This is a genomic window from Treponema lecithinolyticum ATCC 700332 (genome assembly GCA_000468055.1).
Classification (GTDB): Bacteria; Spirochaetota; Spirochaetia; order Treponematales; family Treponemataceae; genus Treponema_C; species Treponema_C lecithinolyticum.
Genome location: KI260556.1, coordinates 39,823 through 97,493 on the forward strand (window position 1 = coordinate 39,823; position 57,671 = coordinate 97,493).

At 44.2% G+C, this 57,671-nt stretch carries 54 protein-coding genes (1 of these 54 running past the window's edge); 29 read left to right on the top strand and 25 right to left on the bottom strand.

Annotated features, from left to right (window positions below):
- Nucleotides 1–30 precede the first annotated feature (30 nt).
- The 3 genes from HMPREF9193_RS02215 to era all read right to left on the bottom strand — a co-directional run bounded on the left by HMPREF9193_RS02215 (nt 31) and on the right by era (nt 1,654).
- The gene (locus tag HMPREF9193_RS02215; RefSeq protein ID WP_021686424.1) at nt 31–432 is read right to left on the bottom strand and encodes a type II toxin-antitoxin system VapC family toxin; all 402 of its coding nucleotides are present in this window, start codon (nt 430–432) and stop codon (nt 31–33) included.
- Nucleotides 429–659 carry a hypothetical protein gene (locus HMPREF9193_RS02220; RefSeq protein ID WP_021686425.1) on the bottom strand — a complete coding sequence of 77 codons (231 nt, stop codon included), beginning with the start codon at nt 657–659 and terminating at the stop codon, nt 429–431. The genes HMPREF9193_RS02215 and HMPREF9193_RS02220 overlap by 4 nt, the downstream gene beginning before the upstream one ends.
- Nucleotides 660–772: 113 nt before the next feature.
- Nucleotides 773–1,654, bottom strand: coding sequence for a GTPase Era (gene era, locus HMPREF9193_RS02225; protein WP_040847341.1), 882 nt, complete (start codon nt 1,652–1,654; stop codon nt 773–775).
- 200 nt (nt 1,655–1,854) lie between these two features.
- Between era and HMPREF9193_RS02230 the strand changes: the two genes are divergently transcribed.
- Complete coding sequence (locus HMPREF9193_RS02230) at nt 1,855–2,997, top strand: formylglycine-generating enzyme family protein (protein WP_040847359.1); 1,143 nt, start codon at nt 1,855–1,857, stop codon at nt 2,995–2,997.
- Nucleotides 2,998–3,080: 83 nt separating this feature from the next.
- Here the strand turns inward: HMPREF9193_RS02230 and HMPREF9193_RS02235 are convergent, their stop codons facing one another.
- The 3 genes from HMPREF9193_RS02235 to HMPREF9193_RS02245 all read right to left on the bottom strand — a co-directional run bounded on the left by HMPREF9193_RS02235 (nt 3,081) and on the right by HMPREF9193_RS02245 (nt 5,831).
- Complete coding sequence (locus HMPREF9193_RS02235; RefSeq protein ID WP_021686428.1) at nt 3,081–4,076, bottom strand: ornithine cyclodeaminase family protein; 996 nt, start codon at nt 4,074–4,076, stop codon at nt 3,081–3,083.
- A 6-nt stretch (nt 4,077–4,082) separates the two neighbouring features.
- Complete coding sequence (locus HMPREF9193_RS02240; protein WP_021686429.1) at nt 4,083–4,952, bottom strand: hypothetical protein; 870 nt, start codon at nt 4,950–4,952, stop codon at nt 4,083–4,085.
- A gap of 63 nt (nt 4,953–5,015) precedes the next feature.
- Nucleotides 5,016–5,831, bottom strand: a complete 816-nt coding sequence (locus HMPREF9193_RS02245; RefSeq protein WP_021686430.1) for a TrmB family transcriptional regulator — start codon at nt 5,829–5,831, stop codon at nt 5,016–5,018.
- A gap of 309 nt (nt 5,832–6,140) precedes the next feature.
- On the opposite strand from HMPREF9193_RS02245, the gene galE reads away from it, so the two are divergent.
- The 6 genes from galE to HMPREF9193_RS02275 all read left to right on the top strand — a co-directional run bounded on the left by galE (nt 6,141) and on the right by HMPREF9193_RS02275 (nt 12,262).
- A complete protein-coding gene (galE, locus tag HMPREF9193_RS02250) occupies nt 6,141–7,118 on the top strand; it encodes a UDP-glucose 4-epimerase GalE (RefSeq protein WP_040847342.1) in 978 nt (325 codons plus the stop codon).
- Between the two features lies 1 nt (nt 7,119).
- Nucleotides 7,120–8,346: a M20 family metallo-hydrolase gene (locus HMPREF9193_RS02255; protein ID WP_040847343.1), complete on the top strand. Its 1,227-nt coding sequence runs from the start codon at nt 7,120–7,122 to the stop codon at nt 8,344–8,346.
- Nucleotides 8,343–8,975, top strand: coding sequence for a penicillin-binding protein activator LpoB (locus HMPREF9193_RS02260; RefSeq protein ID WP_021686433.1), 633 nt, complete (start codon nt 8,343–8,345; stop codon nt 8,973–8,975). The genes HMPREF9193_RS02255 and HMPREF9193_RS02260 overlap by 4 nt, the downstream gene beginning before the upstream one ends.
- A 67-nt stretch (nt 8,976–9,042) precedes the next feature.
- Entirely contained in the window at nt 9,043–10,542 is a 1,500-nt protein-coding gene (locus HMPREF9193_RS02265) for a COG3014 family protein (RefSeq protein WP_156882440.1), read from the top strand.
- Nucleotides 10,530–11,645 carry an LPP20 family lipoprotein gene (locus HMPREF9193_RS02270; RefSeq protein WP_021686435.1) on the top strand — a complete coding sequence of 372 codons (1,116 nt, stop codon included), beginning with the start codon at nt 10,530–10,532 and terminating at the stop codon, nt 11,643–11,645. Before HMPREF9193_RS02265 ends, HMPREF9193_RS02270 begins: the two co-directional genes overlap by 13 nt.
- Before the next feature lie 14 nt (nt 11,646–11,659).
- On the top strand, nt 11,660–12,262 hold the full coding sequence (locus HMPREF9193_RS02275) for a hypothetical protein (RefSeq protein ID WP_021686436.1): 603 nt from the start codon (nt 11,660–11,662) through the stop codon (nt 12,260–12,262).
- Nucleotides 12,263–12,352: 90 nt separating this feature from the next.
- On the opposite strand, the gene HMPREF9193_RS02280 is transcribed toward HMPREF9193_RS02275, so the two are convergent.
- Together HMPREF9193_RS02280 and HMPREF9193_RS02285 are read right to left on the bottom strand one after the other, a co-directional pair.
- Nucleotides 12,353–14,179 carry a phosphoenolpyruvate carboxykinase (GTP) gene (locus HMPREF9193_RS02280; protein ID WP_021686437.1) on the bottom strand — a complete coding sequence of 609 codons (1,827 nt, stop codon included), beginning with the start codon at nt 14,177–14,179 and terminating at the stop codon, nt 12,353–12,355.
- 75 nt (nt 14,180–14,254) lie between these two features.
- Nucleotides 14,255–15,331, bottom strand: a complete 1,077-nt coding sequence (locus tag HMPREF9193_RS02285; RefSeq protein WP_021686438.1) for a polyprenyl synthetase family protein — start codon at nt 15,329–15,331, stop codon at nt 14,255–14,257.
- Nucleotides 15,332–15,382: 51 nt separating this feature from the next.
- On the opposite strand from HMPREF9193_RS02285, the gene HMPREF9193_RS02290 reads away from it, so the two are divergent.
- The gene (locus HMPREF9193_RS02290; protein ID WP_021686439.1) at nt 15,383–15,994 is read left to right on the top strand and encodes an SAM-dependent methyltransferase; all 612 of its coding nucleotides are present in this window, start codon (nt 15,383–15,385) and stop codon (nt 15,992–15,994) included.
- Complete coding sequence (locus HMPREF9193_RS10670; protein WP_021686440.1) at nt 15,987–17,108, top strand: M23 family metallopeptidase; 1,122 nt, start codon at nt 15,987–15,989, stop codon at nt 17,106–17,108. The genes HMPREF9193_RS02290 and HMPREF9193_RS10670 overlap by 8 nt, the downstream gene beginning before the upstream one ends.
- 5 nt (nt 17,109–17,113) lie before the next feature.
- Here HMPREF9193_RS10670 and HMPREF9193_RS02300 read toward each other — a convergent pair whose 3' ends face one another.
- From HMPREF9193_RS02300 to HMPREF9193_RS02315, 4 genes are read right to left on the bottom strand one after another with little or no spacing between them, the layout of a single operon-like run.
- Nucleotides 17,114–17,587 carry a hypothetical protein gene (locus tag HMPREF9193_RS02300; protein ID WP_021686441.1) on the bottom strand — a complete coding sequence of 158 codons (474 nt, stop codon included), beginning with the start codon at nt 17,585–17,587 and terminating at the stop codon, nt 17,114–17,116.
- Nucleotides 17,588–17,601: 14 nt separating this feature from the next.
- Entirely contained in the window at nt 17,602–18,174 is a 573-nt protein-coding gene (locus tag HMPREF9193_RS02305) for an RNA polymerase sigma factor (RefSeq protein ID WP_021686442.1), read from the bottom strand.
- A 37-nt stretch (nt 18,175–18,211) separates the two neighbouring features.
- The gene (locus tag HMPREF9193_RS02310) at nt 18,212–18,562 is read right to left on the bottom strand and encodes a hypothetical protein (protein WP_021686443.1); all 351 of its coding nucleotides are present in this window, start codon (nt 18,560–18,562) and stop codon (nt 18,212–18,214) included.
- Nucleotides 18,563–18,613: 51 nt separating this feature from the next.
- The gene (locus HMPREF9193_RS02315; protein WP_021686444.1) at nt 18,614–19,084 is read right to left on the bottom strand and encodes a flagellar basal body-associated FliL family protein; all 471 of its coding nucleotides are present in this window, start codon (nt 19,082–19,084) and stop codon (nt 18,614–18,616) included.
- An 84-nt stretch (nt 19,085–19,168) separates the two neighbouring features.
- On the opposite strand from HMPREF9193_RS02315, the gene HMPREF9193_RS02320 reads away from it, so the two are divergent.
- The 4 genes from HMPREF9193_RS02320 to HMPREF9193_RS02335 are packed head-to-tail and all read left to right on the top strand — an operon-like array spanning nt 19,169 to nt 24,418.
- The gene (locus HMPREF9193_RS02320; RefSeq protein WP_021686445.1) at nt 19,169–21,847 is read left to right on the top strand and encodes a ribonuclease E domain-containing protein; all 2,679 of its coding nucleotides are present in this window, start codon (nt 19,169–19,171) and stop codon (nt 21,845–21,847) included.
- 25 nt (nt 21,848–21,872) lie between these two features.
- On the top strand, nt 21,873–23,360 hold the full coding sequence (gene miaB / locus HMPREF9193_RS02325) for a tRNA (N6-isopentenyl adenosine(37)-C2)-methylthiotransferase MiaB (protein ID WP_021686446.1): 1,488 nt from the start codon (nt 21,873–21,875) through the stop codon (nt 23,358–23,360).
- 3 nt (nt 23,361–23,363) lie between these two features.
- Complete coding sequence (locus HMPREF9193_RS02330; protein ID WP_021686447.1) at nt 23,364–23,657, top strand: DUF1049 domain-containing protein; 294 nt, start codon at nt 23,364–23,366, stop codon at nt 23,655–23,657.
- Complete coding sequence (locus HMPREF9193_RS02335; RefSeq protein ID WP_021686448.1) at nt 23,654–24,418, top strand: hypothetical protein; 765 nt, start codon at nt 23,654–23,656, stop codon at nt 24,416–24,418. The genes HMPREF9193_RS02330 and HMPREF9193_RS02335 overlap by 4 nt, the downstream gene beginning before the upstream one ends.
- A gap of 48 nt (nt 24,419–24,466) precedes the next feature.
- On the opposite strand, the gene HMPREF9193_RS02340 is transcribed toward HMPREF9193_RS02335, so the two are convergent.
- Nucleotides 24,467–25,993, bottom strand: coding sequence for a pallilysin-related adhesin (locus tag HMPREF9193_RS02340; RefSeq protein ID WP_021686449.1), 1,527 nt, complete (start codon nt 25,991–25,993; stop codon nt 24,467–24,469).
- An 81-nt stretch (nt 25,994–26,074) separates the two neighbouring features.
- On the opposite strand from HMPREF9193_RS02340, the gene HMPREF9193_RS02345 reads away from it, so the two are divergent.
- From HMPREF9193_RS02345 to HMPREF9193_RS02355, 3 genes are read left to right on the top strand one after another with little or no spacing between them, the layout of a single operon-like run.
- Nucleotides 26,075–26,992 carry a GNAT family N-acetyltransferase gene (locus HMPREF9193_RS02345; RefSeq protein WP_021686450.1) on the top strand — a complete coding sequence of 306 codons (918 nt, stop codon included), beginning with the start codon at nt 26,075–26,077 and terminating at the stop codon, nt 26,990–26,992.
- A 12-nt stretch (nt 26,993–27,004) separates the two neighbouring features.
- Entirely contained in the window at nt 27,005–27,808 is an 804-nt protein-coding gene (locus HMPREF9193_RS02350) for a DbpA RNA binding domain-containing protein (RefSeq protein ID WP_021686451.1), read from the top strand.
- Nucleotides 27,805–28,470: an MBL fold metallo-hydrolase gene (locus HMPREF9193_RS02355; protein WP_021686452.1), complete on the top strand. Its 666-nt coding sequence runs from the start codon at nt 27,805–27,807 to the stop codon at nt 28,468–28,470. Before HMPREF9193_RS02350 ends, HMPREF9193_RS02355 begins: the two co-directional genes overlap by 4 nt.
- Nucleotides 28,471–28,524: 54 nt before the next feature.
- Here the strand turns inward: HMPREF9193_RS02355 and HMPREF9193_RS02360 are convergent, their stop codons facing one another.
- The 3 genes from HMPREF9193_RS02360 to HMPREF9193_RS02370 form a co-directional block, all read right to left on the bottom strand.
- Nucleotides 28,525–30,183, bottom strand: coding sequence for a Na/Pi cotransporter family protein (locus tag HMPREF9193_RS02360; protein WP_021686453.1), 1,659 nt, complete (start codon nt 30,181–30,183; stop codon nt 28,525–28,527).
- Between the two features lie 84 nt (nt 30,184–30,267).
- Nucleotides 30,268–30,732: a hypothetical protein gene (locus HMPREF9193_RS10675; protein WP_021686454.1), complete on the bottom strand. Its 465-nt coding sequence runs from the start codon at nt 30,730–30,732 to the stop codon at nt 30,268–30,270.
- Between the two features lie 10 nt (nt 30,733–30,742).
- Nucleotides 30,743–31,171, bottom strand: a complete 429-nt coding sequence (locus HMPREF9193_RS02370) for a hypothetical protein (RefSeq protein ID WP_021686455.1) — start codon at nt 31,169–31,171, stop codon at nt 30,743–30,745.
- A gap of 201 nt (nt 31,172–31,372) precedes the next feature.
- Here HMPREF9193_RS02370 and HMPREF9193_RS02375 point away from each other — a divergent pair, with 201 nt between their 5' ends.
- The 4 genes from HMPREF9193_RS02375 (at nt 31,373) to HMPREF9193_RS02390 (ending at nt 36,009) form a co-directional block, all read left to right on the top strand.
- The gene (locus HMPREF9193_RS02375) at nt 31,373–31,858 is read left to right on the top strand and encodes an Lrp/AsnC family transcriptional regulator (RefSeq protein WP_040847346.1); all 486 of its coding nucleotides are present in this window, start codon (nt 31,373–31,375) and stop codon (nt 31,856–31,858) included.
- The gene (locus HMPREF9193_RS02380; protein WP_021686457.1) at nt 31,858–33,033 is read left to right on the top strand and encodes a pyridoxal phosphate-dependent aminotransferase; all 1,176 of its coding nucleotides are present in this window, start codon (nt 31,858–31,860) and stop codon (nt 33,031–33,033) included. Before HMPREF9193_RS02375 ends, HMPREF9193_RS02380 begins: the two co-directional genes overlap by 1 nt.
- A 102-nt stretch (nt 33,034–33,135) precedes the next feature.
- Nucleotides 33,136–35,448, top strand: coding sequence for an energy-coupling factor transporter ATPase (locus tag HMPREF9193_RS02385; protein ID WP_021686458.1), 2,313 nt, complete (start codon nt 33,136–33,138; stop codon nt 35,446–35,448).
- Entirely contained in the window at nt 35,449–36,009 is a 561-nt protein-coding gene (locus tag HMPREF9193_RS02390; RefSeq protein ID WP_021686459.1) for an NUDIX hydrolase, read from the top strand. It abuts the gene before it with no gap.
- A gap of 44 nt (nt 36,010–36,053) precedes the next feature.
- Here HMPREF9193_RS02390 and aspS read toward each other — a convergent pair whose 3' ends face one another.
- From aspS to HMPREF9193_RS02430, 8 genes are all read right to left on the bottom strand, one after another.
- On the bottom strand, nt 36,054–37,841 hold the full coding sequence (gene aspS, locus HMPREF9193_RS02395) for an aspartate--tRNA ligase (protein ID WP_021686460.1): 1,788 nt from the start codon (nt 37,839–37,841) through the stop codon (nt 36,054–36,056).
- A 191-nt stretch (nt 37,842–38,032) separates the two neighbouring features.
- Nucleotides 38,033–38,785: a hypothetical protein gene (locus HMPREF9193_RS02400; protein ID WP_156882442.1), complete on the bottom strand. Its 753-nt coding sequence runs from the start codon at nt 38,783–38,785 to the stop codon at nt 38,033–38,035.
- Nucleotides 38,786–38,930: 145 nt separating this feature from the next.
- The gene (locus HMPREF9193_RS02405) at nt 38,931–40,031 is read right to left on the bottom strand and encodes a LacI family DNA-binding transcriptional regulator (RefSeq protein WP_021686462.1); all 1,101 of its coding nucleotides are present in this window, start codon (nt 40,029–40,031) and stop codon (nt 38,931–38,933) included.
- Nucleotides 40,018–41,400, bottom strand: coding sequence for a sedoheptulokinase (locus HMPREF9193_RS02410; RefSeq protein WP_021686463.1), 1,383 nt, complete (start codon nt 41,398–41,400; stop codon nt 40,018–40,020). Before HMPREF9193_RS02410 ends, HMPREF9193_RS02405 begins: the two co-directional genes overlap by 14 nt.
- Entirely contained in the window at nt 41,400–42,350 is a 951-nt protein-coding gene (locus HMPREF9193_RS02415) for an ABC transporter permease (RefSeq protein WP_021686464.1), read from the bottom strand. The genes HMPREF9193_RS02410 and HMPREF9193_RS02415 overlap by 1 nt, the downstream gene beginning before the upstream one ends.
- Before the next feature lie 19 nt (nt 42,351–42,369).
- Complete coding sequence (locus HMPREF9193_RS02420; RefSeq protein WP_021686465.1) at nt 42,370–43,887, bottom strand: sugar ABC transporter ATP-binding protein; 1,518 nt, start codon at nt 43,885–43,887, stop codon at nt 42,370–42,372.
- Nucleotides 43,888–43,899: 12 nt separating this feature from the next.
- Entirely contained in the window at nt 43,900–44,916 is a 1,017-nt protein-coding gene (locus HMPREF9193_RS02425) for an ABC transporter permease (protein ID WP_021686466.1), read from the bottom strand.
- A 93-nt stretch (nt 44,917–45,009) separates the two neighbouring features.
- Nucleotides 45,010–46,086: a sugar ABC transporter substrate-binding protein gene (locus HMPREF9193_RS02430; RefSeq protein WP_021686467.1), complete on the bottom strand. Its 1,077-nt coding sequence runs from the start codon at nt 46,084–46,086 to the stop codon at nt 45,010–45,012.
- A gap of 167 nt (nt 46,087–46,253) precedes the next feature.
- Between HMPREF9193_RS02430 and HMPREF9193_RS11450 the strand changes: the two genes are divergently transcribed.
- The gene (locus HMPREF9193_RS11450) at nt 46,254–46,385 is read left to right on the top strand and encodes a hypothetical protein (RefSeq protein ID WP_306698953.1); all 132 of its coding nucleotides are present in this window, start codon (nt 46,254–46,256) and stop codon (nt 46,383–46,385) included.
- 8 nt (nt 46,386–46,393) lie between these two features.
- Here the strand turns inward: HMPREF9193_RS11450 and HMPREF9193_RS02440 are convergent, their stop codons facing one another.
- Nucleotides 46,394–47,413 (bottom strand): LacI family DNA-binding transcriptional regulator, encoded by a 1,020-nt coding sequence (locus HMPREF9193_RS02440; RefSeq protein WP_040847349.1) that lies wholly within the window; start codon nt 47,411–47,413, stop codon nt 46,394–46,396.
- 153 nt (nt 47,414–47,566) lie between these two features.
- Between HMPREF9193_RS02440 and HMPREF9193_RS02445 the strand changes: the two genes are divergently transcribed.
- The 8 genes from HMPREF9193_RS02445 to HMPREF9193_RS02480 form a co-directional block, all read left to right on the top strand.
- Nucleotides 47,567–48,502, top strand: a complete 936-nt coding sequence (locus tag HMPREF9193_RS02445) for an ABC transporter permease (RefSeq protein WP_021686470.1) — start codon at nt 47,567–47,569, stop codon at nt 48,500–48,502.
- 20 nt (nt 48,503–48,522) lie between these two features.
- Nucleotides 48,523–49,440, top strand: coding sequence for a carbohydrate ABC transporter permease (locus tag HMPREF9193_RS02450; protein WP_021686471.1), 918 nt, complete (start codon nt 48,523–48,525; stop codon nt 49,438–49,440).
- Between the two features lie 49 nt (nt 49,441–49,489).
- Complete coding sequence (locus HMPREF9193_RS02455; RefSeq protein WP_040847350.1) at nt 49,490–50,938, top strand: ABC transporter substrate-binding protein; 1,449 nt, start codon at nt 49,490–49,492, stop codon at nt 50,936–50,938.
- A 124-nt stretch (nt 50,939–51,062) separates the two neighbouring features.
- The gene (locus HMPREF9193_RS02460; protein WP_021686473.1) at nt 51,063–52,037 is read left to right on the top strand and encodes a glycoside hydrolase family 130 protein; all 975 of its coding nucleotides are present in this window, start codon (nt 51,063–51,065) and stop codon (nt 52,035–52,037) included.
- A 15-nt stretch (nt 52,038–52,052) separates the two neighbouring features.
- Nucleotides 52,053–54,440 (top strand): glycoside hydrolase family 38 N-terminal domain-containing protein, encoded by a 2,388-nt coding sequence (locus HMPREF9193_RS02465; RefSeq protein WP_021686474.1) that lies wholly within the window; start codon nt 52,053–52,055, stop codon nt 54,438–54,440.
- Nucleotides 54,441–54,446: 6 nt separating this feature from the next.
- On the top strand, nt 54,447–55,706 hold the full coding sequence (locus HMPREF9193_RS02470; protein ID WP_021686475.1) for a glycoside hydrolase family 125 protein: 1,260 nt from the start codon (nt 54,447–54,449) through the stop codon (nt 55,704–55,706).
- A gap of 123 nt (nt 55,707–55,829) precedes the next feature.
- Complete coding sequence (locus tag HMPREF9193_RS02475) at nt 55,830–56,864, top strand: ABC transporter substrate-binding protein (protein WP_245565487.1); 1,035 nt, start codon at nt 55,830–55,832, stop codon at nt 56,862–56,864.
- 93 nt (nt 56,865–56,957) lie between these two features.
- Nucleotides 56,958–57,671 carry the 5' portion of an ABC transporter permease gene (locus HMPREF9193_RS02480; protein ID WP_021686477.1) on the top strand. Its footprint extends 975 nt past the window's final position, so 714 of the gene's 1,689 nt are visible here — the first part of the coding sequence; the start codon lies at nt 56,958–56,960; the stop codon falls past the right edge of the window.

Genomic DNA, 57,671 nt, shown 5'->3' on the forward strand with positions numbered 1-57,671 from the left:
TTTTTGGCGCCAGTTTTTATTGACTTTTACCTATTCCGTCCAGTTTTCAAGTTTTAATCCCGGTATTCGCTTAAATTCGCAGGTGTTGTTTGTTATCAATGTTCCGCCGCAGTGCTTTGTTATGCTTGCAATCAATAAATCATTGGGGCCGATTACGGTGCCGCTTTTTTCAAGCTTTGACCGTATTTCCGCATAGCACAATGTCATTTCATCCGTAAAAGGTATGATTTCATAAGGCGCAAGAAAAAATTCCAGTTTCCTCAGGATCTCTTTTTTGATGACGCTTTTATACGCGCCGGTTAACAGTTCCGCTTTCACTATTGAAGGAATCTTTATTTTGTCGGGAGTTATGGAAAGCCAGCGTTTAACCATACCGGGATATGTGTTTTTTAAGAAATAGATACACATGTTGGTGTCTATAAAATACATCATATCATTTCTCTGTATGCATCTTTTGAAAAATCGCTCTGATCCGGACGCCGGAAATTTTCATCGCGTATGCATCCTGCCAATTTTTCGTAGCCTGCAGGATATGAAGGTTCAAGGTATTCAAAAATTTTTGTTACAACCCACTTTGAAATGGATTTTTTTTCTTTTGCGGCAGCATTTTCTATTTTAGCCAAATCGGGCTGCGTAACATAAAGCGATATTTGCGGCATATAATCCTCCGCTAAATATAATAGTATGCTTTACCGCCAAAATCAAGTATACGTGCAAGTATAATGGTATTTTTATATAAAACCGGGCGCATTTTCATGCATATAATTCTACTTTAATATCTTCGCCAGTACCGTGTCTTTTGGCGCCAGTTTTTATTGACTTTTACCTGTAAGTCCAAGTCGATGCGGTAATCGAAGATGCGGCGCAGCGCTTTAATCGATTCAATGCGGATACTTTTGATTAAAGAAGCGCCTTTGCCGATAACCATGCCTTTTTGACTTTCACGTTCGACGACCAAAAAGGCGCGCACCCACAGCTCTCTGCCGTCTTTACGGCTTTCCATGTCGGCAATTTCCACATAAACGGCGTGCGGCAGTTCATCGCGCAAACGGTTTACCGCCTGTTCGCGGATAACTTCGGCAATGCGGAAATCGACTTCCTGATCGGTGTAGTATTCTTCGGGATACAGCGCTTCTCCTTCCGGGGCAAGCTCATACAAAGCGGCGAGGACGGCGTCGATTCCTTCACCCGTTTTTGCCGAAATGTTAAAAACTCTTACCGCACCGAGCGAGGGAAGCTGTTCGGCTATAAAAAGTTTGCACAGTTGCGGTTTAGCTTCGTCGCTGTCGATTTTATTGACGGCAACAACCAGCTTCGAGCTGAAAGGCTGCAAAAGCGACGCAATGAGTTTTTCTTCGCTTCCGGCTTCGCGCGTCGAATCCAAAACATATAAAAGAAGGTCTGCCGTTTGCAGCGGCTCTTCGGCAATACCTTTGAGTTTGAGGTTCAGTTTTTTGTCGGACTGATGATAGCCGGGCGTATCGATAAACACGAGCTGCCCTTTGTCGGTGTTTACAATGCCGCGCACGGCGTTGCGCGTTGTTTGCGGGTGCGGCGACACAATCGAAATCTTTTGATTGCCTGCGGCATTTAAAAAACTTGATTTTCCGGCGGACGGGCGTCCGATTATCGCGACGACTGCTGTTTTACTCATGGAAAGCAGTATATCCGCCCGGACGCTCTTGTGCAAGGTAAAATTTTGCATGAATTTTGAAAAAAAAATATGCAAAAAATTTGGTTTTTCCTGAGGAGTGTGGTATAATAGATTAGCTTAAATGCCGTCCGGGGCGGTATAAAATAGCGCCGTGAGGCGCACAGGAGAAGTGTATGATAAAAGCGAAAAAGACTGTGCAAATGTATAGTTGCGAAAAGGGGGCATTCTCCTTTGAAAAAAAACGTGAATTAAGTAAAACAGGGACGGCGCTCATCACAACCGCACTTATTGCACTGACGCTTGGCACAGCACTGGTCTTGACCGCTTGTCCGAACAATACGGGCAGCAACGGAGAAGGATCCCCGCATGCCGGCGATATAGGCAGTTTTGAAGACACAGGCGACGGCTTTATAAAAATAAATCCGCCTGCAAACGGCATCGCAGGTGTTGATCCTAACTACACCTTACCCGGAAATGAAGATTCTTGGAAAGGCGTATTTCGTGCAGGCCGTAAGGTAAAATTAAGCCCCTACAAGCTCGGCAAAACGGAAGTGACATACGAATTATGGTATGAAGTACTGAAATGGGCAGAACATAACGGCTACACTTTTGCAAACAAAGGGCTTGAAGGCTGGGACGGCACAGGTGGTGGAGGTACTAAGCCTGATTATATAAATATCGGCAAGCCTCCTACAGCGAATAAAAATCATCCGGTAACGATGGTAAGCTGGCGGGACTGCATAGTGTGGTGTAATGCGTATACTGAAAAGACAAAGGGCGCCGAGAGCGAATGCGTATACCGCAAAAGCAATACCGATCCTACCGTATTAAAAGACTCAACGAATACAACCGACTGTGATGCGGCATATGCCGATATGAGCAAAAAAGGCTTTAGACTTCCGACCGAAGCCGAATGGGAGTACGCAGCCCGCTGGCAGGGAAATGACAGCGCAAATGCCGACAAGTGCGGTGATGTATGGCTTACTAAACTAGACAGTGCAAGCGGAGCCAAAGCTGACTGGAATAATGCTGCGGAAACAGGAGCGGTTGCGTGGTATAAGGATAATTCAGAAGAAAAAACCCATCCGGTCGGAGAAAAGAGAGCGAATATACTCGGCTTATACGATATGAGCGGGAACGTTTTTGAATGGTGTTTTGACCGGCACGGCAATATAGAGAATGGTGATGTTAGCGACCCGCAAGGTGCTGCTTCCGGTGCAAGGCGTGTCGAACGCGGCGGCTGGAAGCTTGGAGCAAAGGGTTGCGTTGTCGGTGTTCGCGTCCACAGCACTACCCACAATCACCTCAACTATGTCGGCTTTCGTGTGGCTTGCCGCTCGTGAAAACTGCACGTTCTTGTGCAGTTTTCACTACGAGATTTGCGACAAACGCAAATCTCGTTTTTGCATAGAACCGGCACACTCTTTTATATTTCTATAACGCTACCGATTTTTGCCTGAACGGCTTTTTCGTATATGCGCTGTGCGGTTACAAGGTCGAGCACGGCGCTTCCGGTTGTTTCAAAAAAAGTCATTTCATCTTTCGATGTTCTTCCCTGTATTTTTCCCGACAGCACCGAGCCGAGTTCACCGGTAATTTTATCGGCGCTGAAAACGCCTTTTTTTATCGGCTTTATCAAATCACCCGACTCTTTTACCGCGTCATTCGTATCGACATATACCTTGCTTGCGCCGACGATGATTTTTTCATCGATTTCGGACATTGCCGGCGTATAAGAGCCGACGCCGTTTATGTGTACGCCTTTTTTTACCAAAGAACCGTCAAAAACCGGCTCGCTTGCAGTCGTTACGGTGGTAATGACATCAGCGTCTTGAACCGCATCCGCGGCAGAAGAAGCGCTTACAATTTTAACGGAGAATTTCGCGCCGAATTTTTGCGTCATCTTTTCGGCAAAGGTTTGAGCGCGCTCTTTGTTTATATCGAACACTTTTACCAGTTCAATGTGCCGGACGTTTAACACGGCTTCCAACTGACTTTCGGCTTGGCCGCCGGTTCCGAAAAGCGCGAACACTTTGCTGTCCTTGCGGGCAAGAATGTCCGTTGCAGCTCCGGCGACCGCTCCCGTTCTGATTCTGGTTAAGTGCGTACCGTCCATCATACAGTTTACTTCGCCGGTTTCGCAGTTGACTAAAATCATCGTCGCGGGAACGCTCGTCAATCCTTTTTCGATATTATCGGGATACACGGAAACGATTTTAACGCCCGAAGCCCTCGCATGCTCCGCATAGCCGTACATATACAGGGTTTGCCCGTTGTATTTTTTTATGTCCAAATTTGCGCGGAGCGGAATAGTGCTTTTCCCTTCGGAATACAATTGCAGCGCGTCTTTATCGGCTTGAATGGCGTCTTTCATTGTAAAGACGTCGCTCATTTGCCGCGCATTAAGAACCGTAATTTTCATAACGCGTTACTCCTGCGTTTTGAGCGAGCTTAAAAGCATCGTGATTGCGCTGTAAAGGATAACGGCTGCCACAACCCATTGCAAAGCGGAAGTATTAAGGCTTTTTACGACAAAGACTGCAACAAGTACGCCGAGAACGCCGAGCGTAGAAGTAAACAGGGTGATTTTTCTGCTGTACGAATCAAGCTTTATAAACTGTATCGAACCGACCGGAACGGAAAAAGTACAAGCGCCCATCATAATCGGGAACGTTACTCCCGGGTTTAATCCGAGTGCGTATACGGTTGCCATTGTTAAAGCATAAGAGCCGATTCCGATATTGTTCAGTGCGCCGTAAACCAAGCACAATACGGCAAAAAGAATCAATTTCCATCCGACAAGGGCGGTTGCATCTCCTCCGGAAGGATAAATGTTGAATTTGTTTGCAAGAATAAGTGCTGCCGCAACTAAAAGTCCTACGGAAATAAAGCGCTTTATGATATTTGCCGGAAGTTTTACGACAAAACGCGGGCTTACGTACGCGCCGATTACCTGACAGACGATTGCGATAATCAAGGTTGCCATTCCCACATTGATAGTGGAAATATAACAGAGCGCCATAACCGCAACGGGAACGACACATTCGGTGTTCAGCGTACCGGGAAGTCTTTTTGCATCGACCCATTTGACCTTCGGGTACAGGGCAGAACCGATTGCAAAGTCCGAAATTCCGAATGTAGACAAAAGAAAAATAATGAAAGAAGAAATCGCCATAACAATGGGATTGCCCGGTTCTTTCATAAATTCACCTTTGTGCGTAATTAAATCGCGCACAAAATACACCACGAAAATTCCGTTTACAACGGCAACCAACGCAAGGATAATCGTAACAAGCATATAATGCCTCCTAAAAAAATTGACGGAACCGTCCGCATACCGATGTACACGTGTTTTTCCGTTTTAGTTTGTAAAGGAGAATACATTACGCAGCTCTTTCATATCTTCGCCGAACTCGGTTGTAACTTGTTTTTTTAAGTGTTCGATCATTTTAAGACTGTAAGCGTCGTGCAGTGCATATTCTTTTGCAAAAAAAACCATGCGGCTGTTTTTTGTATACGTTGCATCGACTTTTCCGCTGTCTTTTATGCTTGCGGATAAGGTTTCTGTTCCGTCAACCGTTATCACAAGCCAGCGGTTTCCCAGTTCCGCCAGTTTTTCCTGCTCAAAACCGTGCTTATACACGTGCTTCAGTTTTGTTTTGTATTTTCCGGACAAGTCGTATAATATAACAAGTACTTTGCCCAACTCTTTTTGCTTTTTAACCAAACAGGTTTCCATGCATTCATCCAGTTCATCCGACCAAATTTGAACGCAAATTTCGGATTGCGCCGAACTCAGCATTTTATATATTTTGACCTTTACCGCGTCCATCGAATACAGATTCCAAATATCTTCATTCGATTCCGGTTCTCCGATTTTTTCAGCGGCGTTCTGCAGTTTTGTCAGATTTTCCGTCACTTTTTTTGTAATTACATTTGACACTTCGGCAACCGGCTGGGCATTATAAAAAATCTTTTTATCCCGTTTGGTTAAAACAACAGCGCCTTTTTGTACCAACGATTCAAGTACGCCGTATATTTTCGATCTCGGTACGGCAGAAATTTTGCTTATTTCATAACCGGTACACGAGCCGTTTTCCAATAACGATACATAGGCTCTGCTTTCGGATTCGGTAAACCCGAAGTTTTTAAGCAAAAAAATCATTTCATCCGTCATCCGTGAACCTTCTTTTGTGTAATTCGGTTTGGGATACTATGAACGCTTTTTTTAAGTTATGCAATACCGTTTGTATTAACCGTTTTCGGCGATAAGCTTTGTAAATAATAGTTACCTTTAGTAGCTACTAGCCTCCTTTTAAAAACAGTATATACGAGGTATTTTAATTTGTCAAATTTTTATTGATAAAAATGTATTAATTTTTTTATTTTTTTCGTCCGTTGCTCAAAGGCGCTTTTTTGTGCTATACTTTTTGCACCGCAAGCCGTGCTTAAAAAAAGTGCAAGAGGCTTCGGTTTCGGAGGGTTTATGAAGGTTTTGGTTATCGGCGGTGCAGGCTACATCGGAAGTCATGTTGTAAAAGAATTAATGAAAGCGCAACACCGCGTAACGGTATTCGATAATTTATCAACAGGTCAGCTTCAAAATTTATTTGACGAAAACGATTTTATAGCCGGAGATATTTTATATCCTGAAACATTGGACAAAGCTTTTGAAAAAGGGTTTGACGCTTTTATTCACCTTGCAGCTTTTAAAGCTGCCGGAGAATCTATGATAGCGCCGGAAAAATATTCGATTAACAATATCAGCGGTTCGCTGAACATTATGAACGCGGCGCTTAAACATAATTGCAAATACATGGTGTTTTCTTCTACGGCGGCGGTTTTCGGTTCTCCGCAATACCTTCCTATAGATGAAAAACATCCTAAAAATCCGGAAAACTACTACGGCTTTACCAAGCTCGAGATTGAAAACTTCATGAGCTGGTACGACAAATTAAAAGGCTTAAAATATGCCGCTCTGCGTTATTTTAATGCGGCAGGCTATGATCCGGACGGAGTACTTACCGGCTTGGAGCAAAACCCTGCAAACTTGCTGCCGGTTATTATGGAAACCGCATGCGGTATGAGAAAAGAACTGCAAGTGTTTGGAAACGATTACGACACGCGCGACGGCACCTGCATACGTGACTATGTGCATGTAAGCGATTTGGCGGACGCTCACGTAAAAGCGCTCGATTACATTACCAAACACAACAAAAGTTTAACGGTTAATTTGGGAAGCGAACGCGGCGTTTCCGTTTCGGAAATGCTTGAAGCCGCCCGCCGCATTACCGGAAAGCCTATTCCTGCAAAAACGGTCGGCCGTCGCGCGGGAGACCCTGCTTGTTTATACGCTACATCGGCGTATGCGCGTGAAACGCTAAACTGGACTCCCAAATATTCGGATACGGACACGCTCATAAGTTCGACATGGGCGGTGTATGCAAAAAAAGGAGAAAAATAACATGAGTTTTAAAACGCTGTGCTCGTGGATAGAAAATCAAAAAAAAGAAATAATTGCTTTGGAAACATTGTTGACTTCTTACCCTGCGCTTGCTCCCGAAAGCGGCGGAGAAGGGGAGTTAAAAAAATGTATTGCTTTGGAAGAATGGCTGAAAAAGCACGGCATTACGCAGCTTGAGCGTTTTGACGCTCCGGACAGCCGAGTGCAATCGGGAGTGCGTCCCAATTTGGTTGCAACGATTGCCGGTAAAAGCGATAAAAAAACGGTATGGGTGATTGCTCATTTGGATGTTGTTCCCGTCGGAGAGCTGTCGCTGTGGTCATCCGACCCGTGGAAAGTTATCGAAAAAGGCGGAAAAATTATCGGGCGCGGCGTTGAAGACGATCAGCAAGGTTTGTGCAGCGGTGTGTTTGCTGCGCTCGCGTTTGTGCAAAACGGCGTTGTTCCCGATTACACGGTAAAGCTGTTGTTTGCCGCCGACGAAGAAGTCGGCTCTGTGTACGGCATTCAATTTTTATTAAAAAAGCATAAACTGTTCCGCAAACAGGATATTATTATTATTCCCGACGGCGGAGATTCTGAGGGCGAAACGATAGAAGTTGCCGAAAAAAATCTGTTGTGGTTAAAAGTAAAAGTTCGCGGAAAGCAAGCTCACGGTTCTATGCCGAACTTGGGCAAAAATGCATGCCTTGCCGCAAGTGCGCTTTCTCTTAAATTAAACGACATGGAACGTTTTTTTAAAAAACGGGACAAATTGTTTGAGCCGCCGTATTCAACTTTTCAGCCGACTAAAAAAGAAGCGAATGTTCCGAACGTTAATACTATTCCCGGTGAAGATGTGTTTTACATGGACTGCCGCATTTTACCCTGCTACACGCTCGATGAAGTCCGCTCGGAAGCGCGCAAACGGATGGATGAAATTGAAAAAAAATACGGTGTAAAAATATCGTTTACCGAAGAGCAAGCCGTACAGTCACCGGCAACTCCCGTCGACGCTCCGGTTGTTACGGAATTGGCGCAAGCGATCAAAGCGGTTACCGGCAAAAAAGCCCGCCCCATCGGTATCGGCGGAGGGACTGTCGGCGGATATTTGCGTATAAAAGGATTTAATGCGGCAGTGTGGAGCACCCTCGATGAAACGGCTCATCAGCCGAACGAGTATTGCAAAATAAAAAATCTGGTGCAAGATGCAAAAGTTCTTGCAGCCGTTTTCGGAGGAACAAAATGATAAAATCCGATGTGAAAAAAAATCTGCAAGCGGTGTTTACCGCTGTGTGTATTGCTTTGCTGTGTTTGGTTGCTGCCGGCTGCAGCAGTACAAAAGTTGAACGGCTTGACCCTGAAACAACGGTCGATTTAAGCGGGTATTGGAATGATACCGATGTGCGTTTAGTTGCCGATACGCTTATAAAAGAATGCACTGCGGCGAATGCAATAGCATCGTATACGAGAGAACATGCTAAACTGCCGGTGGTTATCGTCGGCACGTTTAAAAATCAAAGCGATGAGCACATAGACACTTCCATTTTGGTAAAAAAATTTGAAGCGGCTTTGGTAAACAGCGGTAAAGTGGATTTTGTCGCTTCGGCGAGCGAACGCGGAGAATTGCGCAGTGAACGCAAAGAGCAGCAAGAATGGTCGAGCGAACAAACCGCTAAACGGCTTGCAAACGAAACCGGTGCGGATTTTATGCTTATAGGAGCGGTAAAAACGATTGTCGATATGAACGAAAAAAAATCGACGCGCACATATTTTGTAACTGCTGAGCTTATCGATATAGAAAGCAACCGGAAATTGTGGATAGGCGAAAACTCGGACATAAAAAAACTGATTACCAAAGCAACCGCCCGCTTTTAAGCGTTTGTAATTCTTTTATGTTATGAGGAGTCAAGCTCTAAAAAAGTGTTGTGCGCGGGGCAACCGAATGCGGCACATCCGAACAGTACAGCCGCTTGTATCTGGTGCGGCAGGATCGGTGCCGAATGCGGCAACGCCTTGCGTGCCGAAAGTACCCTGCGTACCGATGACAACAAAGATTGCCGGTGCCGTGTTTGCGGCTGCTGCCGTAATTACCGCCGTATTGTTTGTAGCTTGCGTTTCTTCGGGTAATTTTGAAAACGTCAAAAAAAGTGCTGCTTGCGGCGATTATCAAGCTGCGTTAAACCGCTTGGAAAAAAACAAAGACTTTTTGTATGCCAAGCAAGACCGTGTACTATATAATTTGGACGGCGGCATGCTTGCCCGTTTTGCCGGCGACTATGCACTTTCCAACGAAAAACTGTCAAAAGCCGAAAAACTGATCGACTATTACTATGCACAAAGCATTACCCAAGCGGTCGGTTCCTTTATGATTAACGACAGTCTTGTCGATTATGCCGGCGAAGATTACGAAGATATCTATACAAACGCGTTTATGGCTCTTAACTACATTCAATTGGGTAATACCGAAGATGCTTTTGTTGAAGTGCGGCGTATCGATAACAAAATAAAACGCTTGTCGGCAAAATATCAAAAAGCCGTTGAAGATGCCCGCCGTCAAGCGGGAAATGAAGGTTTTTCGGAGTATCCGGCGCAATCCGGAGCCTTTGAGCGGCACGAAAGCACAAATAAGCATCCGTATGCGCAAAAAAACGATTTGCAGTTTTATGATTCGGTTTTAGCCCGCTACATCAGTCTTTTACTGTACCGAAGTCAAGGAGATTTGAGCAACGCCGAAGTAGACCGAAAATACATACACACGGCTTTTTTAACGCAAAAATCTTTATACCCCTTTGCCGTGCCGTCGGCTGTTGATGAAGAATTGAACGTGCCGCAGGGTAAAGTCCGAATGAATCTTTTGTGTTTTTCCGGATTTGCGCCGGAAAAAACGGAAGAAGTTATCCGTGTACCCAATATTACCGGCGGACCGTGGCTTAAAATTGCGCTGCCGGTTATGCAAAAAAAGCCGGCAAGGGTCGCGTCCGTAAAAGCCGAAGTTTCAGCATCGGACGGCGCAAAAACTTCCTGCCGTTTGGAATTGCTCGAAAGCATAGAAAACATAGCACAAGATACGTTTGCACAAAAAAGTGAACTTATATATTTAAAAACCTTTTTGCGCGCGCTGTCTAAAACGGCAGCGTCGACCGTTGCCGGTGCGGCGGCAGCTTCACAAGAAGACGGCAGCGGCAATATGAGTGCTTTAAGCGCTTTTATCACTTTAGTTTCAGATATTTTTATAGAAGTTTCCGAGCGTGCCGATGTACGCTGTTCGCGCTGTTTTCCCGCACACGTGTGGGCTGGCGGCTTGAATTTGGACAGCGGGGTGTACACAGTCCGTGTTACTTGTTATGATAAAAATAATCGGGTAGTGCACGAAGAACTAAAAGAAAATGTGCACATACACAGCTCGTCCGTAAATCTTGTGGAGGCAGTATGTATGCGCTGAATACAAAGGGTTGCAGGGTAAAAACAAAAACGCAAACTTTGCGTGCGCTGTGTATGTGGGGCTTGCTGTGCGCTTCGGTAGTCGGCATACACGTTTCTTGTGTAAGCGCTTCTTCGGCTGCCGCAAAACATACAAAAACACAGCTTTCAAAAGCTCCCGCGTGGGTAACCGATGCTGCTGCAGTATACCCCGATTCGCTTTATTTAAGCGCCGTAGGTTATAGCGAACAGCGCTCCGGTGCGGAAATAGAAGCTGCCGCCGCATTAACAAAATCAATCAGCCAAAAAGTTGCTTCCGAAACATCAGCGGCGCAAAGCATGGAAAAAGATTCTCCAACGGTTAAAAAAAGCGTATCGTCCGTTGTCCGTACGGTTTCACAAGTAGATAAAATTACCGGCTTGACGGTAAAAGAAACGTGGACAGCCCCCGACGGCACAGAGTATGCGCTTGCCGTAATAAACCGTGAAGAAGTCGGTTCTTATTATGCGCAAAAAATCCGCAACTGCGAAAACGGCATAAACAAATTGATTGTGTTTGCTTCGGAACACCCTGCCGGTTTTGAAGCGGTTTCGGCGTTAAGCCAAGCCGTAGAAAACGCAGCGGAAAACGAGCGCGACATGGCGGTTTTATCCGTAGTGCATCCTGCAAAGTATAAATTAGTTTCTTTAGCGTACGAAAATAAACAAGCGGTTGAAGTGCTTTTGCGCCGCGAAATCGAAAAAATACGCATAGCGGTAGATGTTAAAAGCGATGTTAAAGCCGACGTTAAAAACGTTGCCGGCGAAAGACTGACAGCTGCTTTTATGAACGTGCTTAATGAAGCAGGTTTTGCCTCCTCGGTTAAAAATGCTGCGCCCTACGTATTGTCCGCTTCTTTTTCCGCAACACCGTTTGAAACTGCAAGTGCTTCGGACAACCGCTTTGTACGCTATATGCTGAACGTACAGCTGAGCGACACGCGCACGGGAAAAACGGTTTTATCGTGGAGTACGGGCGGAAAAGAAGCGCACTTAAGCGAAAGTGAAGCCGTACAGCGTGCCGTGCGTACGGCCGAAACCGAAATTAAAAACAGTTTTTTAGAACATTTACTTAAATTGTCATAAGGAGAAAATCTGAAATGCAAAAAAATAAAAAATTGTATGCCTATACCGTTTTACCCCGCGCGCTTTTTATGCTGTGCTCGTGGGTGCTTTTGTGTGCCGGCGTTGTTTCTTGCGCAACCTCTTCGCCGGCAATCCGCGCCGGAATTGAAAAAGCGGAACACTCTGTCGCCCAAAACGAAGGTGTCGTATTTGGCAGGTTTTTAAAACAATCAGCAGTTAAAAACTTTACCGTCAGCGTGGTTTTAAAAAACACCGATACGCGCAAACGCTACGCGTTTTATTTTGTTGAAGGCGATGAGCAAAGCGTATTGTTGGAAACCCTTCCTGCAGGTTCGTACATAGTTGATACAATCGAATACATCGGTTTAAAAGACCAAGTGGTGGCAAAACTTAATTTTGATGTGCCGCCGGAGCAGTATAAAAGAGCCTTTACACTCGGTGCAAACGAATGCTTGTATTTGGGCGATTTTGTATGTTTGATAAAATTAAGCCCCAACGACAAAAGCGCTCATTGGTCGTTTCGCTTCCCCGAAAACAAATACGGCGAAACAATGCAAACCGTTCAAAAAAAATATCCGTTTACTTCTTCAATGATTTTTATATCGAATATGATGTAAGAATAAAAAAAAGCGCCGGACTGTATCGTTCGGCGCTTTTTTATTTGCTTTAACTTGTTTTAAGATTTGAAGCTATTTGCCTCAAATCTTTTACATTTTTTGCAAATTGCTTTCCAAAATATCGAGCTGGTCTGCCAATTCTTTGGGCAAATGGCTGCCGAATTTGGGATAGTGGTTTGTCCGAATATCCGCAATTTCTTTTTTCCAGCCTTCTTTATCAACCGAAGTAATTTCTTTCATTGCTGCAGCGCTGATGTCCAAGCCGGATGTGTTGATGGCACCTTCTTTGGGCATATAGCCGATGGCGGTGTCTACGTAATTGTCTTTGCCGTCGCAGCGGTCGAATACCCACGCCAAAACGCGGCTGTTTTCGCCGTAGCCGGGCCACATAAAGTTGCCGTCGGCATCTTTGCGGAACCAGTTAACGTAAAAGATTTTTGGTAATTTGTCGGCACTCGATTTTTTGCCGATATTAACCCAATGCTGGAAGTAGTCACCCATATTGTAACCGCAAAACGGCAACATAGCAAAGGGGTCGCGGCGAACTTGACCTACTTGGTCGGAAATAACGGCTGCGGTAACTTCCGAGCCTACGATTGAACCGAGGAACACGCCGTGGTTCCAATCGCGCGCTTGGTGTACCAGAGGAATTGTCGAGGGACGGCGTCCGCCGAATAAAAATGCGGAAATCGGCACGCCTTTGGGGTCTTCCCATTCGCTTGCAATGCAGGGGCACTGCTTTGCCGGAGCCGTAAAGCGTGCATTCGGGTGAGCGAATTCTTCGCCTTTGGGGCTTTTATCTTTGGGCAAAGCATCGCGCGTATTGCCTTTCCAGTCAACCAATTTGCCTTTTGCAGGATAGCCGATTTGCTCCCACCATACGTCTCCGTCTTCGGTAAGCGCGCAGTTGGTAAAGATGCTGTTTTTTTTGCACGATTCCATCGCGTTTTTATTGGATTGGTCTGATGTTCCGGGAGCAACGCCGAAAAATCCCGCTTCCGGGTTGATTGCATACAATCTGCCGTCTTCGCCGAATTTCATCCATGCGATATCGTCGCCGACTGTTTCAACTTTCCAGCCGGGAATTGTGGGGATAAGCATAGCTAAGTTTGTTTTTCCGCATGCCGAGGGGAAAGCTCCGGTAACGTATTTTACCTTGCCTTCGGGGTTGGTCAATTTTAAGATAAGCATGTGTTCGGCAAGCCAGCCTTCGTCGCGTCCCAAAACGGAAGCAATGCGCAAAGCAAAGCATTTTTTACCCAACAATGCGTTTCCGCCGTAACCCGAACCGTACGACCAAATAAGCCGTTCTTCGGGGAAGTGGGAAATGTATTTGTGTTCCATATCCGCACAGGGCCAAATGCCTTTATCCGTTTCGCCCGGAGAAAGCGGTTTTCCGACCGAGTGCAAGCAGGGAACAAATTCGCCCGTTTTATTGATAATATCCAAAACCGCAGTTCCGACGCGGGTCATAATGTCCATATTGCACACAACGTATGCAGAATCGGTTAATTCAATACCGTTTTTGGCAATAGCGGAGCCTACCGGACCCATCGAAAACGGAATGATGTACATAGTGCGGCCTTTCATACAGCCGTTGTACAAACCTTTCATCGTAGTTTTTAATTCGGCAGGGTCAATCCAGTTGTTTGTGGGACCCGCGTTTTCTTTATCACGGCTTGCAATATAAGTGCGCGCTTCAACGCGTGCAACGTCTGAAGGTAAAGAGCGGAACAAAAAGCTGTTCGGTTTTTTCTTAAGCGGAATTGCCAAACCTGCATCGACTGAAAGTTTCATAAGGCGGTCGTATTCTTCCGTAGAGCCGTCGCATACGTATACGCTGTCCGGCTGGCACATTTTTACGCATTCGTCCACCCAAGCGCGCGCTTTCGGGTTTTTAATTTCATCTATTGTCATATAAACTCCTTCATTCGGCGTTGTGCCGTATAAATCGCTGAGGATTTGCTGAAACCTTACGCCGTATCGGTAAAACTATAGCGTATTTTGCGGATCGTTACAAGGGGGAAACAAATCTCGTATGTGTTTTGCCGAAGGCGAAGCGGGGTACAGTTTTTCAAGTTTTTTGCAAGAATTTTCTATCAGCTGCGTGCTTTTTTCGTATGCTTTTTGTATAGCGCTGCTGCCGTTTAAAATATCAAGCGCTTGTTCTACCGCAGGAGAATCGACGCCTTCTTTTTGCGCGCGTTCAAAGCATTGTGCAAGTATTTTAAAATCTTGCGGACGTTCTTTAATATGATACAAAAGCGGCAAGCTTTTTTTACCTTCTACAATATCATCGCCGCGTTTTTTTCCCGGATTGCCCGAAGTAAGGTTTGTTATATCGTCGCGGATTTGAAAGCCGACTCCTATTTGTGCGGCTAAAAGCGCCGTTTTTTCCGCTTTACGCGCACCGCCTGAAGCGGCAAGGATGCCGCAGCGTGCGGCAAGGGAGGCAAGCGTTCCTGTTTTTAAAGCAGTCATCGTAAGATATTCGCTTTCTTGCGGTAATGTGCTATTGTCTTTGTGCCACATAATATCCATCGCTTGTCCCAAATGAAGCCGGCGCAGCTCTTGTAATACGGCATCGTACAAACGCAAACGTAGCGCATCGGTAAAACCTTTGTTGTCGAGGCATGCAAAAGCTTGAAAATACAGCCACGAAGCCGAATTAAGTGCGCTGTCCGTTCCCCACCTAATGTGTGCGGCAGGTTTTCCGCGCCTCATATCCGCAGCGTCTTCTATATCGTCATGAATAAGGCTTGCGCTGTGAATGAATTCTATCATCGGAGTAAGGGTGTACGCGCGCTCTATCAACATATCTTTGTTTTTTTTATGTTCCGCAGCGGCTTGTGCACACAGTACCGCTAAAAGGGGTCTCCAACGTTTACCGCCCAAGTCCACCAGATTTTTGCACGGCTCGATAAGACTGTCGATATATTTTGTATATGCGATTTTATTAAAATTACCGAATGAACGGGAAACCCATTCGCCGCTTTGTACATAAATCGGCAGATTTTGCCGAATGAGATCTTCAATCTTTTTTAATCTTGGTGTAAAATACGGATTCATACTGTTGAATATAACGTTTTTTTCCGATAAGGAAAATAACCCGGAGTGTGCATGGCTGCCAATTCGTACGAAAAACCGGATTTTTGGTCTAAAAAAGCTTTTTCTGAAGGTTATCCGGCGCGTTCGGTGTATAAATTAAAAGAAATGAACGAAAAGTTTTTTCTTTTGAAAAAAGGAAGCTGTGTATTGGATTTGGGGGCGGCGCCGGGCAGTTGGACGGTATTTGTGCTGCGCACGCTGAACGGAACGGGAAAAATCGTTTCTGTTGATTTAAAGCCGCTGGCAAAAAACGTAAAAGGAAAAGGACTGACGTTTTTTCAAGCTGATTTAAACGATGCATCCGCGATGCGCCGCGTTGCACTTGAAGGTCCGTACGATACCCTGCTGTGTGATGCCGCTCCGGCTACAACGGGAAGCCGGTTGATAGATACCGCACGCTCTTCGGCTTTGGTCGAACAAGCGCTTGCGTATGCGCAAAACGTGCTTAAAACCGGCGGAAACTGCGCAGTAAAAATATTTCAAGGGGAAGACCGGCACATGTTGTCGAACAAAATGAAAACTTTATTTGATGCCGTGCGCACATTCAAACCGGAAGCGTGCCGTTCGGAATCTTTTGAAATGTATTTAATAGGACTTAACCGAAAGGCGGCAGACAATGCTTAATGTCGGTTTTTCTTCTATAAAGCGGATCGCTTTTATTACGGCTTGTGCCGGTGTGCTTTTTGCGACTGCCGCCGTTTGTACGGTTTGGTTAAGCCGCTTTGGCAGTACGGCAAAAGCCGGCGCCCAAACCGCCGACCGCTCAAAAAAACAGTCTGAAGAATTGGTCGGCGCCGAACTTTTTTTGTCGGGTTGGACACGCGCTTTTTCCGATACGGGGGATAACGTCCCGCCTGCCGCCGGTTTTGCCGTGTCGGAATTGTTTGCAGGACAAGGCGGTTATGATTTTGACGCTTCGCTTAACACCCGTACCGCGCTGCGCAATTTTCCTCCCCAGCCTGAAGTGTGGGCGCAAGCCATAGCTAAAGCGGAATTGTACCCCGACTTAACCTATACGGCGTACCGTATACGCAAAGGCGATATGATAAGCGTTATTGCCGAACGTTTCGGCATTACCCAAGATACTTTGATAAGCGTAAACAATATACGCCAAACGCGGCGCATACAAATAGGCGATTATCTTCGCATCCCCTCTTCGCCGGGAATTTTATATACAACTAAAAAAGACGGGGAAACGGCGGAAAGCGTTGCAGAAAAATATCAAGTATCGGCAAAAAAAACCGCCGTTGTAAACCGTTTAAGCGAACAAAGTCAGCTTAAAGCCGGCGTTACCCTGTTTGTTCCGGATGCTTTTTTGGATTGGGTTACACGACAGGAAATAAACGGCGATTTGTTTAAGCGCCCGCTTCGCGGCCGCTACTATATGAGTTCGTATTTCGGCTGGAGAACCAGTCCGTTTAGCGGCAGGCGGACGTTTCACAACGGGGTGGATTTGGCAAGCGCAATGTGGACGCCCGTGTACGCTGCGCTGGTAGGAAAAGTAACGGCAACCGGTTACAGTCCCGTGTACGGCAATTACGTTATTGTAGCACACCACTCAGGTTACCGCACGCTGTACGGTCACCTTGCTAACATAAAAGCGCGCACCGGGCAAAGCGTCGACACTAAAACTGTTTTAGGCTGGGTCGGCAATACCGGTTTAAGTACCGGACCGCACTTACATTTTTCCGTATTCAAATACGGTTCTGCAGTTAATCCGGTTTCGCTGTGGAATTAAAAAAATTATACGCAGCTGCGGTATTTTTTAATAAAAAATTGTAAGTTTCCGCCTACAAAAAAAGCGCAATAACCGCTGATAAAGCCTGCAAAGCATAAATATAAAAGGATTTGCATGTGCGGTCTTACATCCGATGTGCCGAACAATCCGAACAGTAATATAGTACCGACGAGTATACAGCCGGCGATTATCCAGCGTTTAAGCGAAATAAGCTGAATGTCGTCTTCATTTGCGCCGCTGTATGTGTCGGTAATGCGCTTCATAACCGCAGTAACGCGAGGATCATCAAACGAAAGCGTACCGGACAGCGGGTACGCGCAAAGATTTTCGGCTTGACGGTATAAACGAATGCTTTTTCGGCAGTCTTTACACAAAAGCGTATGCAGTTTAACCGATAACGGCAAAGCATCGTTTTTATCCAAAGCTAAAAAATCGTTACATACGGCATTGCAGCGCTCTTTGTTTATACAGATATTCATAATTGCAAATCTCCTTACGGCTGAATTAAATTTTCCAACTTTTGTTTAAGCATTTTTTTTGCTCTAAAAATATGCGATTTTACCGTGTTTACCGGCCATCCGGTTATAACGCTGATTTCGTTGTACGGAAAATCGTAAAAAAAATACAAATCGATGCATACGGCGCCTTGAACCGGAAGCTCTTTTACCGCTTGGCGTATCGCTTGTGCCGCCATGCGGCGAAGCTCACGCTCTTCGGGGCTGTAGTCCGTATCCGAAACTTCAGCGCTTTCCGAAAGAGGTACGTATTCTTTGCGGCGTTTTACCGAATTGACTGCCGTATTGTACGCTATACGCATAAGCCAGGTAGAAAAACGCGATTTAAATCGAAAAGATTGCAAATTGGTATATGTTTTTATAAAAACGTCTTGTACAAAATCGTCGCAATCGTGATGGTTATGAAAAAAACTTATGCCCAACGCGCGTACTTTTTTTTCGTAAAGCGATACCAAAACTCCGAAAGCTTTATCGTTGCCGCCGCAAGTTTCTTTTACCAGTGCAAAATCTCTTAGTGCGGCTTCAGGATAAGTGCTTTCCCGTATTTTCAATTCAATCTCTTCTATACTAAGCGCAAATACGCGCAGCCTATCGTTTCGGCTGCGTTTTTTTTGAGTACACGATATAAAAAACGATAAGGCTTATTCCTATAACAAGCGGAATTAAACCTCCCAAAAGCGAATACGTTGCTCCCGCAACGCAAGCAATTAAAACGGTTAATACAACGCCTATGCCCGTCAGCAAAATACCGGTAAAAAGAGAAAAAAAACACACATCAAAGCGTACCGGAGTATAGTTGCCCGATTGAATAAGCAGCTTTATTTGCGTGTGCCGCCACAAAAGATAAAAGAATATAACAACGCCGCCTATAACAATACCGACTATGGGGATTATCGATGTGATAACCTGCGCTGCAGGACTTACTGTAATTTCATTCATACTACGTACTCCTTCGGTTTAATAGACACAAATAATGCGCTGTTGTTGCATTTATTCCAAAAAAATATAATCCGAAAAATACAGCGTATCTATGTTTCCCAATACGAGTTCTTTATTTATCAATTCAAGTAAGTCTGCTTTTAGTTTTTGCTCTCCGGCGCCGAGCAATTGCGTTTTTGTGTGCTTAAGCATGTAAGAGCTTATAAGTAAGCGGATTTTTCTGGTTTTTTGCACAAGTTCTTCGTAAAAAGCGCTATCGCTGCCGGCATAGCGAAAGTAGGGCGTTATTACAAGAGGTACCGGAGGGTTATCGGCGGTGGAACAGCGCATAGTGCCGATGTCGGAAAAAACGGTAGCATCGTTGACCACTTTTTTTTGCAGCACTTGAGGATTCGGATCTGCACGGCGTAAATTGCCGCCGGGGTGTGCGTTTCCCGATATAAAAGCTACAGCCGTTCCGAATAAAACAAGCGCGCAGGCAAATATCGAAAAAAGAAGCAATATCCTCTGGATTTTATTCATATTTAGATTGTATACTGTTACAAAGATGTGTTCAAGAGAGCTTGAATTTATGCCGATAGTGTACAGAGGAGAAATCACATTACAATGACCTCAGGTCAAAAGGTTGCAATCAGTTTATTAACCGCGATTCTCGTTTTTGCCGCTTTTGCGGTGCTTTCGTTTACCAAACTTTTTTCGGTAGTGGAAACGCGGTTTTACCAAAACGCAATAGTTCGCGACGTAAACGGCAAACTTGCCGATGTAAGCGCTTTTCTTGAGCAGTACATTAACGACGCACAAAAAAAATTTGCACCTTTGGCAGAAAATCCTTCCGTAAAGAGCAGCTTTACATTTGATCAAAGCGACGAAAACATAAAAGGCAGAGAAGATGCATTCGGTGCGTTAATGAACGCCGTTCCCGCATTAAGCGGTGTGCGCATAATAGACAAAAACGGAAAGCGTATTCATTACAGTACGTTTACAGACGATATATTACAGCAAACGGACAAAGCAATATCTTACCGATTGTATGCCGACATCAACGAACTTGCATATAATGAAATCGATACTGCAGATGAGCAAGCGGCGCGCATTGTATGCGACCCTAAAAACGAGCGCATTTTATATTGCTTCCCATTATACGATAGTTTTTTTGTTTACCGCGGAACGCTTGTGTTTTATACGGCGTCTTCGGATTTTATCCGTGAAGCGGTGCGCCGAAAACTGGTGCGTTTTACCGATAAAGCCGTTTTTGCCGGAAACCGGAAAAAGCCGGTTTTTGTGTTCGGCTTACCCAACGGCATTTCCGAAAATTTAATCGATGCCGTAAATAAAAAGTGGGAGCAGGGAACTTCTGCGATTGAAAGGATTGGTGAAAACGAAAAATCAGATGTGTGGGTACTGCTTTCCGGTTCCGGCAACAGTTTTGCTTCGATTGAAAATGTGCGCATATATGCGGCATGGCTGTATCCGGAGAATTTGTTTGTTTTTTCGGACAGCTTAAAAATACTGCTTTTACTAAGCGTTTTTGTCAGCACGCTGCTCGTTATCTTTTTAATTTTTAATATAAAAAGCGACGACATGAATATTATTCGCGAGCGTATAAAACGTTTTCAGCTGGCGGTTATAAACGAATATGTTGCGGCAAAAACCGAAGTCGATTGGAATATGGTGTATGCTGATATGAGCCGGCGAAAACAGGAAGTGCGCGAAGGTATAAAACGCAGTTTAGGCTCGCGCGCAAAACGCCGTTCAAGCGAAGTCGACTTTTTGCTCGATACGTCGTGGAACGAAATTATGGCGGTTTTGAGTGCGCAAAGCGGCATTCAAAGCACCGGTTCTTCCGATGTTACCGCAACTCAAATAAAAGATTTACTGGAACAAATTCTTTTGCAAGGCGGCGTGCATTCGGTTCAAAAAAATCAAAGCATTCAAAATACGGTTTACCCTGCAGCGCAAGCCGAAAAAAATGTGCACGATGCATCGCTGAGCGTTGAAAGACTGTATCCGGAGAATACGCAAAGCACAGTGCTGTTAAGCGCTGAAAATTCGGCGCAACAAACGGTAGAACAAACTCCTGCGCAAACGTTGCCGGAAAGCGAAGCTGTTTTGCAAGCCGAAGACATAGATGAGCTTGAAGAACTCGGCGAACTCGATGAAGTTGAAGAGCTTGAAGACTTTGAAGACAAAACCGAACCGTTCGGCCCGGTAGAAAATGTTGAACCGGTTGAGCTTAAACCTCAAGCGAATGCATCCGGTGATGCCGGAATTGAACCGCTCGATGTGCTTGCGGAAATCGAAACAGAAGATGAACCCGCCGCAGCGCCGGAAGCTGTTGCCGGCATTACCGCGGATAAACCTGCCGCAGAGCCGGAAACTGAAGATATCTTTGCGGACGGTACTGACGCGCTTAGTGTCGGCGGTGAGCTTTGCGTTACCGAAACCGAGCCGGACACACCGGCAGCCGGCGAAACGCTTGCGGTTATTGACGAAACGGACATGTTCATTGAACAGGACGCTTACATTGCCGGCGAGGATACTCCGTTTACGGATACTGACATTTTTGCGGGCGGGAACACCGATGAACTTGCTGTGCTTCCGGCCGAAAAAATCGGCACTGAAGCCGAGCCTGAAAGTGTTGTGCTGCAGCCTGCCGCCGAAATTGAACCGGAAACAATCGACGCCGAAACAGAATTCGTTGCGATAGCAGAAAGCGAAAGTTCTGCTATGGTAAATGCCGATGAAAGCACTGCGGCAGCGGATGAAACTGAGGCGTTTGACGAGGCTGCGGATGCGGACGCGGGCGCGGATAATGCGGTAAGCGAAATCACTGTGACAGCAGATGCCGAGTCAGATAACGCCGATGAGCCGGCGGCAAGCATCGCGACAACGCCGGAAATCGAAATAGAAGACGAACCGGTCGCTCCGGCAGCCGGAAGCAGCCAAACACACAGTAAGCCTATACCGGTTTCCGTGTTTCAAAAAAATATCGTACTTGACAATATCGAGTCGGAAACAAAGACTGCCGCGGACAGCGTACTTGCACAAAACGATGAAACGGATGACGGTATTGCTTCTGCCGAATTTTTGGAAGAATTGCCGTTCAGCTTTACGCTCGGTAAAATGGCACCGCCGCCCAGCGGTTTGTTGTTAAAGCCCGCCGCAGAATCCATACTTGAAAAAGACGGATTGTTTGTTATAGCCGACGAAGCCGAACTGGATATAACTCCTGCCGACTTGAATTCGGAATTCCAAGAGCTGGTAGATTCCGTTTTGAAAATTTAATAATTTGTGCTATATTTAAAACCTTATGACCTTTTTTTTTGAAACATACGGCTGTCAAATGAACAAAGCCGAGTCTGCTTCCGTCGAACAGCTTTTAATAAAACGCGGCTGGAGTGCCGCACATAAAGCGGAAACGGCGGATTTAATTATTATCAATACATGTTCGGTGCGCGCTACCGCCGAAAGCCGGATTGAAGGTCGTTTAGGCTGGTATACCGCTTTGCGCAAAGCGCGCGGCGAGCAAAGTCCTTTTATTTTAAGTGTAACCGGCTGTATGGCAGAGCGTCTTCAAGCCGATTTAAAGCGCCGCTTTCCGGTAGTAGACTATGTAGTAGGCAATTTTGAAAAAAACATTTTTACCGATATTGCATCTGCAGCTGAAAAAAACAGTGCCGGCAGTACGGCGTTGTCCGATGTTCCGAAGAGTGAAAAAGCGCAGGTTTTAAAACAAGCGCTACCCGCTTCTCGCCGTTTTTCTTTACGTTCTTTTGAGAATGCTTCAAATAAGCCGAATAATAACTCTTCGGATTTTCCCGATACGCCCGTGTATACATTTGCTCCGCTTTCGCTTGAACCGGGAGCTTTTCAAGCATTTGTGCCGATTATGCACGGCTGTAATAATTTTTGTACATACTGTATTGTGCCCTATGTACGCGGAAGAGAAATCTCCCGTTCTCCGCAGGCAATTTTAGATGAACTAGATATACTTTCTGCGCAAAATGTGCGCGAAATAACCCTTTTGGGGCAAAACGTCAATTCGTACAATTGGAAAAAAAACGGTAATACCGAAAACGGCGCAAATGACGAGCTTTGCGATTTTCCGCTCCTTATGGAAAAAATCGCTTCGCACATAGATGCAACCGGCTCTTCAATTAAATGGGTGCGTTTTATGTCGAGCCATCCTAAAGATTTATCCGATCGTCTTATAGAAGTTATACGTCGCTGGAGTTTTATATGCCGCCATATTCATTTACCCGTTCAGCACGGTTCAAACGATATTTTACGCCGCATGAACCGCCGCTATACCCGTGAGCACTACCTCGATTTGGTTGAACGCATACGCAAAGCTTTGCCCGGCGTTTCGCTGACAACTGATATTTTAATCGGTTTTCCCGGAGAAACGGAAAGCGATTTTGAACAAACGCTTTCTTTAATGGAACAAGTCCGCTATGAAACGGCTTTTATGTACTATTATAACCCGCGCGAAGGAACTCCGGCGTGCACTTTTCCCGATCAAATTCCGCTTAAAATAAAAAAAGAACGCCTTGCGCGTATTATCGAAGTACAACAAAACATTACAAAAGAACAAATCGTTAAGCGCGTGGGACAAACGGTAAGCGTACTTGCCGAAAGCGTTTCGCGCGATAATGCCGGAGAACTTTTGGGTCATACCGAACGCGATGAACGGATAGTGTTCCCGGCGGATAAAAAAATGATAGGACACTTTGTGGATGTGCATATAGACGAGTTGCACGGCAATACGTTTCGTGGTAAAATAAAAAAATCGGAGTAAGCTATGCCCTGGAAGTTGATTTTTTTTATACTGTGTTTGATTATAGCCGCCGTTTTTACCGGATTGAATTTGGGGAATTCCTGTGATATCAATTTCGGTTTTAGCCGTCTTGAAAAAGTTCCCGTTTTTTTAACTATTTTATTTTCTTTTGCCGCAGGGATTTTAATAACTTTACCCTTTGTTTTTATCGGACGGCGCAAAAGAAAAAACGCTGAAAGTAAAAAAACTACGGAAAACGCTGCAGCACAAACGGCACACGGCGGACCCGTTTTGTATTCCGAAAAGGACAGCCAGTGACCGGCATACCGCTTGTGAATATGCGCTTTCGGTTTACGCTTAAGCCGCTTGCTGCATTTTTTTGTACGCTTTGCTTTTTCGCCGCGGTATTGACTGCAGCGGAAACGGATACTGCACAAAAGCAAAGCGGCACTTTAGCCGAAGGCGATGTACAGTCCGTAACGGACAGCCTTTTAAAAACGCTTAAAAGTAATGCTCCCGTTGAAAAAAAACTTGAAGCAAGCCAAACGCTTGCCGCTTTGCAAGAGCGGCTCGGTTTATATGCCGATGCCGAAAAAACGTATACCGCGGCGGCTTCTTTTGCAGGAGAGCGCACGTTAAGCGGACAAAAAATGCTTTTGGGCAGCGTGCGCTGCGCTCTTTGCCGTGCGGATGTATCTACTGCCGATTTTTTGTTAAGCACTTCCGTTGCGCCGGCTTTAAACGCAGCCGATTCGGCTTCTTCCGGCAGCGAGGCGTCTTACGTAAAAGCGTCGGCAAAATTATATGCGCTGTGGAGCTGGATAATAAAAGCACAAAATAAAAAAGAACTGGAAGCGCCTTTAAAAGCTTTGCGCTCGTATGCCGACGATCAAGATATGATAAGCGTTAAGCCGGCGCTGCTTTTAACTTTGTATCATATAACCGGCGAAAAGCGCTGGGCAGAAAAACTTAAAAACGATTTTCCTTTTTCGCCTGAAGCTTCCGTTGCAAACGGTCAAGCCGAATTTTTTCCCGCACCGTTTTGGTATTTTTTAACTTTGCAAAGCGCTGCCGACTAATAGCGCACTTGATTGTGCGAGGCGGCGCAATCATGCAAACCGATCCTTTTATTCTTTTTGAGAAACGGCTTCCAAATATAAAACCGGACCTGCAGTGTTTTCTATAGACAACGCATTTACCGTAACCGGCGACAGCGAAATTCTAATGCTCGGCGAGCCGGTTTGCGTACCGCTTTGCGGTTTTATAATTTCAGCCCGGTAAAATCCGGAAAAAGGACTGTTTTGTTTTGCGCTTTTAAATTGCAGCAATTTTTCGTTTAAAGTGTTTAATTCGGTATATACGCCGTTTTCGGACAAAGAGCCGTTTTTTGCCTTGTATGAACTTTGGGTAAAACTTATGTTCCATCCGTTGCTGCATTTCCACACGCTGCGGTTTTCCGTTTGCAAAATTTTTACGGCATCATCTTCGCTGTCTTCAGTTTTTTGTACCAACCCGGTAAAAAAAGCGGAAGAATTTTGTTTTTTATAACTGCCGTCCCACAGCGTTTCCGAATTGATAAGTATACCCAAATCGTCGGTAACTTTTATGCGTATTTCGTCTGTTGAAATAAGTGCAATGTCAAAACGCCGTGAAATATTGGTCATTGATTTATTTGTGGTGTATACCAAAATACCGTTGCGCCTGAGCGTACTGCGTCCCCACATATAAATTTCTTGACGGTCTTTTTGAAAAAAGATAATTTCTTTTTTATCGTAATCAAAAAATAAAAACCAGCTTTGCTCCGTCGTTTCGGCAGGTTTTACCCATAGCCCATTTAAAAACGAAGCGAACGTGCTTTCGGTTCCATCTTGTATTTTTGCCAACTCTTGAGCGGTAATGCGTTTTCCGGCAATTTTAGAGCGCACTTTTTGAACGTATTTTTCTTCTGCTTTGCTCCAATCGTACATAATTTGAAGCTGATCAAGCGAACCCGCTGCTGCGCCGGGGTCGGATGTATACGCCCATATCGGAAAACTTTCTCCGTCTTCGCTTTCGAGCGGATAGGAATCGCTTCGTTTGCGCTGCTGCACAAAGATGGTACCTTCGGCTTGTAAATCGGCAATTTTATGCAGCGCCAGTTTGTTAAAAAATTTCCGCGGCAGCCATGCTTCAAAAAGCGATTCGTTTTTAGTGCTGTAACCTGTTATAATTAAAGCATTTTCATGTGTGCCGGTAATGTCCATTGCCGAAAGAGAAAACGTTTTTACCTGTTCTATATCGGTAACCAATTCTACCGAACGCTCGTACGTATTAAAAAGCGAATTATACAAACCGACGATTACTTTTATAAATTGGCTGTCCGGTGTTTTAACCGCGACTATTTGATCGTCGTAACCGTCTTGGTCAAAATCGATGGAATATGTTGCAATCAGGGTTTCGTCGGTTAAAAGGGGAATTAAAGATGTAAGTGTCAATTCTTCCGTGTTTGCATTTGCTCCGTTTGCCGTCCCTTGTTGTGAGCCGAAAGCTGCCGGAATAATTGTTTTGGTAGACGGCGCTTTTTGAGCGTTTATTTTGGATTGATATTTTTTAAATGCAAAAAAAACAACACATGCTGCTGCCAGCGAAAACAAAATAATCGTCAATTTTTTCATACCGCCATACTATAACGTATTTTTTTTGAGCGTTCAACCTCCGTTGCTTTTCTTTAAAAATATGCTATAATAGAGCGCGGTATGCAGTTTGAATTAACCGAAGAAACAGTTAATCAGCTTATATTTTCTATGGAAAACCAAAATGCCCGTTGTGTTTTCGATTCCGCAGAAAAAAAGCCGGTTGAACTTGACGGAACAACTCAAACGGATACCGACCGTTATTATCGTTTGCCGGTGTGGGATTCCGTGCAAGGCTTTAAGGTTATGGAAAACTTTGTGTCTGAATTGCATAACTTTCAGCTTGTAAAGGAATTGCGTGCCGTGCTGTTTGCGGGAAAAGGCGTGTTCCGCGCTTTTAAGGATGTACTTAAAAAGTACCCCGAAGCCGAGCAATTGTGGTTTTCTTTTAAGCAAAAGGCTATGAAACGGGAAATCGTTTTGTGGTACAACGCTTTACGCGATTGCTGGGGGCTTGAAAGAATCGGCTGCGAACCGGAAGAAACGGATGAATTGGTCGGCGGCGATTTTGTATTTTGCGTATACAATGAAGCCGATAGCGCTCAAGTTTTGCAAAATATTTTGCAAAATGTGCGCTCGGAATTAACCGAGTCTTACGGAGCGGAAACGGCAGGGGTTTTGCTGCGTATGCAATATATGCCGTATACAAGCTGCGAGGGCAAAACCGGTGCTAACTTTGCCGCCGAAACGCTTGCAGGCGAATGTGCCGGCTATATGAGTGCTGTCCTTTTTTCCGGTAATGCAAAAAATACGGCGGCGATAACGGCTTTTTACGTATTTCCGCAGTGGAGAGGATTGGGAATAGGCAAAGAATTGCTTGCGCGTACAAGCGAATATCTAAGTGCTCGGCAAGTGTGCAAGCTGTATGTTCCCGGTGCGTATATTCCCGATTTTTTTGAACGGTTTATGTTCCGCAGCGGTTTTCAAACGGTTCCGTCCGGATTTTTGGCGGATCCGGGTCAGACACACAAAAACGAATAGTAGGAGAAAGTAATGGCGTTTCAGCGGAATAATTCCGTCAGTAAAGAACGGTTTGCAGTATTGGTAAAAAATGCGGTAATAAAAGTTAAAACCGAAGAAGATCCTCTTGTTTTAAACGATTTTAAACGCTTGTTAAAAAAGAACGTTCCGTTCGGGCTGCGTACGTATGTAGCCGCTTATTTGGCAAAGCAAATAACTTTGGGTGCCTCGTTTGCGCCGCTTTTTGCCGCAGATAAAGGAAAAAAAGAAACGGTTTTTTCCCGTTTCGATAAAACGGAAAAGCAAACCCGCGAAGCGGGGCGTTTTTCCCGCGGAAAGCGTTTTGAACGCAACGAAGAAAACGAGCGCAGCGGTACAAATGGATATACAAATACCAAATCGAATTCCGCCGGAGCGCGTGTTGTTATACCCGCAGATAAAGCGGCAACCGTATTTGTGGGAATAGGGCGCTCCCGGGGCGTGTTCCCGCGTGACATTATTTCCCTGATCATTCAAAATGCATCTGTCGAGCGTGAGCGCATAGGCGATATACGGGTACTGGATAACTATTCTTTTGTGCAAGTGTATACCGAAGACGCACAAAAAGTAATCGATAGTTTAAATGGTTGTGAATACCGCGGTAGAAAATTGAACGTAAGCTTTTCGCGCAAAAAAGATGACGGCGAAGACGGACGTACCGGTGCCGCATATACTCAAACGGCATCAGAACAACCGGTAAACAGCGGACAGGCATCAAGCGGCGAACAAACTGAAAACACCGAGCAGCCTGCAAATACCGAACAGCTTGAAAGCGGCGATACGCACAATATGGTATGACGATTGACTGCATTCCCACAGGAGCTTTTGCGGTAAACACTTATATCGTACCGTGCTGTGACGGCAGGGAAAATGCCGTTTTTGTCGTCGATCCGGGCGGAGACGGCGAACATATTGCTTCTAAAATAGGCACATCGCACGTAAGCGCTATTGTGCTGACGCATGGTCACTTCGACCATTTAGCTGCGCTGCCGAAGTTAAAAGAACTGTATCCGCACGCGCCGGTATGCATTCACCGCAAAGATGCCGCGTATGTGGGGACGGGGGCATACGATAAACATCGCGAAGACTTTGCTTTATTGGGCGCTTCATATTTGGTTGACGCTTTAGCCGCCGTATACCCGCAGTTTCCCGCCGCCGACATACTACTTACGGACGGGCAATATCCGGAGTATGCGCCGGACTGGCAAGTGCTGCATACTCCCGGACACACTCCGGGATCCGTTTGTTTATACAATAAAAAAGAGTGCGTGCTTTTGTCCGGCGATACGCTGTTTGCCCGTTCTTACGGACGCACCGATTTACCCGGCGGCAGTGCTGAACTTATGGCACAAAGTTTGGAAAAACTTTTTTTACTTGATGAGCGCACGAGGGTGTTTCCCGGACACGGCGGCGCTACAACCATAGGTAAAGAAAAAAACGGCGGTTTTTGCTTTGTATAATCGGCAAAAGGTAACCGAAGTTCTTTTTTGGTAACTTTAGTTTTTTTATTCGTATTACTTTGTGCGGGCAAGAGCTTCGGAAATACTGTACGCGCGATCCCCTATTTTTTCTATATTGCGTACCATATCGATATACAAAAGTTCGGTTTTAACATCGGCGCCTTCTTCCAGCCGTTTGCGGGCAATCTTTTTTAATTCTTTTCTAAATTCGTCGATTTTGTTTTCCAAATCTGCAGCTTGTTGCAATTCTTCCGGCGAAAGCGGTCGGTTTATATGCGCGTTTACAAAGTTTAATAAGTGTTCAACCAAATCTACATAGGGCTGCAGTGCATCCATATCGGCTTTGTTGAATTTCATGTTTTTTTCTATACTGCGCTTTAAGTGGATGGCGGCACTGTAGCAATCGTCGGTAATGTTTTCTATTTCGTCTACAATATGTAGCATCGCAGCAATATTGTTGCGATGCTGTTCGGTTACCGGCAGTTCCATGCATTTATACAGATAGTGAGAAAGTTGCTCTTGCATTTGGTCGGCATACGCTTCACGCTCTTTAATAAAATCCAAATGTTCGCCGATAAACCGTTCACTTCTGTCGGAAAAACCTTCCCGTATGCGTGTAAACATTACGATTGCCATCATAATCATGTCCGATATTTCTTTTTCCGCTTGCATAATATGCGGTTCAACGGATTCTTTTACACCGCTTGAAATAAACTCCAGCCGGTATTCGTCGGGAACTTCGTTCGGTCGCGCTTTTATCAGTTTTTCGGTTAACAAGGCAATTTGCGAAGTAAAAGGCAAAAATAAAAGTGTGTTTAATATGTTAAACAGTGTATGCAGCATGGCAATGTGAGAAGGCAGCGATTGCATAACTTGTCCGGGGGTAATAAAGTCTACCGCAGCTAAAAGCGGTCGGAAAAAAACAAGTGCAAGAATACTTCCGGTAACGTTAAATAATACGTGAACAAGTGCGGCTCGCCGGGCATTTGCCTTTGTGTGTAGTGATGCCAATACCGCGTCGACCGTAGAACCTATGTTACTTCCGAGCACCATTGCCGCAGAAAATTCCCACTGTAAAACGCCGTTATGGCACAGCGTTAAAATAACGGCGGTAGCCGCGCTGGATGAATGAAGCAAAACGGTAATCAATAAGCCGGCAAACATTCCTAAAAAAACGCTTACAATGCCGATGTCCTGAAAAGCGCTTAAAAATGCCGTGTTTTTCTCGGTCAGTGACGGAGTCAGTTTCGATAAAAAATCCAAGCCTAAAAAAAGCAGTCCGAAACCCATAAACGCTTCTCCGGCGCTTTCTTTTTTTATTTTGCGTATATATTTTATAAGGTAACCGATACCGAAAAGGGGAATGGCGGCAACGGCAATGTTGAATTTAAAACCGAACAGTGCGACAATCCACGCGGTAATCGTTGTTCCGATGTTTGCACCGAAGATGACACCTACGGATTGCTGCAGCGTTATTAAACCGGCGTTAACGAACGACACAACCATAACGGTAGTAGCGCCTGAGGATTGGATAATCATAGTAATAAAACAGCCAGTAAACACCGCCGCAAAGCGGTTGTTGGTCATAATTGCCAAAAAGCGGTGCAAACTGTTTCCCGCACTTTTTTGAATGCCTTCGCTGAGCGTTTTCATCCCATACAAAAGCAATGCGAGGCTTCCGGCAAGCTGAAATATAACCGATATAATGTGCACGTCTGTAGCCTAACATACTTGGCATAAACTGCACAAGGGTGTTTTAAACAAGAGCATTTTGCCGGAAGTGCTTTTTAGACAAGCTTAGGTTTTTTCCGAATTTTGCGAAAATCTTTGTTTTATAAAAACACCTGCGGTAAGTATTGCAGCTATAATGAGGATTATCAGCCAAAGCGGCATACCTTGTCCGGGTATTTTGTTTTGTGCAGCTTCCGGATGGACCGTAAATCCGTTTTCGCCTGCCGGACCGTTTTTTGCAACTTTATGACCGGGCCCGCCGTCGAACATCAAAAAATACGGTTCTTCCGGTATTTTTATAGCCAGCTGGCTTGATTCGGGAAAAGTAAGCTTTTCGATAATACCGTTGTCGAATTTACTTTTAACATAAAGCGGCATCCCTGCAGCATCTTGTCCGTTTGAAAAACCCGCTTTTACATACACAAATTGATCGTCGCTGTCTTCGATAATCAACAGCGGTGTATGTGCAAAAATCGGTACAACAATGCAAAAGCATGCACATGCTATAAAAAGTTTTTTTAATCCTGTCATATTAAACTTCTTATTTATTGGTATTAAAAGCTTTTAACAATTTAAACGACCACAAAACGGCAATAACTGCAGCCGGTACTTGCAAAAGGAAAGTGATAATACCGTTCATAAGATCGCCTTGAGCGATATGTGCACACGCGTGCAGTCCGTTTAATACAACCGAAATCAAACCGATGATTGCCGTTGCCTGCCAGCCTTTTTTTGATGTAAACACATAGGCAAATATTGCCGGCAAAATTGTAAATACTGTCCACAAAATCATCATTAAGACGCCCGATGTTGCTTGCATTGTTTTCATCGTTTCATCAAGCAAAGCTTTGTCCATTCCCGGAGCCATTAATGCATGAATTGAAATATGCAGCGCATAGCCGAAAAAGCTGAGCGTGTGCAATCCTGCAACCCTTAACTGCTGATACGGTATAAAATCTTTGTTTTCCATATCTTTCTCCTTTAATAAGGTAATAGATGGTTTGTCTTTTAAAACATAACAATGTTTTTTAAGACAAGCTCATTATAAATCCGAAATTGAAAAAATACAATAGTTATATTAGGCTAATTTTTATACAGATTAAGTATTAAAAGTATCTCTGTAATCTCTTATCCCTTGCAAAAACTCGGTAAAAGGGCTATTGTGAGCGCTATGGAAGAAATTTTAGATTTATTGAGGGCGGATGCACGCCTTTCGGCGGAAGATATAGCCGCTATGACTAAAAAAACGGTTGAACAAGTAAAAACTGCGATAAAAAAGCTTGAAGACGAAGGCGTTATTTTAAAATATGCGGCAATTGTTAACCCCGAAAAAATAGCGGACTCTAAAACGTCGGTGCGCGCAGAAATAGAAATTCAAGTGGTACCCGAACGCGAACACGGGTTTGACGCTTTGGCGGAACGTTTGTACCGCTTTCCGCAAGTGCGCTCGTTGTATTTGATGAGCGGCGGTTATGATTTAAAAGTTATTATTGAAGGCGAAAGTTTGCAAGATGTGGCTTTTTTTGTTGCCCGAAAGCTGTCTGCGCTGGAAGGTGTTCGCGGTACTAAAACTCATTTTATTTTAAAAACATACAAAGAAAACAATATCGTATACGTAGACGAAAAAACCGACCGGCGCGAGGGAGTTACCGCATAATGAATGGCGAGCGTTTGTCTTCTTTAATACAGGGAATTCCGCCGTCGGGGATTCGTAAATTTTTCGATTTGATTATCGGGCGCAACGATATTATTTCTTTGGGAGTGGGGGAGCCGGATTTTCCCACTCCGTGGATTATCAGAGAAGAAGCTTTTTATCATTTGGAACAGGGGCATACTTCCTACACGTCGAACTGGGGTCTTGCGGAATTGCGAGAGCAAATCGCCGTGTATCTTGAAAAATACGGTTTGCACTACAACCCCAAAGGCGAAATATTGATTACTATAGGCGTTTCCGAAGCTGTAGATGCAGTGCTGCGTTCTATTTTAAATCCGGGCGACGAAATTATTATGTGTGAGCCTTGCTATGTGTCTTATCAGCCGCTTGCCGCACTGTGTGCTACAAAATTGGTTTCGGTTAATACTGCGCTTACCGGTTTTTATCCGACGGCGGAAGCTATAGAAAAAGCAATTACTCCGAATACCAAAGCTCTTATGCTGTGTTCGCCGAGCAATCCCACCGGGCGCGTTGTTCCCCGTGCGGAACTTGCAAAAATCGCCGATGTGGTAAAAAAACATAAAATTTGGGTTATATCGGATGAAGTCTACTGTGAGCTTGTGTACGACGGTGCCGAGCACTGTTCTATAGGTTCGTTTGAAGGCATGAAGCCGTATACAGTGGTGCTCAACGGTTTTTCAAAATCCTTTGCCATGACCGGCTGGAGAATCGGCTTTGTATGCTGCCCGCCCGATTTAATGGAGCAAGTACATAAGCTGCATCAGTATTCATCCATTTGTGCTCCGATTATGAGCCAGTACGGCGCTTTGGAAGGTTTGCGTACCGGAGCTGCGGAAGTTGAAAAAATGCGCGTTTCGTACCGCCAGCGGCGCAATTTAATGTATAAAGCGTTTACGGACATGGGGTTGCCCGTTGCAGAGCCGGAGGGTGCTTTTTATATGTTTCCCGACATCCGCTGTACCGGTCTTACATCTGAAGAATTTGCAACGCAGCTTATAGAAAAACACGGTGTTGCCGTTGTTCCCGGCTCGGTGTTCGGTTCCGGCGGTGAAGGTTTTATCCGCTGCTGTTACGCTACCGATGCTGCAAAAATTAAAGAAGCGCTGCGCCGTATCGGCACTATGATTGATGAAGCGGGTTTCCGGAAAAAGTACTGACGGCGCTGTATCGCCGATTTGTGCGCTGTTATGCGGTGCCGGCATATCAAACGGCATGTCAAAACTATAGCATTAAAAACTGAAATTGTATATACTCGTCAGATGGTTCAAATCTCTGTAGAACACGTATCTTTTTCTTATCCCGACAGCAAAGTACAAGCGCTTAAAAATGTGTCGTTTACTATAGAAAAAGGGGAATACATTGCCGTTTTGGGAGCAAACGGTTCGGGTAAAAGCACGCTTGCCCGCCTTATGGCGGGTTTTTTACAAGCTCAATCGGGAACAATAAAAACCGCCGATTCCGCCGGCTGCAAACATCGCAATTCCCGTCGCGCCGGGCAAAGCGGCAATTGCATTCTTTGCGAGCAGGATAGAGGGGCAATATCTTCAGGCATTGTGTTCCAGTCTCCGCGGGATCAAATCGTTGCCGAAACTGTCGGACACGATACGGCATTCGGTCCCGAAAATCTTAATTTAGCGCCGGAAACGGTTGAACAGCGCACGGATAAATGTTTGCAGTTGGTAGATTTGGAGCAAATGCGCAGCGATAAAACGGCTTTTTTATCAACCGGACAAAAACAAAAGCTTGCCCTTGCCGGTATAGTGGCGCTTAAGCCCGATTTGCTTGTGCTCGATGAAGCGGTTTCTATGGTCGACCCTGAAGTGCGTAAGAGCATTTTGGATTTTCTTGACGAGCGCAACCGGCAGGGACAAACAATCGTACATGTTACCCACGATACCGATGAAGCGCTGCGTGCACGGCGCATACTGGTAATGGATGACGGTTGTCTTGTGTTTGACGGTTCAAGCAGTGATTTTAAAAAACAAAAAACTTTATTTAACGCTTTGTTTCCGCCTTTGGTGCGCCGAAGCGCCGAGCATACCGTAAACGCCGCATGTGCTGCACATCAACAAAGCAGCTGCAAAACGCAAAAGCAAAACGGTTCCGGCAGAGCGCGGAAAATACCCGGCGTCTCCGATGAGCAAACGGAGAATCGCGCTTTATGCTTTTCTCATGTCGATTTTGCTTACGGTCCGGATAAAGCGGTTTTTACCGATTTTTCGCTGAATATTTACGAAGGCACGCTTACAGCTTTAATGGGACCTTCCGGTGTCGGAAAATCGACTTTTTTTGAACTTGCTTGCGGTCTTTTAAAGCCGAATCAAGGTAAAGTGTGTGCAAAATACAAGCCGGTGCTGGCGCTCCAAGATTGCGAAAGCGCGCTCTTTGAAGAATTTGCAGCCGATGATGTTGCGTTCGGATCTAAAAACGAAGGCATATCGGGCGATGAACTTAAAAAGCGCGTACGCCGTGCTATGGATATCTGCGATTTGCCTTTTGAAACCTTTGCCGACAGAAGAACCTATACGCTGTCGGGGGGTGAAAAACGAAAACTTTCTTTAGCCGGAATCGTTGTTTTGGACAGCAATTTATATTTATTTGACGAACCGACAGCAGGGCTCGATCCGAAAGCCCGGCTGCAAGTATTAAACGTTTTGGCAGACCTTGCTTCTTCAGGAAAAACGGTAATATTTTCCACGCACCGTGCCGAAGAGGGCGCTTTTGCTTCCCGTCTTATTCTTTTTAAGAAAGGGAAGGTAACCGAAAAAGTTCAAGTTCCAAGCGCTGATGCGGCTTCGGTAATTTCCGCAAAAAAAAGTCCGGACGGCTGCGGGGGGCTTTCCCGCATAGCTCCTATCGATACGAGCATGCTCGACAAACTGCGCCATACCGAAGCCGGAGTGTACCGCAGCGAAAACACTCCTTTGCACCGAATGAACGCCGTGTATAAAATACTGTTGTTTTTAACTTTATTTATTGTTTCCTTGTGTATACAAAACCCGTATGCGCTGAGCGTGTGCACGCTGTTTTCCGTATGTTATGCTTTTTTATCTCATTTTTCGTTAAAAAAACTGGGGCTTACTTTTTGCGCGTTTTTGCCATATCTTGTATTTTTTGCTGCGCTGCAGTTTTTGCTTTTTCCGCCGATTGCGGGTGAAAACGTATATTTTTCTTTGTACCGTTTTTCAATTACCGATTCAAAAATACAGGTTGCCGTTGTTACGCTTTTGCACGTTGCCGCCGCTATTCCTTGCGTTATAGGTTTTATGTATTCCACCGATACGGCACATATACTCGAAGGCTTAAAAAAAATACTGCATCCGCTGGATTTTGTCGGCATAAAAAGTAAATACATATCGTTTACGCTTTTTTCCGTGTTCCGTTTTATACCGGTTTTAGCCGAAGATGCTTCGCAAATAGTAAAGACTCAGCTTATTCGCGGCGGCTTTACCCGAAAAAAAGGTTTTTTTAAACGTTTGCGCGGAATGCTTCCGCTTTTTGTCCCTTTAGTGGTGCAAACGTTTCGAAGAGCCGAAGCTTTTGCAAACACGCTTAGCGCACGGAGGTTTTAAATGAAAACAAATCCTTTTCGCCGCTGTCCCGTGTGTTTATGCGAAAAAATAGCATACCTCGATGAGCGCAAGTGGAGCTGCCCTTTGTGCGGCTTTACTTTATACCATAATACCGCAGCTGCCGTCGGTTTGATTATTCCCGTGCAGGATAAAAACGGCGTGTCGGTACTGTGTGTAAAACGGGGACGCGAGCCGCGCAAAGGATTTTATGCATTACCCGGCGGCTTTGTCGATCCGGATGAAAGTGCGGAAAACGCGTGTGTGCGCGAATGTCGTGAAGAAACGGGAATAACGCCGGTGTCGCTGCGTTATGTGTGCAGTGCACCGAATACCTACGAATATAAAAATATTGTATATAAAACCTGCGACCTTTTTTTTGAAGCGCAGCTTCCTTCCAGTACCGAAGCCGCTTCGCTTTTGCGCGGTTTGAGCGCACAGGACGCTGATGAAATAAAAGGTTACCGGATTTTTCCGCTGCAAAAAATGCAAGACGTTTCGGCAATTCCTCTCGCTTTTCCGTCTGCAGCCTTTGCTTTACAAACGTGGTTCGGCAGACGGTAAGGCCGTACGTGCTTTGAGCCGATGCACTTCGCCTGCCGGTTATTTTATTGTGTAATATGTAAGTGCAGTTCTTTAAGCTGCTTTTCGTCGACTTCGCTCGGGCAGTCGTCCATCGGACTTACGGCAAAGGTGTTTTTGGGGAAGGCGATAACTTCTTTTATCGACGATTCTTTGCACATAAGCATAACGAGCCGATCCAAGCCGGGGGCAATCCCGCCGTGAGGAGGCGCGCCGTAGGTAAAGGCTTCGGTTAAAAAGCCGAATTTTTTTTGACCTTCTTCTTCGTTAAAGCCGACGATTTTGAATATGCGCTTTTGTAAGTCCGGATCGTGAATACGGATTGAACCGGATGCAAGTTCATAGCCGTTCAGCACCAAATCGTACAAATCGCCTTTAACGCTTGCAGGATCGCTTTCCAGCGTTGCGTGGTATTTTTCCTGCGGCATGCTGAACATGTGGTGCGCCGCGTCCCATTTTTGTTCGTCTTCGTTCCATTCAAAAAGCGGAAAGTCGATAATCCATGCAAAGGCAAATTCATCGGGGTTTGCAAGGCAAAGGTCTTTTCCCAATTTGGAGCGGACGGCGCCCAGCGCAGTACATGCGGTTTTATAGTTTGAATCGGCGCACAGCAAAATAAGGTCGCCTGCTTTTGCGTGCAGTTTTTCGGTAATTTCTTTTGATTTTCCTTCAAAGAATTTGGAAATGCCGCCTTCAAGTTCGCCCGAAGAGGCTACTTTCATCCACGCAAGACCTTTGGCTTTGTAGATTTTGGCGACGCTTTCAAGTTCTTCTATTTTTTTGCGGCTGTACGCTTCGGCTTGTCCGGGAACGGTGAGCGCTTTTACGGTGCCCGAAGGAAGGGCGTCTTTAAACGCTTGAAAGCTGCCCAAATCGGCCATAAACGAAGCGTCGGTCATTTTCAAGCCGAAGCGTAAATCGGGCTTGTCGGTTCCGTACAAAGCGATCGCATCGTCGTAGGCAAGCCGCGTAAAATGCTCGGGAAGAGCAATGTTCATCGTTTCTTTGAACACGGTTTGCATCATGCCTTCGGTTATGTTCAGCACATCGTCGCGCGACACAAAGCTCATTTCCATATCGATTTGCGTAAATTCGGGCTGACGGTCGCCGCGCGCATCTTCGTCGCGGTAACAGCGCGCTATTTGAAAATAGCGGTCAAAACCGGAAACCATTAAAAGTTGCTTGTACAGCTGCGGCGATTGCGGCAGCGCGTAAAACTTTCCCGGATACAAACGCGACGGCACCAAATAGTCGCGCGCGCCCTCCGGCGTCGATTTAATAAAGGTGGGCGTTTCAAGCTCGTAAAATCCGTGCGAAGCAAGATAGTTGCGTACCGAAAGGGCGACTTTATGGCGCAGCGCCAAATGGTGCTGCATTTGTTCGCGCCGCAAATCCAAATAGCGGTATTTTAAGCGCAAATCTTCGTTCGGAATAACCGGAGTTCCGTCTTTTTGCACTTCGTCAATCATAAAAGGCAATACCGCGCTTTTTGAAAGCACGATAATCGTGCGCGCGACAACTTCGATTTCGCCGGTGCCCATATCGGCGTTTACCATGGAATCGGGGCGCGCTCTGACCTCTCCTTCAACGGCAATACAGAATTCCATGTGCAAATCTTTTGCACAAGCTTGCATATGATCGGAAGAATCGGCGTCGACGACAACTTGCGTTATGCCGTACCGGTCGCGTAAATTGATAAAGGTAATGCCGCCGTGTTCGCGGATGCGGTGAATCCACCCGTTTAATATAACCGTGCTGCCGGCGTTTGCTTTGCGCAGTTCGCCGCAGGTATGCGTGCGTTTGAATGTTTCCATGATGGAATATCATAGCGGGAATTACGCCGATATGCAAGCCGTGTTGGCATTCTCTTTCAATGCGTAACATAAGTGTATGGGGAAGCCGGCAATGTCGGCAGATACCCGTTTGCGGCGTATATCATTGCTTCGGATAGAATTATCCGACGGAACGACCCCGCTGCAAACGGTATCCTGATAAGAACTTGTTTTTAGGAAATAATGAGGATCTTGGCGGCTTTGTGCATTTTACCCATTTTACCGTCCATCATCATGTCTTCACTTTGCTTTTTTGTTTTTGCGGAGTTTTCGCTATCATTTGCAGTTGTTCCATTCATCATCATTTTGTCGGTCTCCCATAAAAGTATTTTGACGCCTTTTTTTAGGGCGGCCGCATCGGCTTTTCCCATCGCTGCAACCGGATGCATGCCGATTTCTATGTTTTTACTGAATGTCCATTTGCTGCCGTTTGTTGCGGTAAGCGATATTACGTCGTCCTTTGAGTCAATTTCGGCAATTTCTGCCAATACCGGAAGAGCTGATTCATCGTGCACGTTTACAAACAGCACTTGTGCAGCAGTTTGCGGAGGCAAACTGGCGGTGTATGCAGGCGAAACCCATGCGTAAATAGGTACGCCGGTTTTAATAGCCGCTTTTTTTGTAGAAGCACCTGTTGTTGCATCAATAGTCGGTGTTTTTTCTTGTATGTTGAAGATAACTTCATCATGTGCAGCGCTTTTAATGCGCAACTGCATTCCAAATCCGTCGCCCTCAGTAACGGTACCCGATTCGAGAACAAAGTCGCTCATCATCATCTCGCCTTCCGTCATGTTCATCGAGCTGTCCATTTTTTTCATGTCTTTTTTTGAGGCGGAGGACATCGCATCGTTTTTGTGTGATACACAGGCGGAAAACAACACCGCCACAGTTACTACCGCCGCCGCGGTAATCAATTTGATTTTCATAAAAATCCTTCCTGTAAAAAAATTAAACTTAGCTAACATAGCGTACTTTTATAACAACGTTTATTTAAGATGGTAACGAATAAGCGAAGTTTTTTTTACCTTTTGATTTTTACACTTTTATGTGTACCGCATCGTTTGCCCGATATTATTCCAGTATACTCGATTCGCGGACTTTTAATTCAAAGTCAAGCATAAGATTGCGGGCAGGCAAATAAGGGTTTTCAATCCGTGTAAGCATTGTGTGTATAATAACTTCAGCCAATTTTTTGCACGGCTGGGCTATGGTTGTAAGCGGTATGGGAAAGTAGCGTGCGGCTTCAATGTCGTCAAAGCCGCTGATTCGCACGTCTTTGGGGATATTGATGTCAGTATCCGATAAAGCTTTTATAAACTTCATTGCAGTATTGTCGTTTGCACAGATAATGTTTTGTGCACCGTTATGTATAAGATCCGAAAGTTCTTTTGATGAAAAATCCTGAATATCGTGCACCCATGTTTTGTGCGGCGTTATTCCGCTGTTTAAAAGCGCTTGCCGGTACCCCATAATGCGCTGCGGTACGGTATGAGCCATAAAACTTTGGCGCAAAAAATCGATTCTTTTTGCTCCTTGTTCGATAAAATGCATTGCCGAAACATAACCTGCTTTGAAATTATCTATTCCGACAAGATCGTAAACACTGCGTTTGGGGAATTCATAATAATCCGCGTCGACCAATACGACGGGGATGTTGCGGTTTTCCAGCTTACCGATGATTTTTTTATTTATCGAAAAACAATTATGCGTAAGTTCTACGGGCGCAAACAAAATACCGTCAACTTTTTGTTCGATATAAAAATCTATCATGTGTTCGGTTTGCGTGCCTGTTATATTTGCTCCGTTAAATTGCGCTCCCCACACAAGAGAAAAATTAAGCGTTTCGGATAATTTTACGATTTCTTCGGTAATCGGGCGGAAGATTTCGCTTAAACCGATTAAGGGAAAAACAAGCCCTATCATCCTTTTTTTCTTTTTATCCGCATCGCTGTTGCGTAAAAAAGTTCCTATCCCGCTTTTTCTGTATGCTTTTCCTTCTTCTACGAGTATGTTAACGGCTTTTGCGACCGTAGGACGCGAAACTTCCAGCGTTTGTGCTATTTCACTTTCGGAAGGAATTTGCTCGCCGGCAAGAAGGTGTCCGTTGTTAAATAAATGCAAAAGATATTGATAAACTTTTTTTGTTTTGGGTGAAAGTTTATTTTCCGTCATCGTTCAAAGCCTTTATTTTTTGTACCGCTTCATTATAATCGGAAAAGTCACCTAATGCCATACCTGCATTGATTGCCGCTCCGAAGGCACCTTCTTCATCGCGCGGCGTTTTTTGTACGGGAAGATCAAACAGTTTTTCGCAGCAGTTTTGCACAAAAGGATGTTTGTTAAAAAAGCTTCCGGAACCGCACAGTTGAACGATGTTTGTTCGAATATCCTGCGGAAAAAGATTAAAAAAATCTTTAAGTTCGTTGATAATTCCCAAGACAAGACCGGCGCTTATATTTTGCGGCAGAAAATTGTACTCGTCGATTCCATCTATAAGTGCTTTTGCATCGGGTACGGTGCGCGTTCCGCAAAAACTTGTTTTAACAATGGGTATGTTCGGGATATCGAAAGGATTTATTTCATCAAGTTTTTTATAGACATTGCAGCTTTCTTCGGCTTCTTTTCCGCACAGCCATTTTACGGTTTCGCAAAAAAAGCGTTTTAAAAGTGCATATGCGTATCCGCCGCATAGTGAAGCACCCGATAAAATATAACCCTTTTTGGGGAATGGCCGTGTTTCCACCCCTTCAATGTGTACCGGTTTTTCGCTGTAACAGGTAATTTGTCCGCTGGTGCCTAAGCTGATTACCGCGTTCGAATGCAAATCGGTAATGGCGCCCAAAAAGCTTGCCTGGTTGTCTCCTATCGCCGTAACGACCGGAACGTTTCGGTATGTTCCGATAATAGCGTCCGACTCAACAGTGTCCGGCAATAAAGCGGGATCGATGCCGGCTGAACGCAATTTTGCGCAAGTATAGTTTTTTTCGCCTAAAAAAACCGCCCCGAAGCTTTCGGCAAGAGTAATATCGGAAACGGGCTCTTTGTTTCCGGCAAGTTTCATCGCAACGTAATCGCCTATAGAACAGATTTTATGCGCATGTGCGGGAATTTCGCCGCAAGAGCGCAGGGCATAATGCGTTGCAAGACCGTAGCCGGGAGGGCAGTTTTTTCCCAACTTTTGTTCCAATTCTTTGTAGTAGGGTATGCCGGATTTTTCGCACTTCAGCGCCGCGCGGTGATATTGCCATGTGTATAAGGGGGAAAGGGCGTTGCCGCTTTTATCAATGTATACAATCCCGTGCATTTGCGTTGAAATTGCGATAGCACCGATTTTCCCGTCATACTCGGCAAATACGGAATCTATTAAGTTTTTTGCCGCCGCGTAAATCGTATCGGCATTCTGCTTTTTGTCCCACGCCTCTTTTGCGTCGATGTGAGCGCCGTTCGGACACGTTTTTATCTTTTTTATGCGCCAATCGGCACTTTCAACCGCAGTACAGCACAGAGAAGTTGTTCCCAAATCAATACCGATGTATATCATTATTTTACAATTAAGCCTCGAATATTTTTATCGGAATTAAGATATACGGCAAAAATAACGATTGCGCCGAAAACAATCTGCTGCCAAAAAGCGTCTACCGCAATGACATTCAAGCCGTTTTCAATAATCATAACGAGGAAGACCCCCAATACCGTTCTTAAAACGCTTCCTCTTCCTCCGGTTAAAGGCGTGCCTCCTAAAGCAACCGCAGCCATCGCCGTTAATGTTAAGGGATTGCCTATGGTCGGCAAACTGCTTTTTAATATAAGCGTGTAAAAAACACCCGCAAGAGCGGCGCCTACACCCGAAAAAACAAAGGGGAACAGCGTTGCTTTTATAATATTAATTCCCGCAATTCTTGCAGCTCTTTGGTTGGCGCCTGCGGCATAAATCGATTTTCCCAGCGGCGTTTTTGTTTGCACAAGATAAAATATTGCAAGAAAAACGAGGGCAAGAACAAACAAAAATGGAATAATTCCCCATGAGATTTTTGCCCAGCGGATAAGTCCCCATTTTTCAATGGGAATACCTTCGGGACGCCCCTTCGATATCAAAAGCGCTACGCAGTTCCATATATTCATCGTACACAGGGTAACGATAAAAGAAGGGATTTTCAGCTTTGTAAACAATATGCCGTTGAGCAAACCGCATGCTATGCCGAAAAGCAGTACAAGCGGAATGATGGCGTTGCCGAATTTTGCAATCCACAGTCCCGTAAAAACGCATGAGCAGGAACATATGGCGCCTACCGACAAATCAACCGAACCTATCAACAGCACAAAGGTGACGCCCGTTGCAACAACCAACAGCGGCGCGGAATCGGTTAAAATATTCTTTATATTGAGAGGCCCCAAAAAGCTGGGTTTGAGCAAAGTAAACAGCAGTATCATAAAAACGATGGATATCGTACTGAAAAGGTTCATCACCGTGCTTTTTTTTATTAAACTCATAGAACGTTCCTTATTCCTCTTACATCATAAACCGGACGATATCGACTTGTTCCGGTTTGTTGTGTGCGCCGGCGTCGAATTCTTGTGTTACGATGCCGTCTTTCATAACCAATAAACGGTTGCTCATTCCGATGCATTCGTCGAGCGTGTCCCCGAGCATGATAACTGCAACACCTTTGTCTGCTATATCTCTAATCAAATCGTAAATCTCTTCCTTTGCACCGACATCGACACCGCGCGTGGGGTGATCCAAAATAATGATGTCGGCTTCGCTTGCAATGACGCGTGCAAAAACGACTTTTTGCGCATTACCGCCGCTTAAGGTTTCGGCGTTTTCAAAAACGGACGCACACTTTATGCCGAGCTTTTGAGCCCATTCCTGCGCATGAGCGATTTGCAGTTTTTTTGAAATAAGCGAATGCTTCATTACGGGGCGGAAATTTGAAAGGCAAATGTTTTCGATTATGCTGCGAATACCGAGGATTCCTTCTTCGCGCCGTTCTTTCGGAATCGATAAAATCTCCTTTTTTAACGCATCGGCAGGGGATTTAAAACGCTGAGCGACTCCGTGCAGTAAGATTTCACCTTCGGAAAAATCTTCATCACCTAAAATAACCGAACAAACGCTTTCTTTTCCGGATCCGACAACACCGCACATGCCCAAGATTTCGCCTTTATGCAGTTTAAAGTTGACGTCTTTAAACGCCCCCTTTTGACCGAGGTTTTTAACTTCAAGCACAACTTCTTTATCCGGTGTTTTTTGCCGATTGATTTTAAAGTATTCTTCGCTTGTCGAGCGCCCAACCATTTTTTCCTGAAGCAGTTTTTCACTCGCTTCGGCTTTGTTCACTTCGGCAACCTTTGCGCCGTCTTTAAAAATGTAAATCCGGTCGCTTATGGCGATAACTTCGTTTAAGCGGTGTGAAACGAAAATAACGGAATTACCCGCCGCTTTTAAAATCTCGATTTTTTTAAATAGCTTTTCTATTTCGGCTTCGCTTAAGACGGAAGTCGGCTCGTCCAATAATATGAGCGTTCCGTTTTTTTTATATTCCTGTACGATATTAAAAACCTTATCTATTTCGACCATTTGACGTGCGGCAAAATCCAATGCCGAAATTTTTACCGTCGGGTCGATGTTTTCTTCGCTTAAAATACTTTTGGCATCGGCATACAGTGCCTTCCAATTTATAAGGCCGAATCTTTTGTATTTTTTTTCGCGTCCGAGAAAGATGTTTTGTCCCGCAGTAAGGTTTTTTATTAACGATTGTTCTTGAAAAACCATACCGACGCCTTGTTTGTTCGCCTGCACAGGATTGGCGCATGTATAGGGCGCACCGTTCATTTTCATTTTTCCCGATGTGGCTTCTTCAACTCCGGCAATTATTTTGAGTAAGGTGGATTTACCTGCGCCGTTTTCGCCGATCAATCCGAGCACTTCGCCTTTTTTTACATACAGGTCGATATCGTTCAATACGTTTGCGGTTCCGTATTTTTTACTTACGCCGGATACTTCAAATAATATGTTTTCTTCCATAACAAAGCCTTATTACTTTATAATAATTTTTCTGCCGCGTACAACGGTTAAAGAAACTGCCGCGATAATCAATACGCCTTGTACTGCTGACTGCACATACGGGTTGACACCCTGTAAAATCATAGCCGATTGAATGACGACTACAATAAGAACACCGACTAAGGATTGCAAAACGCCGCCTTTGCCGCCCCACAAAGCCGTTCCGCCGACGGCAACCGCTGTAATGGTTGTAAAAAGGTAGCCGGTGCCTATGGTAACTTCGCCCCGATTTAAACGCAAAACGCCGAAAAGACCTGCAACGCTGGAACAAAAGGCGCTCCATGTAAATACTAAGACTTTTGTTTTATCGACATTTATACCCGTAGTGCGCAAAACGGCTTCGTTTTCGCCTATGGCAAAAATATGGCGGCCGAATGCAGTGTATTCTTGAATTACAAAGGCTACGGCAAAGATGACAAAAGAAAACCACGTTAAATACGGAATACCTAAAAGGCTTCCTTGAGCAATATATTCAAATGCAGTGTCCCGTATGGAGGCGGGGCGGCCCATATAGGTTAAAACGCCGAATCCGGTCATTACGCTTGCCATACCGAAGGTTACCATAAAAGAAGGAATTCTAAGCTTAACGTGCAGTACGCCGGTTAAAGTGCCTACCAGCGATCCGACACACAGTGCTATAAGGACTCCAAGTAAGCCGAGGTTCATGGAATTTTTTGAATTCATAACAAGCATTGCAATAAACGAGCCCACAAATCCCATAACCCCTTCAACGGAAAGGTCTATGCTGCCTAAAATAATAACAAAGGTTAAGCCTACGGAAAGCACCAGCGGGGTGGCTATTTGGTACAAAATACTTATAAAATTGTTGTACGTAAAAAAGCCGTCTACGCATACGGATACCGCTATAACTAAAATAACAAAAATGATAAAGGGAGCCGTATTGATAATTCTGTTCTTTTTTCGCTCTTCGATTATTTTTAATTTAAACTCTTCAGCGACAGCCGAAGCTCCGTTTGTAACGGTTTTCACCGCCTTCCTCCTATAATGAGTTGGGGACTGCCGCAAAAACGTTCCTTAAACGGTTGATTTTTGCGGCAGCTTGTTTTTCAAATTCCTGTTGTCTTATTTTTTCATTTTGAATGTTCCGGCAATCGGATAATCCAAATCGTTAAAATCGTAAGACGGTTTACCTGACATAAAATTCTTTTTGAATTGCGCTACGTTATTTTTATCCACAAATTCCGCTTTTGTTGTAAACAGTCTTTTTTCGACCGGCATTTTGGCGGGGTTGATTTTACCGGTGTAGGCTGCATATGCCAAAGCGGTCATATAGCCGCCCTGCAAGTAGCCGTTATTTGCAACCGTGCACACCATATCGCCCGCTTCGATCGCTTCAATAGCTTCGGGAACTCCGTCAACGCCGACAACCTTTACTTTGCCGTTTAAGCCTTTGGCTTTTAAAGCTTGAAGAGTGCCCAATGCCATGCCGTCGTTTGCGCACCATATACCGTCTATATCGGTATATTTTGAAAGCCATGTTTCAACAATCGTTAACGCTTTTTGAGGGTTCCAATCCGCAACTTGGGTGTCGAGCAGGGTAACGTCGGGGTTTTCCGCCAATGCATTTTTTAAACCCTGATACCGTTCAACGGCCGAATCGTTTCCGAGTTGGCCTTGCAGCGCCAAAATCTTGCCTTTGCCCGGTGTTTTAAATTCTTTGAACATAGCCTTTGCAATATTGTAACCCTGTGCAACGCCGTCTACCGTTGAGTGAGCAACGTAGTATTTATACGTTGTCGGATCAAGACCTTTGGCCAAGTGCCACACGCTTGTCCAATAAACTCCGGCTTCTTCGCACAGTTCGGCAATAGCCGCCGTGTTCGGCGCATTGCTCGGATCGACGTACAAAATCGAATTTTTACCGTGAGCGGCGATAAAAGCTTTTATACCGCTTAACTGTTTGGCGTCGTCGCCGTCGCAGGTAAGTACTTGTACTTCCGCGCTGCCTGCCGGTAAAGAAGCGGCAAATAATTTACCGCCTTCGGCTTCTTCGTTCCAATAGGCGTTATCCGTTGAGTGGATGCACATTGCTATTGCAACGCTTTTGGTTTTTGCTCCGGAAGCATCTTTTTGTCCGTTTGCAAACAAAATGCTTGATATAATGCAAGCAATTGAAATACACACCGAAATTTTTTTCATAATTCCTCCTTGTGGTGTGTTTATTTTACACCCGGTTTTTTGACTTGTCAAATTTTTTTTTTAGTTTTTGTAAGTTTTTTTATTTTGCCGTTGATACCTTACACGGTTATCCGCTCATATGCGGAATTGGAACACTCCGGTATTACCGAAAAAAAAGTGGGGTACGGGTGTTTTTATTACCGACGATACGGCTGTTATACAATCCGTGCGTAATGAATTGCGTACCGGTGTATGTGCTTTTCGGCGTGTTGTATTTTGCCGTCAGCTCATGGCTGTTTGAAAATAAACTGGAATTGTAATGCAAGTTTTACTTTTCTGCCAATAAACTTTTTACACTGTTTCGTTTAACAAAAACTCCGCTTATCGGTACCAAACCGGCTTTGTATTCAGGAGTTTTTATTTTGCGCACTATAATTTCAACAGTTTTTGCCGCTATGGTATCGGAGTCCGACGCTATGGTGGTTATTTTCGGTTCGCTTTCCGTACTGAAATGAGTGTTGTCGAAAGCAACGACGGAACAATCGTCGGGTACACGGATATGTAAATCGTTAAGCTGCGTAATTAACATACGTGCTATTTCATCGCAGTTGCATACAAAAGCGCTCGGCAGCGGGGAGGGCAGTTTAAGTTCCGTAAATTTTCCGTTGCGGTTACGGTCGCTGATAATGTATTCGGGTGCAAGGTCGATATTGGAACGGATTAATGCTTTGGAATACCCTAAAAAGCGGTCTTGAATACTATGCGTTGAATTGATGTTTCCGACAAAGGCTATACGGCGGTGACCGTTTTGAATTAAATAGCGGGTAAGCTGAAAAGAATCGAAAAAATTATTATTTGTTACCGCATCCAATGCAAGCCGGTCGTCGTAAAAATCGATTAACAATACCGGAATATCCAAACTGCATATAATATTTAAGTATTCGGCAGGCAATTCTCCCAACAAAAGGAGCATGTCTATTCCGGGTTTATGCAGGATTTCGGGAACCGTGCAGCTGGCGGTTTCCTGTTCGTTGATAATATTTAAAATGCCGATAATATTTTTTTTTTGCAGTGCATCGAGAATTTTTTTATAAAAGTCTATATACATGGTGTTTTGCGTTTTTAAAAACACATCCGCAACGAGCAGCAGTATTTTTTTTTGTTTTTGATCGGTTTCTGTGGTGTTTTTACCCCGGCGTACAAAACCTTTTTGCATCGCGTATTGTTTTATCTGCTGCGCAAGTGGTTCGCTTACTCCGGGTTTATCGTTTAACGCCCGCGAAACGGTTATAGTGGTTATCTGCAATGCATGTGCAATATCTTGCATGGTAATTCTTTTTTCTTTCATGACTTTCCGATCCGTTAACAGCATAACAAATTTTTTATTGTCATACAAGCGATATACTTGACATTATAAATAGCATTATGTTACTGTAAATTATAACGATAACTAACGTTTAGTTTGATAAGTTATAACGTTATGTTTCTTTAGGGGCGGTGGATGAAAGAAAAAAAGAAAACATATCGGTTTAAATCCGATATTGAGCTGGCTTTGCTTGCCGTACCCGGTTTATTGTGGCTTTTAATTTTTTGCTATTTACCGCTTGTAGGAAATTTTATAGCGTTTAAAGATTTTAAAATATTTGAAGGCGGATTTTTACACAGTTTATTTAAAAGCGCTTGGGTCGGTTTTAAAAACTTTGCCTATCTATTTGCATCAAGCGAAACGAAAATCATACTTCGCAATACAATCGGTTATAATTTTATTTTTATTGTGCTGAACACCGTTATTCCTATCATTACGGCTATTGCATTAAATGAACTGTGGAATCGCAATGCTTCAAAGCTGTATCAAAGCATTATGTTTTTTCCGTATTTTTTATCGTGGGTTGTTATCAGTTATTTTTTGCAAGCTTTTTTAGATCCGACAAAGGGTATGATTAACAAATTGCTGATAAATGCCGGAGGCGAATATATTAATTTTTATTTGGAACCGGGCTATTGGCCGTATTTGTTAATTTTTTTATATGTGTGGAAAAGTTTGGGGTACGGCACTGTAATGTATCTTGCGGCAATTATCGGTATAGATAAATCTTTATACGAAGCGGCAATGCTTGACGGTGCCGGCAAATTGCAGCAAATACGGTACATTACGCTGAATTTTTTAAAGCCGGTTGCAACCGTATTGATTGTTTTGGCTGTAGGAAAAATATTGAATTCGGATTTTGGGCTGTTTTATCAAGTGCCCAAAAACTCAGGAGCTTTGTTTAGTGTAACGCAAACACTTGATACGTATGTGTATCGGGCTATGATCGGTTTGGGAGACATGGGAATGACTTCGGCTGCGGTTTTGTTTCAATCTTCCGTCGGTTTTGTGCTTGTCGTATGTGTAAATCAATTTATTAAAAAAATTGACCCGGATAATGCATTATTTTAAAACACGGAGAAAGCGGGAGTATGCGTGCAAAAAATAAAAAACATGATTTTTTAAAAATAAGTTATGTAAGCAATAAGCTTTTGCATATTGTGTTTACGTTTATATCTTTACTTATGATTTTACCCATTGTCTTTGTAATTATTATTTCTTTTACTTCACAAGCTTCAATAACAAAATATGGGTACAGCTTTTTTCCAAAAGAACTGAGTCTTGAAGCATATAGGTATGTGTTTAACAATACCGCAAACATGGGTAACTCATTTTTTGTGTCCATATTCGTTACCGTAACGGGAACCGCATTGGGAACACTGATTATGAGTATGTACGCTTATGTGCTGTCGCGAAAACAATATGCGTACCGTAAATTTTTTCATATGACAGCTCTTATTCCGATGTTGTTTTCCGGCGGCATGGTAACGACCTACCTTGTTATGACTACTTTTTTGGGCTTAAAAAACAATCTTTTGGCATTGATTTTACCTTTGGCAATGAGTCCGTTTTATATTTTTATTCTAAAAACATTTTTAAAAAATTCGGTACCCGAATCTTTAATAGAATCCGTAAAAGTCGACGGAGCAAGCGAAATACAAACTTTTTTTTACATAGTTGTGCCTATTGCAAAACCCGGAATTGCTACCATAGCTTTATTTTTGACGCTTGGGTATTGGAACGACTGGTTTAATGCTATGCTTTATATAGAAGATCCTGCAAAAATTCCTTTGCAATATTTACTTATACGAATGGACAACACCACGAATTTTTTAAAGCAAATGGGTTCTTTAATGGGTGCGAGTATTTTGGAAATTTCGGCTTCGATACCTGCCGATCCGATGAAAATGGCGATTGTCGTTCTTATTGTTTTGCCGATTGCCCTTGCATACCCGTATTTTCAGCGTTATTTTGTTCGCGGTTTAACAATAGGTTCGGTAAAAGAATAGGGTATATAAGCCGTACGTATGTGCGGTAAAATTATTTAAGGAGTTCAACATGAAAAAGCTGTTTTCTTTATGTTGTTTTGGGTTGTTGTCGGTGCTGTGTGCGCTAGTGCTGTTGTCTTGCGGGGCAAAAACAATGAAAAAAGATGCAAGTGCAATGCCGGTTTTAAAAGCTCATTTTATCGGAGCACCGCCTGCAGATTTGTCGCTTGTACAATCAAAAATCAATGAGTATACAAAAGAAAAATTGGGGTTAACCGTTGACATCGTCTTTACCGATTTCGGCGATTTTGATCAAAAAACGCAAATGATTATAAACTCCGGCGAACTGTACGATATTGTTTTTACTTGTGCATGGGCAAACGATTATTTAACAAATGCACATAAGGGTTCTTTTTTAAATTTGTCGCCGTATTTGGCAACAAAAGAATTTAAAGCGTTAAATGATGTTGTTGATTCGGGATTTTGGAACGGTGCAAAAGTGGACGGCAACATATATGCAATTCCGACGCAAAAAGAAATTGCGATAATGCCGATGTATATGTTTAATGCCGAATTTGTAAAAGAATCGGGCTTTGATATCGCCTCGGTAAAAACGCTTGCCGATACCGAAACGTATTTGCAATATGTTAAAAAATCACATCCGGAAGCTATTCCTTTTAAACTGTATTCCGACAGAGCTTGGCGCGGTTCTTTTGATTATATTTTGGGCTTTGATTATCCGATTGCCGTTGATACGGACGGTAAAGTTAAATATATGTACGATATTCCCGATGTTATGAACTATGCAAAAACGGTACGGAATTTTTTCAAAAAAGGATATATTAACAATGACGCCGTTACTACAACCGGAACAAACAAACTCGGCGATGTATTCGGCTTGTCTTTTGCCGACGGACAGCCCTATGCGGAAACGACATGGTCGAACGAATGCGGCTTTGCGATTGTTACGGCGGAAGCTTCCAAGCCGCTTGTTACCACAAGTACGACAAGAGGTGCTATGCTTGCCATAAATAAAAACAGTAAAAATCCTGAAGCGGCATTGTCGTTTTTACAAGCGGTAAATACGGACAGCTATCTTCATAATTTGCTTAATTACGGTGTTGAAGACGTACATTACAAAAAAATCGGTGCGAATGCAATCGAAAGAACCGAACAGGGAATCGGAAAGTATTTGGTTCCGACTTTTGCCTTGGGAAATTTATTCAATACGTATACGCTTAAAGGAGAGCCGGAAGATAAATGGGCTGTTTTCAAAAAAGAAAACGACAGCGCACAACGTTCGCCTTTGTTAGGCTTGGATATAGATACAACGAATATAAAAAATCAGCTTGCGGTAATAAGCAATTTGCGCATTCAATATGAACCGCTTATTCAAACCGGTTCCGTTGATGTGGAAACAAAAAGCGCCGAATTCAAAAAGAAACTGGAAGAAGTGGGTTTATCGACCGTTTTGGCTGAAATTCAAAGTCAAATAGACGCATTTTTGGCAAAAAAATAAAATGGGGCTACATGCCGCCGACTGTCCGAAAAGCATTGTGCAGCTTGCAGTAAGTAAAACTTTATTGCTTTGCTGCACGCTCTCCTTTCGGACAGTTTTTTAAATCTAAAAATGAGGAGTTTATATGAGTGTGCTTGAGCGTATCGACAATATTCCTTGGGAAGACAAAAAAAACGATTGTACCGACGTGTTGTGGAGATATTCGCAAAATCCGATAATACGGCGCGACGCTATAAAACGCAGTAACAGTATTTTTAACAGTGCCGTTGTGCCCTTTAACGGTGCATTTGCGGGCGTATTCCGCTGCGACGATAAACGAAGAGAAATGTTTTTGCATGCGGGTTTTAGCGACGACGGAATACATTGGCAAATAAATGAAGAGCCTATTGTATTTGAAAACACTTGTAAAGATGTACCCCCTTTTGAATACGGTTATGATCCGCGCGTGTGTTTTATAGAAGATCGCTACTATGTAACCTGGTGTAACGGATATCACGGTCCTACTATCGGCGTTGCGTATACCTTTGATTTTAAAACGTTTGTGCAAACGGAAAACGCTTTTTTGCCGTATAACCGCAACGGTGTTTTGTTTCCGCGTAAAATAAACGGAAAATATGCCATGCTTAGCCGTCCCAGCGATACCGGGCACACGTCTTTCGGCGATATTTTTTACAGCGAGTCGCCCGATTTAATTTATTGGGGTAAACACCGCCATGTTATGGCACCGCGCGGCTGGTGGCAATCTACAAAAATCGGTGCCGGCTCTATTCCGATAGAGACGGAAGAAGGCTGGCTTTTGTTTTATCACGGTGTTCTTACTTCTTGTAACGGCTTTGTGTACAGTTTCGGCGCGGCGGTTTTGGATTTGCAAGAACCGTGGAAAGTAAAGTATCGGACGGAACCGTATTTGCTTTCTCCGCAAACTTTATATGAATGTGTCGGAGATGTTCCCAATGTTGCATTTCCCTGCGCCGCGCTTTATGATAAGCCGACCGGACGGATTGCGGTATATTACGGCTGTGCCGACACGGTAACCGGACTTGCTTTTACGCGGCTCGATGAATTAATGGATTTTATAAAAAAGAATTCAAAGTTATAAAAGGGAACATACATAATGAAACTCTATGTTATACATCATTCCCATACCGATATCGGTTATACCGACTTACAAGAAAAAATCGTATATACGCATATTGACTATATACGGCAAGCCGTTAAAACGGTTCACGGCGGCAAACAAGACGAATGCGGCACAAGCTTTAAGTGGAATTGCGAAACGGCTTTTTGCGTAGAACGGTTTTTGGAAGAAAGCTGCGCCGACGAAAAAAAAGCGTTTTTTGATGCCGTAAAAGCAGGTAATATCGGAATATCGGCTGTGTATTTGAATTTTACCGATCTTGTCGATATGAATATTTTGGATAAACGCACTGCACAGTTAAAAGCCGTTTTTGCACGTGAGGGTTTTTCCGTAAACACTGCAATGACGGCTGATGTAAACGGAGTTTCTTTGGGTACCTTGGATATGTTTTTAAAAAACGGCATAGACTTTTTTTATATGAACATACATTGTCATCACGGTATGTATCCGCTGTATAAAAATCAATGTCCTTTTTTTTGGGAAAACAATGCGGGAAAACGTTTGTTGGTGTGGAACGGCGAACACTATAATTTGGGAAATGTGCTCGGTTTAGCTTACAACAAAGCGGCGGATTGTATGCCGCCGGAGAATAAACCCTGTTCGGTAAACGATGCACAGGATTTTGAAAAAGCCGTCGAAAACCTTAAAGCAAAAACGGATGCGTATATAAAACAATGCCGCGATAACGGCTATGCGTATGATTTTATACCCGTTTCCGTTTCCGGAGTTTTTAGCGATAACGCTCCGCCCAATCCCGGTATAGCACTCCTAATAGAAGCTTTTAATAAGCGGTATGGAAATGAAATTTGCTTTGAAATGGTAACACTTCAGCAACTGTATAAAAAAATAAAAGACAAAACAGCCGATGCGCCCGTGTACAAAGGCGATTTAACGGATTGGTGGGCTCACGGTGTCGGAAGTATTCCCGATGCAGTAAAACACTACAAAGAAGCGCAGCGCACGTATGAGCTTTGTTCAAGGTTGGATCCGGACGGCAAGATATGCAAGTCCGAGTACACGCGGGATGCCGAAGACGCTTTGCTTTTATTTGCCGAACATACCTACGGTCATTCGGCTGCGGTAACCGATCCTTACGATACGGCAGTACGGAATTTGGATATACGAAATGTCTCTTATGCTTCAAAAGCGTATGAAGCTGCCGAAAAAAATCTGATACGGATTTTACATGCTAAAGGAGATATCTTACGCTACTATAACCGTTCGGGCAGAGTTAAAGCCGTTAATTCTTCACAAGAATCCGTAAAACTGCCCGTCAGTTTTTATATAGCTGCATACGGCATACACAATATTAAAGTTATAGACGAAAGTTCCGGCAGCAGTATACAGGCTCAAGTGTCGGTACATCCGCGCGGAGCTTTGATAAGTTTTGTGGATGATTTTAAAGGCGGCGAAGAAAAAATCTATACGTATACACAAATTCCGGAAAAAGAGCAGCATGCCAATACCGGAGTTGCCTACATGGGGGCGGAGCGCATAAAAGACATAATAAACGATTACGATGCGTTAACTTATACGCTTCCTTTTTGTATCGAAAGCGATTATTTTCGCATAGAATACGAAATAGGGAAGGGAGTAACATCGTTTTACGATAAACAAGATAAAAGGGAAATGCTCGTTGAAGGCGATGCGCGTTTTTTTACTCCCGTATATGAAAATACGGAAATACGTACAAATACGTATGAGCAGCGTAGGCTTTTGGGGCGTAATATACGCGGCGCTCATGCAAAAAAATACCAGGGGGTGTTGACCGATGTTCGCATTGTAGAAACGGGAGAAGTTTTTAAAACTGTAGAACTGATATATGCGATGGAAGGAACTTTATTTAGTTCGCTGCTAATCCGTTTGTACAATCACATCCCCAGAATTGAATTTACATATAAAATTGCAAAAACGCTTTCCCTTGCAGTAGAAAACATATTTTTGCCGTTAACGCTTAAGACAGGCTGCCCGGCGCTGTATTTTGACAAAGGAAATGCGGTTTTTAAACCGGGAGTTGAACAAATACCGGGAACGTGCATGGAATATTATCTTGTAGATAACGGACTAGTGTATGCCGGAGAAAAAAGCGCTTTTCTTATTCAGCAGCTCGACAGCGCGCTTTTATATACGGGGGAATTAAAATATCACCCCATTAAATTATGCGACAACCATCCTGAAAATAACAAGCGTCCTGTGTATTCATGGATAATGAATAATATTTGGGAAACCAATTTTAAATTGGATTTGTCGGGCATTAACGAATACCGTTATATTTTAACAAAAACCGAAGCTGCAAGTCCCGAAAAACAATTTGAGCGTATGAAAGATTTTGGAATCGGTATTACGGCTTTTATAATCGGATAACAACTTATGGAAGATTTTTTTCGGAAAATAGAGGAACGGTTTAAAGACACTCCGGGTATCGCCGCTTTTTTTTGTAAGCGTTTTATGTATACATTGGAAAAAACAATACGCTATACCGATGACGGCGGTATTTTTGTTATTACCGGCGATATTCCCGCTATGTGGCTCAGGGACTCTTCGTGCCAGCTTGAACCGTATTTTGCGATTGCCCGTGAAAACAAAGATATTGCCGAAATAATTGTAAAACTTGTACAAAAACAAATTCAATATATTTTAATAGATCCGTATGCAAATGCGTTTAACGAAACGGCAAACGGCAAACGCTGGGCGCAGGATAAAACAAAAATGTCCGACTGGGTGTGGGAGCGAAAGTACGAAATAGATTCTTTGTGCTATCCCATCCGTACCGCATATAAATTATGGAAAACGACGGGACGGACGGATCATTTTTCGGCAGAATTTCACCAAGCGTTGAAAACGATTTTGCATGTATGGGATATAGAACAAAATCACGAAAATGTATCCGAATATACGTTTGAGCGGGAAAATTGCTATTTTACCGATACATTGTCCCGCGGCGGAAAAGGCGCGTTAACAAAGCCCGATATAGGACTTTTGTGGTCGGGATTCCGCCCGAGCGATGATGCCTGTGTGTACGGTTATTTAATTCCTGCAAATATGTTTGCTTGCGTCGTGCTGGATTACATGGCGGAAATTGCCGAAGATATTTTTTATGATCCGGATTTGGCGCATCGCTCATCGAAACTGCAAAGTACCATACGTACTTCCATAGAAAAAAATGCGGTTGTGCATCATGAAAAATTCGGAGCGGTGTACGCGTATGAGATTGACGGCTTCGGACAGTACAATATAATGGACGATGCAAACGTGCCCAGTTTGCTGTCTGCCCCGTTTTTGGGCTATGTTTCTGCGGAAAACGAAGTGTATCAAAATACGCGTCGTCTGATTTTAAGCGATATGAATCCGTATTTTTATAAAGGGCAGGCGGCTTCGGGGATAGGCAGTCCGCATACGCCGATAAACCATGTATGGCCCATTTCGCTTGTCATGCAGGGTTTAACTTGTCCGGACAAAAACGAAAAAAAGCGTATTTTGGAACTGTTGCTTCGCACCGACGGCGGAACAGGGTGCATGCACGAAAGTTTTAACGTCGATGAACCGCGCACGTATACGCGTGAATGGTTTTCTTGGGCGGATGCTTTTTTTTGTACCCTGGTTCTCGATTATTGCGGATTGTGTGCCTAAGACATAAATACCGGCATTTTTGCTTTTGCGTGTGCCGCGCTCAATTTCTGTGACGTCTACATTCTTATTTGACAAATTCAAAAAAAGGCTTCATAATAAATGCGTTATTTTAGGAGGCTTGTTTTGAATAAATTAGTGCACAAAGCAGCTGTGCTGCTGGCTATGATGTGTGTGGTGGCGGTACTGCCGCTTTTTGCAGCCGGCTCATCGGATAAAAACGCGAGCGAAAACGTACTCGATGTGTATTCGATAATGCCGGAAAAATATGCAACCCCTATTCTTGCCGAATTTACCAAAGATACCGGCATAAAGGTGAACTTTGTACGCCTTTCCTCAGGCGAAGCGTTGTCGCGTATTATTGCGGAAAAAAACAATCCGCAAGTTGACTGTTTGTGGGGCGGTCCGTCGGATACTTACGACGCGGGTGTTGCCGAAGGCGTATTTGAACAGTATACGCCCGTTGAAGCGGATAAAATTCCTGTAAATTACCGTTCTAAAGACAATTATTGGACAGGAATAGGACTTATTCCGCTGTGCTTTCTTACCAATACGGATTTTCTTAAAAAGAATAATCTTAAAACTCCGGAAAGCTGGTACGATTTACTCGATGCCAAATATGCAAACGGATTACAAATGGCGGATGCACGTACTTCCGGAACGGCAACCGAACGTATTTATTCTTTGGTAAAAGCGTTCGGTGAAAACGAAGCGTTCAATTACCAAAAAAAGCTCAATGCCAATGTGCAATTGTACACAAAAAGCGGGGCGGGCGGAGCGCTTCCGATTGCAAACGGACAAGCTGCAAGCGGTGTTTTTTATTTAGTCGATGCGCTGGATATTGTCTATCAGGGGTATCCGCTGATTATTTCGTTCCCGAAAGAAGGTATTACCTACGGGGTTGAAGGTTCGGGAATTATTAAAAACTGCAAACACCCGAATGCCGCCCGCAAACTGATGGATTGGGCTTCTACAAAAAAACTCGGCGATTTTATGATGGCGCATAAAATCTGCTATATTCCTACGCGCCCCGATGTAAAAGTAGACGATCCTGCTTTGGATATGTCTAAAATAAAGTTAATTGAAGCGCCTTCGGCATGGAAAGGCGAAAACAGAAAAGCGTATGTTGAACGCTGGATTGCCGAAGTAATTCAGCATTAATACGCTGTGTAAAAAAAAGGCTGTCTCGAAAGTAAATCGATGTTGCTTTCGGACAGCTTTTTTTATGTGTAACAGGTTATATCGAGGTTGTCTATGAAAAATAACGCTTTTGTACAAAAAACAAAGCGCACTCTTTTAATTAAAAAAGATCCGGCACTTTTTTTTGCCCTTGCGGTTATTTGGCTGTGTTTTGCCGTATTTATTTTTTATCCGCTTATTACGCTTTTATACAGCGCTTTTTTTGCCGACGGTCATATTTCAACTGCACTGCTTAAAAAAAACTTTTTTAATGCATATACGCTGCGCTCCCTTGCAAACAGCCTTATGCTTGCTGCCGCCGTAAGCGTGTGCGGAACCTTTTTAGGCTATGTGTTTGCGCTTGTAGTAAACCGGACGAATATGCCGCGCTTTTTAAAAAGCATTATCGGCGCGATAACGCTTTTGCCGCTTATTTCGCCGCCGTTTACCAGCAGTATTTCTTTAACGCTTGCGCTCGGTCCGAACGGCATATTGTTAAAACTGCTCGGTATTCCCGATGCCAACATTTACGGTTTTGTGGGAACGTGGATTTCCGAAACGCTTACGTATTTTCCCGTGGCGTATATGGTTATTTCCGCAATTTTAAATACGATGAGTTCAAACCTTGACGATGCGGCGTCGAGTTTAGGGGCAAAAAGCGCAAGAATTTTTAGAACGATAACGGTTCCGCTTTCGGTGCCGGCGATTGCCAATTCGATTTTGCTGTTGTTCGGTTCAAGTCTTGCAGACTTTGCAACCCCGCTTATTTTGGGCGGTCATAAATTTCCT

Bases quoted from the DNA above. Each gene is read 5' to 3' on its own strand.
- aspS (WP_021686460.1), bottom strand. From the start codon at position 37,841: ATGGAAACATTCAAACGCACGCATACCTGCGGCGAACTGCGCAAAGCA.
- HMPREF9193_RS02445 (WP_021686470.1), top strand. From the start codon at position 47,567: ATGAAAGAAAAAAAGAAAACATATCGGTTTAAATCCGATATTGAGCTG.
- HMPREF9193_RS02450 (WP_021686471.1), top strand. From the start codon at position 48,523: ATGCGTGCAAAAAATAAAAAACATGATTTTTTAAAAATAAGTTATGTA.
- HMPREF9193_RS02465 (WP_021686474.1), top strand. From the start codon at position 52,053: ATGAAACTCTATGTTATACATCATTCCCATACCGATATCGGTTATACC.
- HMPREF9193_RS02230 (WP_040847359.1), top strand. From the start codon at position 1,855: ATGTATAGTTGCGAAAAGGGGGCATTCTCCTTTGAAAAAAAACGTGAA.
- miaB (WP_021686446.1), top strand. From the start codon at position 21,873: ATGACCTTTTTTTTTGAAACATACGGCTGTCAAATGAACAAAGCCGAG.
- HMPREF9193_RS02275 (WP_021686436.1), top strand. From the start codon at position 11,660: ATGCAAAAAAATAAAAAATTGTATGCCTATACCGTTTTACCCCGCGCG.
- HMPREF9193_RS02240 (WP_021686429.1), bottom strand. From the start codon at position 4,952: ATGCTTGTTACGATTATCCTTGCGTTGGTTGCCGTTGTAAACGGAATT.
- HMPREF9193_RS02315 (WP_021686444.1), bottom strand. From the start codon at position 19,084: ATGAATAAAATCCAGAGGATATTGCTTCTTTTTTCGATATTTGCCTGC.
- HMPREF9193_RS02415 (WP_021686464.1), bottom strand. From the start codon at position 42,350: ATGAGTTTAATAAAAAAAAGCACGGTGATGAACCTTTTCAGTACGATA.
- HMPREF9193_RS02345 (WP_021686450.1), top strand. From the start codon at position 26,075: ATGCAGTTTGAATTAACCGAAGAAACAGTTAATCAGCTTATATTTTCT.
- HMPREF9193_RS02300 (WP_021686441.1), bottom strand. From the start codon at position 17,587: ATGAATATCTGTATAAACAAAGAGCGCTGCAATGCCGTATGTAACGAT.
- HMPREF9193_RS02350 (WP_021686451.1), top strand. From the start codon at position 27,005: ATGGCGTTTCAGCGGAATAATTCCGTCAGTAAAGAACGGTTTGCAGTA.
- HMPREF9193_RS02440 (WP_040847349.1), bottom strand. From the start codon at position 47,413: ATGAAAGAAAAAAGAATTACCATGCAAGATATTGCACATGCATTGCAG.
- HMPREF9193_RS02460 (WP_021686473.1), top strand. From the start codon at position 51,063: ATGAGTGTGCTTGAGCGTATCGACAATATTCCTTGGGAAGACAAAAAA.
- HMPREF9193_RS02400 (WP_156882442.1), bottom strand. From the start codon at position 38,785: ATGAAAATCAAATTGATTACCGCGGCGGCGGTAGTAACTGTGGCGGTG.
- HMPREF9193_RS02355 (WP_021686452.1), top strand. From the start codon at position 27,805: ATGACGATTGACTGCATTCCCACAGGAGCTTTTGCGGTAAACACTTAT.
- HMPREF9193_RS02330 (WP_021686447.1), top strand. From the start codon at position 23,364: ATGCCCTGGAAGTTGATTTTTTTTATACTGTGTTTGATTATAGCCGCC.
- HMPREF9193_RS02405 (WP_021686462.1), bottom strand. From the start codon at position 40,031: ATGACGGAAAATAAACTTTCACCCAAAACAAAAAAAGTTTATCAATAT.
- HMPREF9193_RS02290 (WP_021686439.1), top strand. From the start codon at position 15,383: ATGGCTGCCAATTCGTACGAAAAACCGGATTTTTGGTCTAAAAAAGCT.
- HMPREF9193_RS02235 (WP_021686428.1), bottom strand. From the start codon at position 4,076: ATGAAAATTACGGTTCTTAATGCGCGGCAAATGAGCGACGTCTTTACA.
- HMPREF9193_RS10675 (WP_021686454.1), bottom strand. From the start codon at position 30,732: ATGACAGGATTAAAAAAACTTTTTATAGCATGTGCATGCTTTTGCATT.
- HMPREF9193_RS02245 (WP_021686430.1), bottom strand. From the start codon at position 5,831: ATGACGGATGAAATGATTTTTTTGCTTAAAAACTTCGGGTTTACCGAA.
- HMPREF9193_RS02255 (WP_040847343.1), top strand. From the start codon at position 7,120: ATGAGTTTTAAAACGCTGTGCTCGTGGATAGAAAATCAAAAAAAAGAA.
- HMPREF9193_RS02430 (WP_021686467.1), bottom strand. From the start codon at position 46,086: ATGAAAAAAATTTCGGTGTGTATTTCAATTGCTTGCATTATATCAAGC.
- HMPREF9193_RS02380 (WP_021686457.1), top strand. From the start codon at position 31,858: ATGAATGGCGAGCGTTTGTCTTCTTTAATACAGGGAATTCCGCCGTCG.
- HMPREF9193_RS02260 (WP_021686433.1), top strand. From the start codon at position 8,343: ATGATAAAATCCGATGTGAAAAAAAATCTGCAAGCGGTGTTTACCGCT.
- HMPREF9193_RS02385 (WP_021686458.1), top strand. From the start codon at position 33,136: ATGGTTCAAATCTCTGTAGAACACGTATCTTTTTCTTATCCCGACAGC.
- HMPREF9193_RS02310 (WP_021686443.1), bottom strand. From the start codon at position 18,562: ATGAATGAAATTACAGTAAGTCCTGCAGCGCAGGTTATCACATCGATA.
- HMPREF9193_RS02370 (WP_021686455.1), bottom strand. From the start codon at position 31,171: ATGGAAAACAAAGATTTTATACCGTATCAGCAGTTAAGGGTTGCAGGA.
- HMPREF9193_RS02470 (WP_021686475.1), top strand. From the start codon at position 54,447: ATGGAAGATTTTTTTCGGAAAATAGAGGAACGGTTTAAAGACACTCCG.
- HMPREF9193_RS02410 (WP_021686463.1), bottom strand. From the start codon at position 41,400: ATGATATACATCGGTATTGATTTGGGAACAACTTCTCTGTGCTGTACT.
- HMPREF9193_RS02270 (WP_021686435.1), top strand. From the start codon at position 10,530: ATGTATGCGCTGAATACAAAGGGTTGCAGGGTAAAAACAAAAACGCAA.
- HMPREF9193_RS02220 (WP_021686425.1), bottom strand. From the start codon at position 659: ATGCCGCAAATATCGCTTTATGTTACGCAGCCCGATTTGGCTAAAATA.
- galE (WP_040847342.1), top strand. From the start codon at position 6,141: ATGAAGGTTTTGGTTATCGGCGGTGCAGGCTACATCGGAAGTCATGTT.
- HMPREF9193_RS02340 (WP_021686449.1), bottom strand. From the start codon at position 25,993: ATGAAAAAATTGACGATTATTTTGTTTTCGCTGGCAGCAGCATGTGTT.
- HMPREF9193_RS02375 (WP_040847346.1), top strand. From the start codon at position 31,373: ATGGAAGAAATTTTAGATTTATTGAGGGCGGATGCACGCCTTTCGGCG.
- HMPREF9193_RS02285 (WP_021686438.1), bottom strand. From the start codon at position 15,331: ATGAATCCGTATTTTACACCAAGATTAAAAAAGATTGAAGATCTCATT.
- HMPREF9193_RS02265 (WP_156882440.1), top strand. From the start codon at position 9,043: ATGCGGCACATCCGAACAGTACAGCCGCTTGTATCTGGTGCGGCAGGA.
- era (WP_040847341.1), bottom strand. From the start codon at position 1,654: ATGAGTAAAACAGCAGTCGTCGCGATAATCGGACGCCCGTCCGCCGGA.
- HMPREF9193_RS02320 (WP_021686445.1), top strand. From the start codon at position 19,169: ATGACCTCAGGTCAAAAGGTTGCAATCAGTTTATTAACCGCGATTCTC.
- HMPREF9193_RS02390 (WP_021686459.1), top strand. From the start codon at position 35,449: ATGAAAACAAATCCTTTTCGCCGCTGTCCCGTGTGTTTATGCGAAAAA.
- HMPREF9193_RS02215 (WP_021686424.1), bottom strand. From the start codon at position 432: ATGATGTATTTTATAGACACCAACATGTGTATCTATTTCTTAAAAAAC.
- HMPREF9193_RS02420 (WP_021686465.1), bottom strand. From the start codon at position 43,887: ATGGAAGAAAACATATTATTTGAAGTATCCGGCGTAAGTAAAAAATAC.
- HMPREF9193_RS02455 (WP_040847350.1), top strand. From the start codon at position 49,490: ATGAAAAAGCTGTTTTCTTTATGTTGTTTTGGGTTGTTGTCGGTGCTG.
- HMPREF9193_RS02280 (WP_021686437.1), bottom strand. From the start codon at position 14,179: ATGACAATAGATGAAATTAAAAACCCGAAAGCGCGCGCTTGGGTGGAC.
- HMPREF9193_RS10670 (WP_021686440.1), top strand. From the start codon at position 15,987: ATGCTTAATGTCGGTTTTTCTTCTATAAAGCGGATCGCTTTTATTACG.